This is a genomic window from bacterium, assembly GCA_036382775.1.
GTDB lineage: Bacteria > Hydrothermota > Tepidihabitantia > SM23-42 > JAOAFX01 > DASVHD01.
This window is the reverse complement of record DASVHD010000047.1, coordinates 1-57,671: the sequence shown is the minus strand read 5'-3', so window position 1 is coordinate 57,671 and position 57,671 is coordinate 1. Positions and strand designations below refer to the sequence as shown.

Annotated in this window: 62 protein-coding genes and 1 pseudogene (1 of these 63 running past the window's edge); 6 read left to right on the top strand and 57 right to left on the bottom strand. The window is 50.0% G+C overall.

Annotated elements, in window-relative coordinates:
* The 12 genes from VF399_12150 to VF399_12095 all read right to left on the bottom strand — a co-directional run.
* A protein-coding gene (locus VF399_12150; protein HEX7321091.1) for an NADH-ubiquinone oxidoreductase-F iron-sulfur binding region domain-containing protein crosses the window boundary here: on the bottom strand, nt 1–1,607 show its 5' portion. It extends 1,471 nt beyond the left edge of the window; 1,607 of the gene's 3,078 nt are visible here — the first part of the coding sequence; its start codon is at nt 1,605–1,607; the stop codon falls past the left edge of the window.
* 127 nt (nt 1,608–1,734) lie between these two features.
* Complete coding sequence (locus VF399_12145) at nt 1,735–2,118, bottom strand: (2Fe-2S) ferredoxin domain-containing protein (protein ID HEX7321090.1); 384 nt, start codon at nt 2,116–2,118, stop codon at nt 1,735–1,737.
* A gap of 67 nt (nt 2,119–2,185) precedes the next feature.
* A complete protein-coding gene (locus VF399_12140) occupies nt 2,186–2,740 on the bottom strand; it encodes an ATP-binding protein (GenBank protein HEX7321089.1) in 555 nt (184 codons plus the stop codon).
* 21 nt (nt 2,741–2,761) lie between these two features.
* Nucleotides 2,762–3,535 carry a PHP domain-containing protein gene (locus tag VF399_12135; protein HEX7321088.1) on the bottom strand — a complete coding sequence of 258 codons (774 nt, stop codon included), beginning with the start codon at nt 3,533–3,535 and terminating at the stop codon, nt 2,762–2,764.
* Nucleotides 3,532–3,891: a serine kinase gene (locus VF399_12130; protein ID HEX7321087.1), complete on the bottom strand. Its 360-nt coding sequence runs from the start codon at nt 3,889–3,891 to the stop codon at nt 3,532–3,534. Before VF399_12130 ends, VF399_12135 begins: the two co-directional genes overlap by 4 nt.
* 11 nt (nt 3,892–3,902) lie before the next feature.
* Nucleotides 3,903–5,165 carry a [Fe-Fe] hydrogenase large subunit C-terminal domain-containing protein gene (locus VF399_12125; GenBank protein HEX7321086.1) on the bottom strand — a complete coding sequence of 421 codons (1,263 nt, stop codon included), beginning with the start codon at nt 5,163–5,165 and terminating at the stop codon, nt 3,903–3,905.
* Nucleotides 5,158–5,604, bottom strand: a complete 447-nt coding sequence (locus VF399_12120) for an ATP-binding protein (GenBank protein ID HEX7321085.1) — start codon at nt 5,602–5,604, stop codon at nt 5,158–5,160. The genes VF399_12125 and VF399_12120 overlap by 8 nt, the downstream gene beginning before the upstream one ends.
* Nucleotides 5,601–5,954, bottom strand: coding sequence for a DRTGG domain-containing protein (locus VF399_12115; protein HEX7321084.1), 354 nt, complete (start codon nt 5,952–5,954; stop codon nt 5,601–5,603). Before VF399_12115 ends, VF399_12120 begins: the two co-directional genes overlap by 4 nt.
* Nucleotides 5,951–6,499: an NAD(P)H-dependent oxidoreductase subunit E gene (locus VF399_12110; protein HEX7321083.1), complete on the bottom strand. Its 549-nt coding sequence runs from the start codon at nt 6,497–6,499 to the stop codon at nt 5,951–5,953. The genes VF399_12115 and VF399_12110 overlap by 4 nt, the downstream gene beginning before the upstream one ends.
* Before the next feature lie 168 nt (nt 6,500–6,667).
* On the bottom strand, nt 6,668–7,954 hold the full coding sequence (locus tag VF399_12105; protein ID HEX7321082.1) for a Glu/Leu/Phe/Val dehydrogenase: 1,287 nt from the start codon (nt 7,952–7,954) through the stop codon (nt 6,668–6,670).
* 160 nt (nt 7,955–8,114) lie between these two features.
* Nucleotides 8,115–9,476 carry a sigma-54 dependent transcriptional regulator gene (locus VF399_12100; protein ID HEX7321081.1) on the bottom strand — a complete coding sequence of 454 codons (1,362 nt, stop codon included), beginning with the start codon at nt 9,474–9,476 and terminating at the stop codon, nt 8,115–8,117.
* Complete coding sequence (locus VF399_12095) at nt 9,476–11,686, bottom strand: ATP-binding protein (protein HEX7321080.1); 2,211 nt, start codon at nt 11,684–11,686, stop codon at nt 9,476–9,478. Before VF399_12095 ends, VF399_12100 begins: the two co-directional genes overlap by 1 nt.
* Nucleotides 11,687–11,820: 134 nt before the next feature.
* Here VF399_12095 and pbpC point away from each other — a divergent pair, with 134 nt between their 5' ends.
* From pbpC to VF399_12080, 3 genes are read left to right on the top strand one after another with little or no spacing between them, the layout of a single operon-like run.
* The gene (gene pbpC / locus VF399_12090; GenBank protein ID HEX7321079.1) at nt 11,821–14,046 is read left to right on the top strand and encodes a penicillin-binding protein 1C; all 2,226 of its coding nucleotides are present in this window, start codon (nt 11,821–11,823) and stop codon (nt 14,044–14,046) included.
* A gap of 8 nt (nt 14,047–14,054) precedes the next feature.
* Nucleotides 14,055–14,816, top strand: a complete 762-nt coding sequence (locus VF399_12085; GenBank protein HEX7321078.1) for a Maf family protein — start codon at nt 14,055–14,057, stop codon at nt 14,814–14,816.
* Nucleotides 14,813–16,150 (top strand): NAD(P)/FAD-dependent oxidoreductase, encoded by a 1,338-nt coding sequence (locus VF399_12080; GenBank protein HEX7321077.1) that lies wholly within the window; start codon nt 14,813–14,815, stop codon nt 16,148–16,150. The genes VF399_12085 and VF399_12080 overlap by 4 nt, the downstream gene beginning before the upstream one ends.
* A 37-nt stretch (nt 16,151–16,187) precedes the next feature.
* Here VF399_12080 and VF399_12075 read toward each other — a convergent pair whose 3' ends face one another.
* Entirely contained in the window at nt 16,188–17,174 is a 987-nt protein-coding gene (locus VF399_12075) for an SDR family oxidoreductase (protein ID HEX7321076.1), read from the bottom strand.
* 403 nt (nt 17,175–17,577) lie between these two features.
* Here VF399_12075 and VF399_12070 point away from each other — a divergent pair, with 403 nt between their 5' ends.
* Nucleotides 17,578–17,811 carry a hypothetical protein gene (locus tag VF399_12070; GenBank protein HEX7321075.1) on the top strand — a complete coding sequence of 78 codons (234 nt, stop codon included), beginning with the start codon at nt 17,578–17,580 and terminating at the stop codon, nt 17,809–17,811.
* Between the two features lie 233 nt (nt 17,812–18,044).
* On the opposite strand, the gene VF399_12065 is transcribed toward VF399_12070, so the two are convergent.
* From VF399_12065 to VF399_11945, 25 genes are all read right to left on the bottom strand, one after another.
* Nucleotides 18,045–18,410, bottom strand: coding sequence for a helix-turn-helix transcriptional regulator (locus tag VF399_12065; protein HEX7321074.1), 366 nt, complete (start codon nt 18,408–18,410; stop codon nt 18,045–18,047).
* A 113-nt stretch (nt 18,411–18,523) separates the two neighbouring features.
* On the bottom strand, nt 18,524–18,958 hold the full coding sequence (locus VF399_12060; protein ID HEX7321073.1) for a hypothetical protein: 435 nt from the start codon (nt 18,956–18,958) through the stop codon (nt 18,524–18,526).
* A 146-nt stretch (nt 18,959–19,104) separates the two neighbouring features.
* Nucleotides 19,105–19,362, bottom strand: a complete 258-nt coding sequence (locus VF399_12055) for a hypothetical protein (GenBank protein ID HEX7321072.1) — start codon at nt 19,360–19,362, stop codon at nt 19,105–19,107.
* 8 nt (nt 19,363–19,370) lie between these two features.
* Nucleotides 19,371–19,562: a hypothetical protein gene (locus VF399_12050; protein ID HEX7321071.1), complete on the bottom strand. Its 192-nt coding sequence runs from the start codon at nt 19,560–19,562 to the stop codon at nt 19,371–19,373.
* On the bottom strand, nt 19,562–20,251 hold the full coding sequence (locus tag VF399_12045; GenBank protein ID HEX7321070.1) for a hypothetical protein: 690 nt from the start codon (nt 20,249–20,251) through the stop codon (nt 19,562–19,564). Before VF399_12045 ends, VF399_12050 begins: the two co-directional genes overlap by 1 nt.
* The gene (locus VF399_12040; GenBank protein ID HEX7321069.1) at nt 20,248–20,784 is read right to left on the bottom strand and encodes a hypothetical protein; all 537 of its coding nucleotides are present in this window, start codon (nt 20,782–20,784) and stop codon (nt 20,248–20,250) included. The genes VF399_12045 and VF399_12040 overlap by 4 nt, the downstream gene beginning before the upstream one ends.
* Entirely contained in the window at nt 20,781–21,149 is a 369-nt protein-coding gene (locus VF399_12035; GenBank protein ID HEX7321068.1) for a hypothetical protein, read from the bottom strand. The genes VF399_12040 and VF399_12035 overlap by 4 nt, the downstream gene beginning before the upstream one ends.
* A gap of 10 nt (nt 21,150–21,159) precedes the next feature.
* Complete coding sequence (locus VF399_12030) at nt 21,160–21,615, bottom strand: transglycosylase SLT domain-containing protein (protein HEX7321067.1); 456 nt, start codon at nt 21,613–21,615, stop codon at nt 21,160–21,162.
* Nucleotides 21,590–21,928, bottom strand: coding sequence for a hypothetical protein (locus tag VF399_12025; GenBank protein HEX7321066.1), 339 nt, complete (start codon nt 21,926–21,928; stop codon nt 21,590–21,592). The genes VF399_12030 and VF399_12025 overlap by 26 nt, the downstream gene beginning before the upstream one ends.
* Nucleotides 21,906–22,145 carry a hypothetical protein gene (locus VF399_12020; GenBank protein HEX7321065.1) on the bottom strand — a complete coding sequence of 80 codons (240 nt, stop codon included), beginning with the start codon at nt 22,143–22,145 and terminating at the stop codon, nt 21,906–21,908. The genes VF399_12025 and VF399_12020 overlap by 23 nt, the downstream gene beginning before the upstream one ends.
* Nucleotides 22,146–22,150: 5 nt before the next feature.
* A complete protein-coding gene (locus tag VF399_12015; protein HEX7321064.1) occupies nt 22,151–22,591 on the bottom strand; it encodes a hypothetical protein in 441 nt (146 codons plus the stop codon).
* A gap of 13 nt (nt 22,592–22,604) precedes the next feature.
* On the bottom strand, nt 22,605–23,297 hold the full coding sequence (locus tag VF399_12010; GenBank protein ID HEX7321063.1) for a hypothetical protein: 693 nt from the start codon (nt 23,295–23,297) through the stop codon (nt 22,605–22,607).
* A 280-nt stretch (nt 23,298–23,577) separates the two neighbouring features.
* Complete coding sequence (locus VF399_12005) at nt 23,578–24,123, bottom strand: ATP-binding protein (GenBank protein HEX7321062.1); 546 nt, start codon at nt 24,121–24,123, stop codon at nt 23,578–23,580.
* Complete coding sequence (locus VF399_12000; protein HEX7321061.1) at nt 24,120–24,380, bottom strand: hypothetical protein; 261 nt, start codon at nt 24,378–24,380, stop codon at nt 24,120–24,122. The genes VF399_12005 and VF399_12000 overlap by 4 nt, the downstream gene beginning before the upstream one ends.
* Nucleotides 24,380–24,595: a hypothetical protein gene (locus VF399_11995; protein ID HEX7321060.1), complete on the bottom strand. Its 216-nt coding sequence runs from the start codon at nt 24,593–24,595 to the stop codon at nt 24,380–24,382. Before VF399_11995 ends, VF399_12000 begins: the two co-directional genes overlap by 1 nt.
* A 282-nt stretch (nt 24,596–24,877) precedes the next feature.
* Complete coding sequence (locus VF399_11990) at nt 24,878–25,408, bottom strand: hypothetical protein (protein ID HEX7321059.1); 531 nt, start codon at nt 25,406–25,408, stop codon at nt 24,878–24,880.
* A 205-nt stretch (nt 25,409–25,613) separates the two neighbouring features.
* Complete coding sequence (locus VF399_11985) at nt 25,614–25,853, bottom strand: hypothetical protein (protein ID HEX7321058.1); 240 nt, start codon at nt 25,851–25,853, stop codon at nt 25,614–25,616.
* A gap of 13 nt (nt 25,854–25,866) precedes the next feature.
* Nucleotides 25,867–26,076 carry a hypothetical protein gene (locus tag VF399_11980; GenBank protein HEX7321057.1) on the bottom strand — a complete coding sequence of 70 codons (210 nt, stop codon included), beginning with the start codon at nt 26,074–26,076 and terminating at the stop codon, nt 25,867–25,869.
* A gap of 188 nt (nt 26,077–26,264) precedes the next feature.
* Nucleotides 26,265–26,621, bottom strand: coding sequence for a hypothetical protein (locus tag VF399_11975; GenBank protein ID HEX7321056.1), 357 nt, complete (start codon nt 26,619–26,621; stop codon nt 26,265–26,267).
* On the bottom strand, nt 26,608–26,937 hold the full coding sequence (locus VF399_11970; GenBank protein HEX7321055.1) for a hypothetical protein: 330 nt from the start codon (nt 26,935–26,937) through the stop codon (nt 26,608–26,610). The genes VF399_11975 and VF399_11970 overlap by 14 nt, the downstream gene beginning before the upstream one ends.
* Nucleotides 26,938–26,951: 14 nt before the next feature.
* Nucleotides 26,952–27,917: a hypothetical protein gene (locus VF399_11965; protein HEX7321054.1), complete on the bottom strand. Its 966-nt coding sequence runs from the start codon at nt 27,915–27,917 to the stop codon at nt 26,952–26,954.
* 606 nt (nt 27,918–28,523) lie between these two features.
* Nucleotides 28,524–29,078 carry a hypothetical protein gene (locus VF399_11960; protein ID HEX7321053.1) on the bottom strand — a complete coding sequence of 185 codons (555 nt, stop codon included), beginning with the start codon at nt 29,076–29,078 and terminating at the stop codon, nt 28,524–28,526.
* Between the two features lie 460 nt (nt 29,079–29,538).
* Nucleotides 29,539–30,342: a hypothetical protein gene (locus tag VF399_11955; protein ID HEX7321052.1), complete on the bottom strand. Its 804-nt coding sequence runs from the start codon at nt 30,340–30,342 to the stop codon at nt 29,539–29,541.
* Between the two features lie 23 nt (nt 30,343–30,365).
* Nucleotides 30,366–31,163: a hypothetical protein gene (locus VF399_11950; protein ID HEX7321051.1), complete on the bottom strand. Its 798-nt coding sequence runs from the start codon at nt 31,161–31,163 to the stop codon at nt 30,366–30,368.
* Nucleotides 31,164–31,793: 630 nt separating this feature from the next.
* The gene (locus VF399_11945; protein ID HEX7321050.1) at nt 31,794–34,109 is read right to left on the bottom strand and encodes a S8 family serine peptidase; all 2,316 of its coding nucleotides are present in this window, start codon (nt 34,107–34,109) and stop codon (nt 31,794–31,796) included.
* Nucleotides 34,110–34,579: 470 nt separating this feature from the next.
* Here VF399_11945 and VF399_11940 point away from each other — a divergent pair, with 470 nt between their 5' ends.
* Both VF399_11940 and VF399_11935 read left to right on the top strand, forming a co-directional pair.
* Nucleotides 34,580–36,934 carry a S8 family serine peptidase gene (locus VF399_11940; protein HEX7321049.1) on the top strand — a complete coding sequence of 785 codons (2,355 nt, stop codon included), beginning with the start codon at nt 34,580–34,582 and terminating at the stop codon, nt 36,932–36,934.
* Between the two features lie 379 nt (nt 36,935–37,313).
* Nucleotides 37,314–39,671, top strand: a complete 2,358-nt coding sequence (locus VF399_11935) for a S8 family serine peptidase (GenBank protein ID HEX7321048.1) — start codon at nt 37,314–37,316, stop codon at nt 39,669–39,671.
* Nucleotides 39,672–39,851: 180 nt separating this feature from the next.
* Here VF399_11935 and hisS read toward each other — a convergent pair whose 3' ends face one another.
* From hisS to VF399_11840, 19 genes and pseudogenes are all read right to left on the bottom strand, one after another.
* Nucleotides 39,852–41,093: a histidine--tRNA ligase gene (gene hisS, locus VF399_11930; protein HEX7321047.1), complete on the bottom strand. Its 1,242-nt coding sequence runs from the start codon at nt 41,091–41,093 to the stop codon at nt 39,852–39,854.
* Nucleotides 41,074–41,430 (bottom strand): VanZ family protein, encoded by a 357-nt coding sequence (locus tag VF399_11925; protein ID HEX7321046.1) that lies wholly within the window; start codon nt 41,428–41,430, stop codon nt 41,074–41,076. Before VF399_11925 ends, hisS begins: the two co-directional genes overlap by 20 nt.
* Complete coding sequence (locus VF399_11920) at nt 41,427–41,873, bottom strand: PTS sugar transporter subunit IIA (protein ID HEX7321045.1); 447 nt, start codon at nt 41,871–41,873, stop codon at nt 41,427–41,429. The genes VF399_11925 and VF399_11920 overlap by 4 nt, the downstream gene beginning before the upstream one ends.
* Nucleotides 41,874–41,959: 86 nt before the next feature.
* Nucleotides 41,960–42,121, bottom strand: a pseudogene (locus VF399_11915) (rubredoxin).
* Nucleotides 42,122–42,243: 122 nt separating this feature from the next.
* Nucleotides 42,244–42,963, bottom strand: a complete 720-nt coding sequence (locus VF399_11910; protein HEX7321044.1) for a purine-nucleoside phosphorylase — start codon at nt 42,961–42,963, stop codon at nt 42,244–42,246.
* Between the two features lie 129 nt (nt 42,964–43,092).
* Nucleotides 43,093–44,319, bottom strand: a complete 1,227-nt coding sequence (locus VF399_11905; GenBank protein HEX7321043.1) for a peptidoglycan DD-metalloendopeptidase family protein — start codon at nt 44,317–44,319, stop codon at nt 43,093–43,095.
* A complete protein-coding gene (locus tag VF399_11900; GenBank protein HEX7321042.1) occupies nt 44,303–45,202 on the bottom strand; it encodes an Lrp/AsnC family transcriptional regulator in 900 nt (299 codons plus the stop codon). Before VF399_11900 ends, VF399_11905 begins: the two co-directional genes overlap by 17 nt.
* Nucleotides 45,203–45,340: 138 nt before the next feature.
* Nucleotides 45,341–46,117 carry a class I SAM-dependent methyltransferase gene (locus VF399_11895; protein HEX7321041.1) on the bottom strand — a complete coding sequence of 259 codons (777 nt, stop codon included), beginning with the start codon at nt 46,115–46,117 and terminating at the stop codon, nt 45,341–45,343.
* Nucleotides 46,118–46,200: 83 nt separating this feature from the next.
* Complete coding sequence (locus VF399_11890; GenBank protein HEX7321040.1) at nt 46,201–46,911, bottom strand: transporter associated domain-containing protein; 711 nt, start codon at nt 46,909–46,911, stop codon at nt 46,201–46,203.
* A 93-nt stretch (nt 46,912–47,004) separates the two neighbouring features.
* Nucleotides 47,005–47,481 carry a bifunctional nuclease family protein gene (locus VF399_11885; GenBank protein ID HEX7321039.1) on the bottom strand — a complete coding sequence of 159 codons (477 nt, stop codon included), beginning with the start codon at nt 47,479–47,481 and terminating at the stop codon, nt 47,005–47,007.
* A gap of 151 nt (nt 47,482–47,632) precedes the next feature.
* A complete protein-coding gene (rplI, locus tag VF399_11880) occupies nt 47,633–48,106 on the bottom strand; it encodes a 50S ribosomal protein L9 (GenBank protein ID HEX7321038.1) in 474 nt (157 codons plus the stop codon).
* Between the two features lie 104 nt (nt 48,107–48,210).
* A complete protein-coding gene (gene rpsR / locus VF399_11875) occupies nt 48,211–48,414 on the bottom strand; it encodes a 30S ribosomal protein S18 (GenBank protein HEX7321037.1) in 204 nt (67 codons plus the stop codon).
* A gap of 115 nt (nt 48,415–48,529) precedes the next feature.
* Entirely contained in the window at nt 48,530–49,006 is a 477-nt protein-coding gene (gene ssb, locus VF399_11870; protein HEX7321036.1) for a single-stranded DNA-binding protein, read from the bottom strand.
* A 2-nt stretch (nt 49,007–49,008) separates the two neighbouring features.
* Nucleotides 49,009–49,296: a 30S ribosomal protein S6 gene (gene rpsF / locus VF399_11865; protein ID HEX7321035.1), complete on the bottom strand. Its 288-nt coding sequence runs from the start codon at nt 49,294–49,296 to the stop codon at nt 49,009–49,011.
* Nucleotides 49,297–49,366: 70 nt separating this feature from the next.
* On the bottom strand, nt 49,367–52,678 hold the full coding sequence (locus VF399_11860; protein ID HEX7321034.1) for an FAD-dependent oxidoreductase: 3,312 nt from the start codon (nt 52,676–52,678) through the stop codon (nt 49,367–49,369).
* Nucleotides 52,675–53,538, bottom strand: coding sequence for a CoB--CoM heterodisulfide reductase iron-sulfur subunit B family protein (locus tag VF399_11855; GenBank protein HEX7321033.1), 864 nt, complete (start codon nt 53,536–53,538; stop codon nt 52,675–52,677). Before VF399_11855 ends, VF399_11860 begins: the two co-directional genes overlap by 4 nt.
* A gap of 44 nt (nt 53,539–53,582) precedes the next feature.
* Nucleotides 53,583–53,978, bottom strand: a complete 396-nt coding sequence (locus VF399_11850; protein ID HEX7321032.1) for a 4Fe-4S dicluster domain-containing protein — start codon at nt 53,976–53,978, stop codon at nt 53,583–53,585.
* Nucleotides 53,979–54,057: 79 nt separating this feature from the next.
* Complete coding sequence (locus VF399_11845; protein ID HEX7321031.1) at nt 54,058–57,261, bottom strand: hypothetical protein; 3,204 nt, start codon at nt 57,259–57,261, stop codon at nt 54,058–54,060.
* 180 nt (nt 57,262–57,441) lie between these two features.
* The coding region (locus VF399_11840; protein ID HEX7321030.1) for a hypothetical protein at nt 57,442–57,671 on the bottom strand (230 nt) is incomplete at its 5' end.

The window sequence follows — 57,671 nt, the reverse complement described above, 5'->3', positions numbered from 1 at the left end:
CATACCACTGCCGGGCACTGTTTGTTCAGGATATGCGCGAGATATTCATCACGGAAATAATGGATCGTAGACAGTACCGGATTGGCCGCGGTTTGTCCCAACCCGCACATTGAAGCGTCCTTGACCGCGGGCGCCAGTTCTTCCAGCAATGCCAGATCCGCCAGCGTACCTTTACCCCTGGTGATCTTGTCAAGTATCTCCCACATACGCCGAGTGCCTTCTCGGCATGACAGGCACTTGCCGCATGATTCATCGCGCAAGAAATTCATGAAGTATTTAGCCACGTCAACCATGCACGTGTCTTCATCCATCACGATCATTCCGCCCGACCCCATGATCGAACCGACTTCTTTGAGACTTTCATAGTCGATGGGCAGATTGAGCATTTTCTGCGGAATGCAGCCGCCTGAAGGACCGCCGGTCTGGACTGCTTTGAATTTCTTGTTCTTGGCAACGCCACCGCCGATCTCATAGATAATATCCTTCAGCGAGATGCCCATGGGCACCTCGACCAGACCGGTATTGTTGATTTTGCCCACCAGCGAGAAGATCTTAGTCCCTTTGCTTGTTTTGGTGCCGATTTCAGAGTACCATGCCGCGCCTTTGAGGATTATCTGCGGTATGTTAGCCCAGGTTTCGACGTTGTTGATGACCGTCGGTTTGCCGAATAACCCCTTTTGCACGGGGAAAGGCGGGCGCTGTCTGGGTACGCCGATCTTACCTTCGATCGCCGCCAGGAGAGATGTTTCTTCACCCGAGACAAAAGCGCCGGCCCCGCGCGTCAATTCAAGCGTAAAATTAAAACCGGTTCCCAGGATATCGTCCCCAAGCAAACCGTATTCCAGTGCCTGTTCGATCGCGATCTGGATCCTTTTCAGGGCAAGCGGGTATTCTGTCCGCACATAGATATATCCTTTCTGAGCGCCGATCGCGCGGGCTCCGATGATCATGCCTTCCAGAACGGCATGAGGATCGGCTTCCAGCACGCTTCGGTCCATGAATGCTCCAGGGTCACCTTCATCACCGTTGCACACAATATACTTGCCATTGCTTGATCCCTGGCGGCAGCGCTCCCACTTCAAACCCGTTGGGAAACCAGCACCGCCACGGCCGCGCAATCCAGAATCTTTGACATCCTTTATGATGGTTTCCGGCGTCAATTCTTGGAGGGCTTTTTCCAGCGCCCGGTATCCGTCGAACGCGATATATTCCTCAATGTTCTCGGGATCGATCCGACCACGGTTCTTGAGGACGATCAAACGCTGGTGTTTGAAGAAACCGATATCCGACATTTTAGGAATAGGTACTGTGTCTGCCGGCGGCACGTACATCAGGTCTTTCACCGGTCGGCCCTTGAGGAAATGTTCTTCAACCAGATGCGCGATATCCTCTTTTTTCATCCGCTGGTAGAATATCCCTTCTGGTTGGACGACGACGATCGGACCCCGTTCGCAAAATCCATTACAGCCGGTCGAGATTACAGCGATTTCGTTTTGAAGGCCGCGCCGCGTGATTTCCTTCGTAAGCTCCTGCCTGATCTCGTATGAACCGCATGCCACGCAACCAGTTCCCGCACAGACGAGTAAGTGTGACCGATAACCTTTCAAATCAACCTCCTTAAAAGATAGTTTTAAGGTTGAGGTTTGGAAGCTGGATAGATAACAGAAACGTCATAATGCTTTTCTGCATTCCATCATTTCCAGCATCTCAACCTTGGCCATTCAACCATCAGTATCAGTGCGTAGTTTCGCTACCTATAGCCAGGGCACATTCATCGACGATAATGCCCTTCATCACATGTTTCTGCAAAATTTTCTTTATCTTCTCGGCGTTAAGGTCAACGTATTTCACGGGTGCCCGGCCCGGAATTTCAACCGTAGCCATGGGCTCGCGACTGCACAGGCCCGCACAACCAGACGTTGTGACGATAACATCATCGATCTTTTTCGCTTCGATCTCCTTAAGCAGGGATGTCAGGACTTCCCGTGCTCCGGCCGCAATGCCGCAGGTACCCATATGCACGGTAACTTTCGCCCGGGCTTTGCCTTCCCGGAGGATCGTGGTCCGCCGGGCTTTATCCCGGATCTTCTCCAGATCGCCGATTTTCAGCTTTTTCATATTACGGTTCTCCTTTCATTTGTAACCCCGATGCAAACGGATAACGACACGGATTCAAACGGATATTTCATTTTCGGTTAACTCCCAGTTTTTTCAGTTCACTTTGGAGCTTGTGCCGTAAAAAATCCATGACTTCAGGATTCATTATCGGTACTCCATCAAGCATGGATTTCACGTTACTCGTGCCGAGCTTAAAACCCCGGTCGTTCACCTTGTGCGCATAGACGACGTCAATCTTATCCGCATGCGTGCCGATCAAAGCCATTACTGTTTCACCCATATCGCCAAGGGGCTTCCGGTCGATATGATCATAGACAAATGTGGCCAGTACGTCCGTGCCCCTTCCTGGTTTGGATATTATATCAAATTTACCCATAGCCTCATGGGCTGACTGAGCAAGCAGCGCCAATCCCAAGCCGATCCGCTTACCCTTTTTAGTCGTATAGAAAGGATCAAGCACCTTGCTCAGTTCGTTTTTATCAATGCCGCGGCCATTATCTTTTATCTTGATGCTCAACAGATTTTTCTTGATATTTTCATCGATCAATATCTCGATCACAGTGGCACCGGCTCTTATTGAATTTTCGGCGATATCCAGCACGTGCAGGGAAAGATCATCCATAAAACCATGATCACCCTCACCTTAATCCTCTCCCTCCGAGGGAGAGGGAAGGATGAGGGTAAATTTTCGTCCATCCTGGTTCCTTAAAGCCTTTTTTATTTCCGGCACGCTTGGTTCGGCAAGATAGAACAAAGTGACCGCACGGCCGATCTCCCCGAGGTCGTGAGCATCGGATGACGTAACGGCCGGGATTTTTCTTATTTCCGGAAATTTTTCCGTGGCTTCGTCAAGCGTTGATTGAGGAGATATTTCCACCGCGTCCAGGTCAATATCATCCGGGATAAATCCCAGCTGACTCAATAGGCTGTAGCTCGGCCGGTCGATATGTGACGCGATGGCAAGGCCTTTTGACTTGTGGATCTTTTCCACGATTTCCGCGGCCGTGAGCAAGGTGGCTCCGATCAACAGCCGGTTATTGTAGCCTTCAACTTCATCATGTTCGTTCGCGATTATCTGATCACCGAATACAGCGGGATTATTTTCGCCTTCCGCAAGCTGCGCGTAAACGGTTCCCTGCAATGAAAGGACATCTTCAAGGCACTCAAAAAGCCCCAAAATATGCACTTCTTCGCTGCTCGAAATCTCCATGCCGGCTATTATCTTCAGTTGATCTTTCTTCGCCGCTTTAAACACTGCCGCTACATTTTCAGCGGAGTTGTGGTCGCAAATGGCAATAAGGTCCAGTTTATCGGCCTTTGCTTTTTTGACTATCCTTTTGGGCGACATGGTGATCTCACTGCATGGAGATAGGCACGTATGGATATGGAGGTCGGCGCGAAACCATCGCAGTATCACCGCGGTCCTTCAACGCCCATTGCCCATAACTTGCCAGCCACTTCAAAAGAGGGGAGACTTGAGCACATGACTATCAGTTTTTCCGTTCGCGCTTTTTCCACCATGCCGGCATCTGGCTTCCGACCGCCGGTTATAATAATGCCCGCCATCTCTTTAAGCACGCCGACGGCGATAATATTGGGATGTATCTGGCAGGTGACCCAGATATCGCCCTTTTTCCCGTTTGCCATCACATCGCTCAGGAGGTCGCTGGAGTAGCCCCCTTTGATCTCAGTGAACATTAATTCCTGGCCGCTCTGCACCTCGAGCGCCAGAGTTTTTACGATCGATCCGACCGTTAGTACGTTATTATCCATTATACTTCCCTTCACGTGGCAGCTAAAAAAATACATTCCTCAAGCCGGGCTGCTTCCCTGGCGATATCCTCGGCAAGCGTTTCGCAATCAGGCGCACCACATACGCCACAGTTGATGCCCGGCAGTTTTTTCATGATCTGTTCTTTCATTTTGAACTTTTTTATCGCCATATCACGGTTGTTGTCCAGCGGCGTGAAAGGCCTGGGTGCCACCGCATGCTCAAATGAGAAAAACCCGTCTTTGTACAGTTTCCTGACGTAACCGGCATCAACGACCCGGCGGTTGCCGAGATGCCTGATTAACCTTATTATATTGCTTTTGGCAATGAACCTGTTCTCCACGGCCAATGGTCCGCCCACGCAACCGTCGGGACAGATCATGCATTCCAGGTAGTTGATCTTCTTTAACCGGCCGGATTCAACATCGCCCAGGATGCGGATCGTATCATATACACCGGAGACGGCGATCGTATTGGATGTCTTCAAACAGTTCGTTTCACCGCCCGTGATCGCCCAGTTGATCCCAATGCTGCTGCTCGACCACTGAGGATCCATGATACCATGCAGGCTCGGTTTTTTGATCTTCATCATGATTTGGTTAAAGATGTCACGGATGGAGACCGCGCCGTTCAAATAAGACTTCGACATCGATTCCGGTTGATTGATGGAAACCATTTTAGCCGGGCACGACGTTATATGGATTATCCCGATCTCATTGTCGGGAATATCGAGTTTTTTAGAAATTTCGGCGCGCAGATTTTTCGCCGCGATCTCCCTGGGTGGTTCAATGGGCACGATCAAACTGCAAAGATCAGGAAAGAGCCGTTGTATCAGCCGCACGACCACGGGACAGGTTGTGGAAATCGTCGGCCCTGCGCCTTTCCGGTTCACCAGATATTCCTCAATGGCAAGCGAAGTCATTTCGCAGATTACCGCTTCATCGTAGACACGGTCAAATCCTGTTTCTTCAAGGGCGGCAAGTACAGTGTTGGGCATGGTGTTCTGACCAAACTGCGAATACAGTACCGGCGACGGTAATGCCACTTTGTACTTGAACCGGGAAAGATCAGCGGCAGATGTCGTGAGCGAAACAACCGCGTTACAAGGGCACACGCGCAGGCATTCCCCGCAATCAATGCAGCGGTCATAATTTATGATGGCCCGTCGCTTTCGGACACGGATGGCTTTGGTCGGACACGCTTTCATGCAGGCAACGCAGCCGATACAGTGCTGCACGTCTATTTTAATGGAATGATAAATCCTGTTCTCAGGCATGTTTACCGTTCAAATGGATAATGATCTTAAGCCGGGTGCCGCTGCCCAGCTCGGACTTGATGTCAAATACATCCGAATTCTTTTTGATATTGGGCAAGCCCATGCCGGCGCCAAATCCCATTTCCCGCATCTCCGGCGTGGCTGTTGAAAACCCGGGTTGCATCGCCAATTCGATATTCTCTATTCCTTGACCCTGGTCCTCGACTTTGATCAGGATCTGCACCGATGTAACGTCCAGCATCATTATCCCGGATTTTGCGTACATTACCACGTTCATTTCTGCTTCATAAGAAGCGATCGCTACGCGCCGAATAATGTCGGCGTCGACACCGATATCTTTGAGGATCCGCCGGATCCTGCAGGAAGCGTCGCCCGCGTTGGCAAAATCGCCGCCCCGGACTGTAAACTCCTCGTGAAATATTGTTTCGCCTTCGTTCATACCTTTGTCAAACCCGAAGCCAAACCTTGGGCGAACAGCCGGCCGCATGCCTCAAATGTCGACAAATCTGACTGCATGACCGTAATGCCAAAATCCTCGCTCATCTTAACCGTTTCTACCGTTGGTTTTTTTCCGCGTACAAAGACGACCGCCTGGATCCCTGCTATTTCGCACGTACGGATGACCTGAGTGTTAATCAACCCGGTTATCAGAAGCGCTCCGGAATCGCCGAAAGCCAATACGTCGCTCATCAGATCACAGGCAATGACACGCTGTATGTCCAGGTTCAGAGATTCGCGATTTGAGAGCACTGCAGCGTTCAAAATATCTATGATTTCTTTAAGTATCACTTTTTTTTCTTGGTTGTGGTTCGGGTTTTGACTTTTTTTGTTGTTTTTGTCCTTGTTTTTTTCGCTGCTTTTTGTGCAGGCTTAACCTTCTTAATTTCGGAAAAGATTGTGTCAACTTTGTGAACAGTCGTCTGCCCGTGGTATTTGCCGTCGATCACGACGATAGGAGCAAGCGCACACGCACCAAGGCAATTAACCGTTTCCAAAGTAAATTCTTCATCTCTCGTCGTGCAACCAGCTTCGATCCCCAGTTTATCCTCGACTCTGCTGAGAACGGTCGGAGCGCCCCGAACATGGCAGGCGGTACCCAGACATACAGTGCACAAATGCCTGCCTCGGGGAACCAGGCTGAACGCGCGGTAAAACGTTGCAACAGAATAAATATCGATTAAGGGTACACATAGTTCCTCTGAAACCATTCTTAAGACCGGCTCAGGCAACCAGTTGTATTTTTCCTGGATATCCTGCAGTACAGCAAGCAATGCTGACTTCCTGTTTCTGTATTTTTGGAGAATTCCATGCACTTCGTCAGTCTTTATTTCCATTGGGATAACTCCTTTTTGTTTATTATTATATTAAAATACTAACAAATGTCAAGGTCAGTCATAGTATAATATGCTATAGCTTTCTGCATTCATAATGGCAAAAGCCCCATGAAAGTTTCATGGGGCTTTTAAAGAAATTTCTTATGTATATTTTACATAATCAAATTGTCAGTTTCTGCCGATTTTTCCTAACATTCTGACTGAATCGGCCACTCGCTGTACGGCCAGCGTATAAGCGGCCAATCGCATATCGATTTTGTACTTATCCTTTATACGAACGACATCACCAAATGCCTGGCACATTTTCTGCCAGCATCTTTCCCTGACTTCTTCCTCAGTAAAGAAAAGGCTCTGAACGTTCTGCACCCATTCCAGGTATGATACCGTAACCCCGCCGGCATTGGCCAGAATATCAGGGATAATGAAAACACCCATGTCGCTGAGAATAGTAGTGGCTTCCGTTGTCGTGGGGCCATTTGCGCCTTCGCAGATGATCTTTGCTTTGATGGATGGAGCATTCTGAGTAGTGATCATTCCTTCCATAGCGCAGGGGAGGAGCAGTTCACAATCTAACTTCAGTAGGTCTTCATTTGTTATCGCATCATGGTTCGGAAAATCTTTGATGGTCTTGGTTTTCTTTACAAAAGCGTCCAGATCCTTGATATTGATACCATTTTTCTTATAGATACCGCCATATATATCGGTTATGGCAACGATGCGGCAGCCATAGTCATTAAGCAAACGCGCGATCGATGAACCCACGTTCCCGTATCCAATGAGACCAACGCGCATGCCTTCAAGCGGCAAATCAAGGTACTTGGAAGCCTCAAGCAGCGTGTAGTACATGCCCAAACCTGTAGCCTGGCTTCGGCCGCGGGACCCGCCGATTTCAAGCGGTTTCCCGGTAACCACGGCTGGTTCAAAATGCCCGACATACCGGCTGTACGCATCGCAGATCCATGCCATGGTTTGGGAATTTGTATAGACATCCGGCGCCGGCACGTCTTTGTGCGGACCAATGATATCTTTTATCGCATACGTGAATTCTTTGGTTAGTTTCTCAAGCTCATTCTCCGACATATCGGGCGGGTTGCAGATAACCGCGCCTTTTGCCCCGCCTAACGGAAGGTCGAGTACAGCGCATTTCCATGTCATCCAGGCAGCGAGCGCTTTGCATTCGCTCAATGACGCATCAGGGCTGTAGCGTATTCCGCCTTTACCCGGTCCGCGGATCGTGGAATGCTGGACACGATACCCGGTAAAAGTTTCTACTAGACCACTGTCCCGGGTAATTGTCATATGAACAGTGAGTTCTTTCTCTGGATATTTCAAGCGGTTATATATCCAGGGTTCAAGATCCAGTGAATTGGCAGCCTTTTCATATTGCAAAGTGGCTTCCATAAACGGATCATATTTCTTTTCTTTGCTTTTTGTATCTTCGGCTATTTTAACCATTGTTAACCTCCATCAACCATTCATATTGCAAGATTCATGCCATGTTTTAATGTCGAAATTTCGGCAAATTATATACCCTCATTACTGCAAAATGCATGTTTCAATGCATAATGCAATGGTGCGAAATGCATTTTACTTCTAATTTTAAACTATGACCGGGTTATTTGCGTTTCTTCAGTTTTCTGAATAATGATGTACTGTGGATGCCGAGTATCTGCGCTGCTTTTGTCTTATTCCCCTGGGTATGCGTTAATATTTCCTTGATATACTTTCTCTCCAGTTCGTCCAGGGTCATGAAGCTTGACTGCTGTTTTTGCATCAATGGTTCCAACCCGCTGGCAGCTTTCAAGGCTCGGATTTCCTGGGGCAGCTGTTCGGGTTTTATTTCTTCGCTATCATTGAGACTCATGATACGTTCGATAACATTCTTAAGCTCCCGGACATTTCCAGGCCAAGAATACTGGGTAAGGGCGATCGCAGCTGGACCGGTTATCCCCTTATACGTCCGGTGCAACTCATGATTGAAATCCTGCATGAAAGTAAGCGCTAGCGGTATTATATCTTCAGTCCGGGCGCGCAAAGGCGGTATCTCAAGCGGCACGACATTGAGCCGATAAAACAGATCTTCGCGGAACCGGCCAGCTGAAATCTCCTGTTGAAGATTTTTATTCGTGGCGGCGATTACTCTGACATTGCATTTAGTTTCTTGCGTCCCGCCCAGCCTGGTAAATACCTGTTCTTCCAGGACCTTAAGGACTTTAGCCTGGACCGGCAGACTCATGTCAGCGATTTCATCAAGGAACAGAGTGCCCATATTCGCTTTTTCCAATAGACCAATTTTACGTTTTTTAGCGTCCGTGAACGCGCCCGGTTCATAACCGAACAACTCGCTTTCCAGCAGAGTTTCCGGGATCGCCGCGCAGTTGATCTCGACAAATGGCTTATCCAGGCGCTTGCTGTTATAATGGATCGCGCGCGCTAGCAATTCCTTTCCAGTGCCGCTTTCTCCTTTGAGCAGCACCGTTGTTTTGTCGAGGCTGGCGATTTTATGCGCGGTTTCCAGGGTATCTTTCATAGCCTGGTTCTTGGCAATAATTCGGCCGAAATAGTATTTACCTTTTTCGGTTTCGATCGTTTCGGATATGCGCAGCCGGAGCTGCTGAAGTTCAAGCGCTCGGCTGATCACGATCTTCAGATCGACGAGTTTGAAAGGTTTTAACAGATAATCGTAAGCGCCCAGTTTCATCGCCTGCACTGCCTTTTCAAGGATCTCGTACGCGGTGATCATGATAACGACCGTTTCCGGGTCAATGGCTTTGATGCGCTTCAGCACTTCAAGGCCGTCAATACCGGGGAGCATAAGATCAACCAGGACGAGATTGGGACGGCGCTCACGGTAGATGGCAAGGCCATTCTCGCCATTATCGCTGATCAATACTTCATAACCTTCCCGGGTCAATGCCCGCTTCAGGTTATTCAACGTGAGGACTTCATCATCAATGATCATGATCGATTCAGCCATTATTCAATAACCTCCCCCTGAACCCGGCCCTTCTGACGCACGGGTACAACGATCCTTACGCTCGTCCCTTTGCTTACCGTGCTTGATATATGAATGTCACCATTATGGTTCTTGATATAGCTTAAACTTATGCTCAATCCCAGGCCGGTTCCCGTTCCTTTCTTAGTCGTAAAAAAGGGATCGAATACTTTTTTAAGATCTTCTTCCTTAATACCCATGCCCGTGTCGGTAACGGTGATTTCGACGAATTCCTCGAATTTTACTTTAGCGGTATTCACCGTTATCGTCCCTCCTTCCGGCGTCGCCTGTGCTGCGTTAAGGAGAATATTGATGAGAACCTGGCGCATCTGGTTGGCATCGGCTGTTACCGTGGGCAGGGCTTCGTTCAAATTATTTTCGATCTTCAGTTTTTTAAACAGCGGCTGATGTTTCAAGAATGATATCGTCTCGATGATCAGTTTGTTAAGATTTTTCTTTGTGAAAGAAGGGGGAGTCGGGCGAGCGAAATTCAGAAGACCGCGGATCGTCTCCGATATCCGGTACGCGTTATCAAGGACGGCCTGGGTTCGGGTTTTATTCTCGACGTCAGTCTCTTCGTCGCGCAGCATTTCCAGATATGATGTTATACCCTGGAGCGGGTTGTTAATCTCATGCGCGGCACCCAACGCGAGCTGGCTCAAAGCCGACAGCTTCTCGTAATCCGCCATCTGCGCATTCATGAGTTCTAGATCCGATATGTCAGTTAGCAAAAGCGTCGCCGTGTTCAGTCCGTCAAAGGTCTGAACCGGAAACCCGGCTATTGTCAAGGTCATGTGCACGCCATCGATTTCAACATTTTTGCGGTCCAGGCGGAAACCGCTGCCTTTCGTAAAAAGGTCTTCGATCGCTTTTTTGATGACCGGATCGGAAAAAACCGTCCCGGCTTCGAAAAGATTTTTATCCAAAAGGTCATAGGCAGTATGCAATAATACCCGGGCGGCGTTATTACAGTAGGTTATCCGGTATTCACGGTTAACGGCGATCAGTCCGCTGGTGATGCTGTTGGCAATATTTTTGAGATTTACTTCGGATATGTTGAGCCTGGTGCTCAGGCTTTGGCACTCTTTTAAGCGCTTGCGTAGCTCTATGTTGATCGTGTTGATCATTTCTTTCTTCGCACTGCTATCGTCAAGCGCCGCTTTCAAGCTCGCGGTCAGGTTCTTGAGCATGGACGTTACCTGTCGCGAAAAAATTATGGACGAGCCGATCAGAAACAGGCCGACTATGACGAATGTCAGAAGCATGATATTTTTAAGCGCGTTTACCGGCGCGAGCGCTTCATCGACGTCCATTTCAGAGATCAGGTACCAATGCAGGTCATTGTTCTTTTTGTAGGCGCAGATCACTTTCTCACCCCGGTAATCACGGTGCATAAGCAGACCATCGCTTCCAGTGTGGGGGTTTGGATCCCCTTTTAAGTACGCGACTTGTGTAAGAACATCGCCGCCGAGCTTGGAGGGCGAGAGAAAATACCCGTTTTCATCGACCAGAAAGATCTCGCTCGTTTTTCCGATCCGCAGATCAAGGATCAGGTTATAGAAGTTTTTGAGCGAAATATTGGCAAGAATAACGCCGATTATCCGGCCCGCACGGTTGCGAAACGGACTTGATACGACCATGGCGGTCGTGTCGAGGATATCGGAATAGAAGATACCGCTGTTATAAAATTCACCCCGTAATGAATGCTTAAAATACGTACGGGTTTTGATCGAACCATGGATGTCGTCTGTTGCCATGACGATCGTGCCGGTCGTATCGGCGACCACTAGAAGGTCAAACTCCGGTTTATTTCTGATAAAACGCTTGAAGTAATTGACCCGTGAACCTGCTTCGGTCAGAGTCATGCCGTCAAAGTCCGCTATGGACAACAGGTCTTTCTGTCTTTCTTCCAAAAACAGCCGGATAATGCGCGCATTAACATTTACCGAGTAATCAAGACTGGTTTGGATCTGATGCTCGAAAGATGATGTTACTTCAAAATTCAGGATATAAAATACGATTACCAGAGGCACAATAAATAGCGCGAATGTGACGACCATATTTCTGAACCAGAGCCCTCTGTAATAGTTCTTATACAGCGGCGTACCGCAGCTGCGGCACAGTTTATTGTTTTTGTCGTTCTGCTGGCCGCACTTTTCGCAGATCAGAGTGTTGGATGGTTCTGTTGTCATCAGAAAATATAATTGTAGCCCAAAACACCAGGATGTCAAGTGATTGACATGAGGAGGATGAATGCGTTTTCAGAACCCGCCATATATTGACTTGATATGGTGGTCTTTTTATGTACAATATTTTGGATCGTACTATGCAAAAAACAATTATCATTATCTTCTTGACTGCCGTCTGCGTTGCTGTCGGATTTTTTGTCCTGCCCGTGTCTTCTAATAACACTTATCCACGGTTCAGCTCGTTCCGGGTTCTGGACCGTAACGGCGTTCTTCTGCGCGAGGTCCTGTCGCGCGATTACAAGACCAGCGTCTGGGTCCCGCTCGACTCGATATCGCCGCACGTCATCAGGGCGACCGTAATCAGGGAAGACAAAAGATTCATGATCCATCACGGGATCGATCTTATTGCGCTCACTCGGGCGCTGGCGACCGACGTCGTAAAAGGGAAGACCGTTTCCGGCGGATCGACGATAACCATGCAGGTCGCCAAGATGACGCTGGGGATGAAAAACCGCGGGGTATGGAGTAAACTACTTGAGATGGCGTACGCGCTGAAACTCGAGCTTTACTTGAGCAAAGCGCAGATCCTTGAAATTTACCTTAACCGGTCGCCGTACGGCAACCAGGCGTACGGCATCGAAGCAGCAGCGGTGTGCTATTTTGAAAAAAAAGCGCTCCAGCTGTCGCTTGGCGAATCGGCGCTGCTCGCCGTGATCCCCCAGTCGCCGACCGTGCATAATCCCTTCGTTAATCCAGACCATGTCATGAATGAACGAAACCATCTCCTTGAGACAATGCTGGGATATGGGGTTATTGACACGCTGATGTTCTCGGTCGCCTGCAGTGAATCGCCGGACATTGATGACAGAAGAGCGCGTTTCTACGCGCCTCATTTTGTCGACTATATTCTGGCTCAGCTGGATCCGGCGGTGACAAATGGCCGCACCGAGATCATGACCACGCTTGACCTTAACCTGCAAAAGGATCTGGAAAAACTCCTGGCAACGTCCATAAATACGCTGAGAAACTACAACGTGACCCAGGGAGCCGCCATCGTGATCAAGCGCGGCAGCGGCGATATCCTGGCAATGGTTGGTTCGAAGGATTATTTTGACTGCCGCGATGGCCAGGTCAACGGCTGCACGGCGCGGCGTCAGCCTGGTTCCAGCATCAAGCCGTTCCTCTACGCGCTCGGGTTGAAATGCGGCATACCGGTGAGCACGGTACTTCCTGACTCTGCGATCGAGTTTAGGCTTCCGGATGGCACGCGTTTCGCGCCGCAGAATTACGGAGAACGTTACCACGGCCCGACGCGCGCGCGCGAAGCTCTAGGCTCGTCGTTCAACGTACCGACCGTGGTCCTGCTTGAAAGAATTGGGATCGAACGATTCCACCAGTATTTACGGCAGACGATGCATTTTACAAGTCTGGACCGTGAAGCAAGCCATTATGGACTGGCGTTGGCATTAGGCGCAGCCGAAGCCACGCTGCTGGAACTCACGAATGGTTACCGCGCTTTTGCCAACGGCGGTGTCTGGAAAGGGGAGAGGTGTTTTATCGCGCCGGCAGGCGGCGGTCAGGACACGCTGCCGGCAATGACCGCAACCACCGTCGACATAGCGTATATCATCACAGACATCCTGGCCGATAACGCTAGCCGTCTTAAAGCCTTTGGCGATGATTCACCGCTCGACCTGCCTTTCGAATGCGCGGTGAAAACCGGAACATCGAAGAACTATCGCGACAACTGGTGTATTGGATACACCAGTGGCTACGTGGTCGGCGTATGGGTCGGCAATTTTGACGGATCACCGATGCACGGTGTCTCGGGTATTTCCGGGACGGCTCCCTTGTTCCGCGATATCATGATCGAACTCCACCGCGACCAGCTGCCTGCGGCTTTCGATGAACCCCCGTCCCTTGAGCATTTGTCAGTATGCGCCAGAAGTGGACTGCTCCCATCGTCACGATGCGACCGGGTCATCGATGAGATATTCATCCCCGGAACCCAACCGAAAGATACCTGTGCTGAAAGCGATAACGACCGGTCGCGGGACATTGAAATGACGACCGGACCCGGTAATGGGAAAAAGGGTTTTCATATAGTAACACCTTCTGCCGGCGACATTTTTACCATAGATCCCCGCGTTACCTATAACTCCCAGGCCGTTATCTTCAAAGTCCAGCCAGATACGGTTGCGATCAGTGAGGTAACCTTCGTGCTCAACGGTGCTGAGCTCGCGACCTCGAAACCGCCTTTTGAATTTGTCTGGAAGCCGAAACCCGGTGAATATATGCTGGAAGCCAGGGGTCACACCCCGGATAAGACCCTGATCGATCGCGTGTCGTTCCGCGTGTTCTAAAAGTTTCGATGCTGCGAAATAACAAAATGCATTTTTCAGTTCCAAAGAGATTTAGGATCGTACTGGCTTCACGGTCTCCACGGCGCTGTGCCTTGCTTTCGCGCATAATTGGGAGGACGGAGTTTGAAATCAGGCACAGCACTATACCAGAAACGCCGATCCCGGACGAAAACGCGATCTTGTACTGCATGCGTGTCGCGCTGGCAAAAGCTTCGCGGGTCATGGCGATCGAATCGCGGTCGCGCACCGGCAGCCGGCGCGATCTGATAGTGATCGCTGCGGATACTGTTATTTCATTTAAAAATAAGATCATCGGGCAGCCAAAAAGCAAACGCGACGCGGTACGTATCCTCAAACTGCTGAGCGGTAAACGGCACGACGTTGTCACTGGTCTGGCTGTCATTATGCGACACCGGTCAAAGTTTGGGCGCGCTGAAAAGAGCGATCTTATCGTCACCAAAGCGGTGATCAGCCGCGTCTGGTTGAGACGACTGAGCGATAAAACGATACATGATTACGTGCAAACTGGCGAACCCATGGACAAAGCCGGTGCTTACGCGATCCAGGAAAAGGGGAAGCGCCTAATTGAAAAATACTCAGGCAGTTATACCAATATCGTAGGTCTGCCGGTGGAGGTGCTGCGCATGATCTTAAAGCGTTTATCGAATAATAAAATATGTAGTGGCAGAACTTGCTCTGCAGAGAATACGGATTGCATGTCGAGTAAAATCGACCACTACAATGACTATAACAAGATAATCGTGCAATGAAACATAATTACCCTACTCCCCAATTACCTGGTAACCAGTATGACGTAATCGTCATCGGCGGCGGTCCAGCCGGCATGATGGCGGCGGGCAGGGCTGGAGAATTAAAAGCAAGGGTTTTACTGATTGAAAAAACTCGAAGTCTTGGGAATAAACTCAGCATAACGGGTAAAGGCCGCTGTAATATCACCAATATTGGCGATGTCGAAACGTTCATCAAGAGCTACGGTAGCGGTGACAGCGCCAAGTTCATGTATAATATCCTGCACGTGTTTTTTAACACTCATCTTATGGAATTTCTTAAATTGCGCGGGGTCGAGGTCGTTATTGAAAGAGGGGGAAGGGTATTTCCGAAATCTAACAAAGCGGATGAAGTGACGTTATGCTTGGAGCGTTATTTAAAACAAAAACGCGTGCGCGTGAGATATAACTGCAGGATTGCCAAAATACTAATAGACGCTGACGGTATTATGGGGGTTAGAACAGAAACAAATGAAATATTGCAGGCAAAAGCCGTGATCCTGGCAACAGGCGGCATGTCCTATCCTGGGACCGGCTCGACCGGTGATGGTTACAAGCTGGCAGGCGAGCTTAGACATACAATAATAGATCCTAAGCCAAGCTTGGTTCCGATCGAGATAAAAGAAAGCTTTGCCGGATCGCTTAAAGGATTATCTTTGAAAAATGTCGAACTAAGCGCTTATGAAACGGGATCGCATCAGCCGTTCGCGAAAATGTTCGGCGAAATGCTCTTTACGCATTACGGCGTATCCGGTCCGATCGTGCTGACCATGAGCAAGATAATAATAGAAAAAATGGAAGAGTTAGATGCCGCCAGTAATGATCATGATGCGAAAAAGAGTGTAGCGCTGGCAATAAATTTCAAGCCGGCGTTATCGTACGAGATCCTTGATGGACGCATGCTAAGAGAGATCAAAGACAACAGCAGAACAATGGTAAAAAACATGATAGCCAACTTACTGCCGTTGAGGATGATACCGGTATTCATTGACCGCATCAGATTGTCACCAATGAAAAAATGCGGTGACATAACGCGGGAGGAACGTCAGACGATAGTGCAGACCCTACAGGATTTCCGCATGACCGTGAAATGTGCTCGACCGATCGAAGAAGCCGTCGTGACCGCAGGCGGCATCGCTTTGAACGAAATTGATCCGAAGACCATGGAATCCAAATTAGTCAAGAACTTGTTTTTCTGCGGCGAGGTCATTGATATTGACGGCAACACCGGCGGTTATAACCTGCAGGCGGCGTTTTCCACCGGCTACGTGGCCGGGGAGAAGGCGGCGGAAAAGACAGTAGAGCGTAAACCGTAGCCGGTAATCTATCAATTACATAATTACACAATTACTATTAACTCACTAATTTCCGCCATTTTTCCAGTAATTCTACTTCGACTTCCGGCTTTAATCCAGCCTTCAAGACGTAGTCCGCTGGTCTGGTGGCGTGCCAGTCCAGCGTGTCTTTGATAATATCATGCAAGGACCTGAAACGCAGACCTTGTTTTATCGCCTTGCTGCAATCGACCTGGCTGATGCCATACCAGTTTTTCGGGACCCAGCCCGGCATATCGATATTGTTATCCTCGATGAACTTCTCGGATACCCAGGCAAATGTTGCTTTGCTGCCGGTTGCCGCGATGCAAGCGCGCAGAGCCTCTTCCATGGTCATCGGATATTCAGGACCGGTCGCGTTGTAGGTCCCTTTCGTTTTATTTTCAATACCGGATAACATAAATTCAGCCAGATCGCGTCCGTCAATGAACTGCACAGGTGAATCCGGGGGAGAGGGCGCGATGACTTCACCCCCACGGCTGATCCTAACCGGCCAGTAAGTAAAACGGTCAGTCGGGTCATAAGGTCCGACGATCAAACCGGGTCTGATTATAAGAGTGTTGTCGCCATATAAATCGTTCACAGCTTTTTCGCATAGCACTTTCAGCGGACCATAGTTTTCATTCGTAACGGTTTCGGCAGCCGGATCATTGGTCGTGCTCAGCGGCGAATCCTCGGTGATCCCGGGTTTTGTAAAATCTGCGTACACGCTTATGGTAGATACGAAGACGTACCGGTCTACGGAAATTTTAAGGTATTCAGCGCTGCTTTTGACGATCCGTGGTACGTATCCGCAGGTATCAAGCACACAGTCCCAGTGCCGGTTCGATATTAACAAATTTGAAAGTTCGGTATTACGACTGCCATGGTACTGCTCGATTCCGCTAAATATGCCTGGATTTGATTTGCCGCGGTTAAAAAGCGTTATCTGGTGGCCTTTTTTGACCGCTATTTCAACAAAATGCCTGCCTACGAACCGCGTACCGCCGATGACAAGAATTTTCATGATAATGCGTAAGTATAATTATTTTGCAGTACCAGTCAAGTTATTACGGATATCAGGAAATCAGATGATCGGAAAATGGAGATCAGGATACCAGAGTATTAGGTAAACCGGAAATACTAAAAAGACCACATACCGTGATCCGTAATCTAACCCTCACCCCAACCCTCTCCCTTTCTAAGGGAGAGGAAAAAGGTGAGGGATGGGATGGAAAAGGAGTTAACTCGTAAGAGTTCTAAGTAAAAGCCTTACGGCTTAAATCCAAAAATGTAGGGTAAAGTCATGATCCCGCATAGCGGGGCTTTAACTTTGCGAAAATATATTGTAGGTAATAACCGAGCCAAAACAACCTTCTTTCAAGGTTGACAAAAAATTTCTACGGGCTATAATTGACGGCGGAGGTAAAATGTCAGACAACAAAAAGGACAGTTCTGAAGTGATCTTAATTGCTGACGTCGAACTGATAAAAGGATTAAAGAAAACGAGTACCTGCCCAAAATGCGGAAAGGCACATGCACTTGACCAATACAGCGGTTCAAAAAGAGTAAAAAATATTGAAGACCCGGAATGGCTGGATTTTTACTGTAAAATGTGTGGAAAGCGATTTAAAATTAATAAAAGCTTGTATAACAGTGTATAAAATCAAAAACAGCTCTATAAAATAGAAAATCCCATCAGACCAAGATAAATGATCAGGTGGGATTTTATGTATTAAATGCTACGAATTAGCTTTTAGACTACATAGATTATCCGTCTTGGGGAGATCACGCCCCAAAAGCCCGTTTCCGCTATAATATGGCCTATTTCGCCGACAACTGCCAACGTCTGATAATAGACAGTTAGGTCATTGAAATAGTTTATTAAAGGAGTTCACTAAAAATCCTCGTTTGAATTTTGCAGCTGTAATTTTCCGGCCAGCTTTTTCTCCAGCCGCACCTGTTCTTTGTGAAGTTTCGAAAGCTCAATAATTTCGTTAAAACATTCTTTTTTAAATTGCCAGATCTCATCTCGGCACACACCGAGCCAGATAGCGATCAGACACTGGATATCGTCCGGCGGCATTTCAATGCCATTGATCCAAAGCGATACCGAAGCCGGCGCAACATTTGTAATCATCGCCAGCTGCCCAGCCTTGAATCCTTTTTCGACCATTAGATCTCTAAGGCGGATATTAAAATATCTTGTGACCCGGCTCATTTGTGGCCGCCTCCACTTTTCGCCTTGTTTAAAATATTCCATATCAGCTCACCTTTCCCCAGGGGAGGTGAGCAACTCATAACGGCAGGAGCGACCTGCCCTGCCAAGATTGGTATCCTGGCTTCCCCTGGGTAATTATGAGTTGCTTTCGACATTTAATAGATCCTTATCAAATACAAATGAACCGATTTATTCATTTCCGAAAACCTGTTGCTAATTATAAAATAGTATTTTTTATTCTCATCCCAATTCAATTCAGTAATCGGTATCGTCATGTCTGATTTTTCAATTTTTTTGAATATGCTTGTCGACGGATCCTTTCCGCTTTTCCATTCTTCATAATTATCAGCGTCCAACAAATAACAATTGATTACGCGTTCCTCGGAACCCCTCACAAAACTGCATCCAGGGCTCACAACTATTTTACCAAAAAAATAATCTTTGCTCTGCTGTTCCGATTCCGGCGTTAGAATTTTCAAATAGTAACCCTTCGCATCAATATTTATAAATTCATCGACATACGTGTCCATTGTAAAATTGGCTTTACATGACAAAGAAAAGAGCAAGACAAATGGTATTATATATTTCATACATCCTCCCTTGTTATTTTATTCTTTGTTGCTCACGTGTACAGTTTAAGAACAAAAACGGAATTGTCAAGGGGTAAAATTGGATATCTTCGAAATATATATACTTTTGCATGGTGAAGTATATATACTTTTTCCTGCAGGAAGATCTATTTGAGCTTAAGCTCCAGCGGATTCTCTTGAATACCGGCGGGACCTTTTAGACCCAGGAACGAAGCAAAGATCTTCCGCAGCGGGATTCTGATCGGAAAGACGTTAATCGGTTTTAGGATACCGTACCAGCTGCTTTTTTTGTTAAGTTCCACGCTCAGATTTTTATTAAAAACAGTAATTACCAGTACCGCCAGAATTACTTCCGCCAGCATGCCGATCAAAATGCCGATAAGTATCAAAAGCCATTTTTTCATGGTTGCTCCTATTTCTGATCGTGATGATGCTTGATCTTGTATCTCAGCACCGTCCCAATGATCCCCGCGATAGCACAAAATAAACCGATCATGGCGGATAGTGCCGCACCATCCACGCCTTTAATCAATGCCAGGCCTTCGAGCATTGATACTAAACAGATTATAATTATTAGTATGTTTAGCAATTTATTTACATTCATTACGCGCCGCCCTCGCAAAAGACTGCATAGACGACCGCATTCGCTGGATCCGCTACATGAGTGTTTTGTATTGTTATCCTTACGCGATCCGACGTTTTGACGCTTGTAATATCGCCGGCATTCACTGTTGAACCGAACACATTTAACGTTTTAGCGAAAGGTGCCCATTGAAGACTCGCTATCGTTCCGCCGCCGTATTGCAACAATACCATCGCATAGTTATAACGCGGCGGAACATAAGGCAGCAGTAAAATGTCAGCAGCGTCTACCCGGTCCCTGCCGAGCCAATAGGTTTTCGTAGTGGCTGCCGGAATTGTCAGTGCTTCTTCAATATGCGCATTGCTCTTTGTGATAAAATTACCCCCAAGCGGCTCATCCGAGCAGACCACGATGATATTCCCGTATCCATTTTCAAGCGTCAGTGGACTCATGCCCATTTGTAGGTTCGTTATGCGAAGCATATCGCACAGAACGCCCGCGGTGAGATTAAGTACTTCCTGATTAATCGGATATACTGGTCCCGCTGCGTTACCGACCGCAATCAATTCGAGCGTCAAATTTTCATTGGCGAAATTACACTCAGGATTGATACCGCCGTCAGTCAAAAAACTGAAATAACGAAACCCCCTCGGCAGCATATCCGTCGTCAATGCATTGTCCATGAAACTGCGTTTGATAATATAGATCATCGTTTACTCCTTTTCTTACGTTCCACTCTTGATATCAACCTGCGTTTTGTGTTGACCGAGTATCCTTCCCAAATTTCACCGGCGACCTTACTGATCCGCTTGCCCGAATAACCAGGATGTTCACGGCGCAGACAGCGCACCTTGCTATTCCACCATTCCTTCGGCGGCCTTCCAGGAGAGTCTTTAAGTTTGTAGTACTCAGTCGGCTCGGGATCGGTTGGCAAAATTTTATATTTATAGTAGTCTCGGATTATGTCCCAGTGTTTTTCAACCGGCGTAATCACGGACGGACGGCCGGCGAATGTGATTTTGACCTGGTTGTCGGATATTTTTTCAACGATCAGCAAATAATCAAGTTTAGATTCTTTCTTTGCCGGTGATTTTTCAGGTTCAGGTTCAGGCTTTGGATCAGGCGGACCCGGGATGTTTTCGATGGGTTTTTCCGCCGACTGAAGACTCTCCGAAGGCACTATCGGCGGATCTGTTTTTTCGTCTCGATCTTGCGTCTGCGTCCTTCGGAATGCTCTTATCATTTTTTGACTACCTTTCGAAGCTTGATCCCGTAGTAAGCACCGCCGGCGATCAAGGCTGCCACCACTACAAATAATACGACTTCTTTTATGTGTCTCAAAAGCCACAGCCCAAATGATATTGGTTTTAAAATAATGTCGATTAGATCAAAAATTAATTGGGTAATAATAACTTGCGGATCATGCGTTTTGATCCATTCCAAACGATCTTTGACCAACTGAACGACTTCTCGACGCCCCTGATCCGAATACTGATCCCATGTATCATATAGTTTTTTAAGGCCGCCAAATAATTCCATCTTATAATTTACAGGGAGTTTAGAATCCCATATTGAATACGCGAGCTTTTTTACATCGTCCTTGTTCATTTCATATCTCCTACACTTCGACTTGCGCTTGATATTGTTTAATCACGCGGATATATTCACGGGTTGATACAGGCATAAAATTCTTCTCGTAATTTCCGCCGCCGGCATTCCACACCCATAAGTAAACTGTAACATGCGCGGAGTTGTGTAAATTGAGTCCATAGCGATTGATAACATTGCGCGTATGTATGATATAGGCCGCGCATTGGTTATCGATGCTTTTCCAGTTCGCGCTGCCCATCAGCCCTTTCCAGGTCGATGGTAGAAACTGCCACAGCCCGTATTCCCCTGCTTTACCCCTGGCAAGATAATACTGCTGGCTTTCTAATTGTGCATGAGCGATCACCAGCTCGATCGGCATGCCAAGCTGCTCGGCAATGTATTCATAATAGGGCAGCAGGGAATCTTTGGGCTTGATCAGCGGCATATACCAATTCCGATCAATTAAGAAGCTCAGGATATTCATCGATAATCCTTCGGAATAGGCGAGAGACACGCTCATAATTTTTAGGCAGGGGCAATATGCGGGTAAGGGCAAAAATGCAGTCGCGCAAAGGATAGCCGGCATCGCGGTACATACGAAACGCTTGATAGTCGGCCTCATATTCGTTAGACCTATCTAAATGAGCCAACTCGTGCAGCAGGATAAATACGCGGATGTTAAAATTGTAAATCGTATAAAACGATGGATCGATGACCACGAGCTCACGCTTAGGGAATATCTTGACGATCCGGTCCGATGGCTCAATGACATATCTAAGCATGACGGCGACGGGCATTGAAAGGTTTGACTTCCACCGTGAATCTTTTTGTAGCGATGATCTTAAGGATTTTGGGCGGTCGCGGGAGCTTAAGAAGCGTCCTGCCCTGATGACAGCGATGCGGTATTGAGTACTGCAATCCGTTATTGCCTTTACACCATACCACGCCATTATCAGGGCAGGAAACGATTACGTCCGCCGGACCTTTGAGCGTAAGCGTATGCTGGTACACCATTTACATCACTTCGCTTTGCCGGTGAACGAAACAAACAGGACGATCACTACCGCAACGACAACCGCGATAATAGCCGGAAGGATCCAGGAAGGTTTAGCCTTAGACTTATCCTTTTCTTTTGCGACCGCTGCCGCGACCTGCGCAGCGGTAGGCTGCGGTTCTTTAGGCGTGATTTTTAGCCCCACGTCATGCGTTTTTGAAAACGCCTTGATCACACCCTTCCCAGCTCCAACCACGCCTTTAATAGCGTTTTTTGCCACATTGAAAATATCGCCGATCCCGAACAAGCCGAATCCTTCGGATTCGACCTCGGCTTCAGCGACGGCAATTGCGGTCGTAGTAGGATAGACGGCAGCCGCGTGAGCAATGATCGCCTCGTCGGATACCTGACCGCGCATCTCAGCATAGCCTGGTAGTTTTTCGATGATCCTATCAACTGCTCTCATGGATCACCGCCTTTTAAACTGCGCCACCAGATTTACTTAGCACTGGCCTTCGGCCGGACTTCGACATTATCTGCGGCGCCGATCTCATGGCTTCGATCTTTTTCGCCGGATCGAGACGCGCACCCATGAAGAATAGCAAGTCAACGGTCGTCGAGACCAGGATCGTCGTCTCAATATACGCATCGAACGCCAGCAGAAACCGGAACGGAATCGTGATGACTCCAGTCTGATAGTCCGACTCAGTCCGATACGAAGACATCGAAAGAACATTGGAATCGAGCTTACCGAAGACACTGTCCCGCACCCATTTCAGCGACATCTGGTCGATCTGAGCTGATGTGGTGGTGATCCTTACCGATACAATCTCGGCCGGATTGAACCAGTTCGAGTAACAGAACTTTTCATACGTTCCATAACCGCCCTGGGCCGTGATTGTAACGTTGGCATCAGTGTATTTAAAGCCTTCGAAACCAAAGAGTTTGACGGTCCTTGCCCCCGCCACCCCATTGACGATCCGTAGGCCATAGGTCGTACCGGACGGCGATTTACTCGATTGAGTATCGAACCCGAATTGCTGATCGATCTCGATATCGGCCAGTGGGCCAGCAAGGGAAAGCACCGTATCAGCAGGATCATCGTACGCGAAGGATTCACCCCGAGCCAGCTCTTCGATTCTTTCGAGTTCAGATAATAGATTGCTTGGCATAGGTAACCCCCTTTACTTTTTTGGCTTGAACAAGCCACTGACTATCGGCGCGGATATGTGATAGAGTATCAATGCCACAAGCACCGCGAAAGCAGTCAGCAAAAAATCCCCAAACCATCCCTTCATAAAGCACCTCTCTTTAGGGCCTGACCCCATGCCAGGCCCGCAGGATATCTCAAAGTATAAATATCCATTATGGTACATTATAACAAAAAGGGGGGAGGGGGGTGGAGTAGACCAGGTAAAAATAAGGGATAATTATCCCTTTTGCACCGCTTGACTATCGGCAGCGGATCCGTACTTTGTAATGCGGATCCTTATTGCTTTCAACCTGGTAAAACGCCCTTAGTACATCGTCCGATTTAGGCAGCTTATTTATGCTCTTGTCAGGCTGTTCCTGAGTTTTGAAGAGAATGATATCGGTACAGTTCTCGTAAAATATCGGCAAGGTACGGTTTAATGAGTGAAATACCGCGATCAGGTCCAGACCCATGTGTCGATGACCGATAATCAGGTCATTCCATGCGACCGAAGTAACCGATAAATAGCGGTCCACATCGTCCAGGATAAGCAGTCCGTTACGATAGTCGTTAATTATGTATTCGATTACCTGGTCCGGCTGCCGCTGAATTACGCGATATTTGCCCTTATGAAACGATGCCAGTTTTTGCACGTTGACTACCGGCAGGCGAGCGTACTTTTCTTCGCGGTTCACGTCATAGACCAGGACCTTCTGCTTCGATAGTTTTATCAGGTCCCGGATAAAGTACGTCTTTCCGGTGTGCGTCGTGCCGATGATCAAAAAGAACATACGAGGTCTTGTCATGGTTGCACCTTGCCTTCCTTGAAATCGAAGCCGCTCAATGACATGGTATATTTCATCAGCTGCCTGGCGATTCGCCGGCGGTCCTGGCGCGAGTAATGACATTTGATCATGTACCAGTGGAGCCTGGTGATGTCCTCCCGGCAGCGCGCAAAGTAACGCTCAGTACGATAGTTAAAATAGTAACGCCGGATCGATGCACCGATCGCGCAGAGCCCGCGATAGAAAAAATAGGGCATGCTAAAAATAGAGTACTTCATCAGGAATTGTCCTTCTTATTGTATTTTTTATAGAGCGCGACCGCGCCGCAGCGATTACAAAACACGCCGACCTTTAACCATTTATGAGCGTGAAATATGTACAGCGACACCCAGCGACCGCACCAGCAAGCATAATGGTCCTTATGCTGCGGATTCTCCAGGACCATCCCATCATCTACCTGGTCATTCTTGTTCGTTTTTGTTTTTTTCTTCATGGTCTCTCCTCGCACTCGAAAAAGCTTAATCATATATAATTTACGTCTCAGTCGACGCAGATCCTGAAGTATATATACTCGGGATCCTGCCGGCTTGTATATATACTTCGGCGATCGCCGCCGGAAAGTATATATGCTCTACTCGAGGAATCCGAATCGATTTAGTATATAGACTTTTGAGCAGCTCTGCCATTTTATGCCTGGATTGAAAAAATCGGCTCACCAGTTCGATCAGGATCGATCTTGACGATGCCGGCAATATCATAGCCTGGCGGTTCTCGGTCATTTTTTCTGATCCTTCTCATCGCGCAGCTGACGCGCCGCGATGAAATTTCCGCCCAGGACCGTAACGGTCGTAAATCCGGCGACCACCAGGACCGGAATCTTGTCATAGAACATCCGCACGACCGGTGTCCAGACCATCACCAGCTTGTCATGCTGGGACTGTTTGAATGAAAAATCGTGGTCCATTTGGCGCGCGATCACCGAGCATACCTGGCCGTTAACGACGTCCAGTGTTGCCACCAGCGCTTCGGTATAATCCTTTATCAGATCCTCAGACACAGCTGGCGGTTTCTTTGCCGGCGGTTGTTCAGGTACCGGCACCAGCGGCTTTTCCGCGGCTGACCCCCCTGGCTCAGCTAACAATGCCGGCTCAGACGACACCTGGTCCGCCGCTTCATTTAACGTCTTGGAAATCACCGCCGATGTTGCCGGTTCGACCGGTTCGGCTTTCCCCGCCGGATCCCCAGGCTGCGACGTTTGTATTACAGCTCCGGATTTTTCGTCAGCCACTTCTTGATTGTTAACCATATCATGCCTCCTATGAATCGGCACATTATCTTAAAACAATGCCAGCACCTAAAATAATGGCCGAATAGCGAAAAGAATTTTTTGCGGAATCCAGGGCATGTAAGTGAATCCTCGACGGCGGCAATGATCTTACGTTGACTTTCAGTAAGTCCCTGGTAAGGTCCACTGCCGCCGCCGCTTTTCTTCACGCCCGTTCCCGCGTCGGTTACAGGTCGATGTGAACGCACTTCAGGATGCCGTGCGAGCTCGAAACCTTGATGATCAGGTACGCCTTGACAAAGGGAATGTCGAACGTAAACAGATGATCGCCTTCCGGTTTGCTGGAGAAGTAGACGTCGAATTTCAGCTCGATCCCCGGGTTCATCCTCACCATGGCCTTGACAAAATCGCCGTAGACCTGTATGAGCTTGAGGACGTTTTCCTTGACCTTTGCGATTGATAGCATTTTTGGCATATTATTACCTCGCTTTTTTGCTGTGCCGATTCAGGCTCGGCTTTGCCTTTACAAAATCTATTCTGCAGGGCTTCGATTCGAAGACGCGCAGCCGCTGCTCATCCAGATCGGACCGCGAATAACCTTTGTGCCGCAGCAGGATCTCATAGCGCGTAATCAAGCGCCACAGATTTTCGTAATGATCCCTTAACACATGCACCATCACGCGGGACATATGCGGAGCTTCCCTGCCGGCGGCTTAAGGTTTTCGATGTTGCTGCGCGCGACCCTGCATACTACATGCTTAGAGTAATCACACGCGCGGTTCAGTTGGCAGTCGTCTCTTTCCGTGTGATAACGCTGATGAATGCAGTACGGATCTGTACAGCGATCAGCATGAACGCACTTATAAAGTGTGGTCATTTATCCTCCAGGTTTAATGATGGTCGATGACAGCTTCGGCTGAGCGTCCCAGGGCGCGGGGATCCGCTTGTCATAGATCCCAAGGGCCATAGTTAAGAATGATCCGGTCAGCTTACAAAAGATATCGAGCAGTGACTTATCAAGAGGGTAGATCACAATTACAAAAAGGTCTTTAGCATCGACTGAATTACTTTTGACCTTCGTATCGATCAGCATGGTCGATCGTGATTCCCTGACTAACCATCGCAAGGTTTTCAAAATTCCAGCCTTGAGCTGCTTGCTTTGGTATTCCTCGTCGACTCTATCGACTTCAATAGCAGGGGAGACCTGCGGTTTGATTCTTTCAATTACCGCCACGATCAGCCTCCGGCTCTTTGATATCCAACACTCCGCCATTCAGCGCGACATCAGGGAAGGCCTTCTCCAGGATTTCGTACAAGGCGCGGCAGTCCTGCTTGATATGATCGCACGTTGCAAAGATCTTGGACAGGGCTTTGATCAACAGCCGATATTTTTCGTCGCGCTGCTGGTCCGTGAGATTGATCAGATTTTTGTCCCTGAGTTCGTCCTCGATAATATCCGCGTGAGTCCTGATCTGACCAAGTTCACGGATGACTGCCGACCGGCTGTTGACAGTTACGATATTGATTGCCTGTTCTACTGTTATATTCATGTTTTGCCTCCAATTTAAAATATCAACTCGGTATACTCGTTATTAAGGTCATTACTCCACATAGATCCTTCCAGGGCCTCGTGTTCTCCCTTGCAGTAGTGCCATTTTAATGGCTTATGACAGTGTGGACAGCGATTAAGGGTAAGGCTGAAAAGCTTGAAATTCTGATCACCCATGCTTGTTAAGCCTTTTTGGATCCAGTAGTCGACATCCTTATCAATTTTCTGCGGCTTGCCGATCTCCACATCGTTCATAAACCCTTTTACAACGTCATTCCATATTTGCTTTTTATGGTGATCACTGAACAAATCGTCATTGATCAAGTTCAATGTCGGCCGCGTAACGTATTCAACCTTATGCATGACCCATCCGATGTCTTTTTTATATTTGTAATGCACTACGGGAGTCCCGGGATATTTTAACCATTCGGCAAATTCACTTTTGAACCCTTTTTTAATGACCTTATCGGTGACCGGGTCTTTTTTGTCCTCGATCCAATCCAGGTAGCCATCGGTAGCGATCAGGATATTGAGATGGGGGAAGTACTTACCGCCCTTGTCGCCGGCCCAGTGGAAGCGCACCTTACCGTACTTGATACCATAGCGCTTGAGTTTACGCACTACATAGCGTCTAAACGCTCTCAGGAAAACTTTATCGAGGACCCAGTACTCAGGGGGGAGCGTAACGACCAGATAACCGATATAATAACCCTGGTCAAGCATCCAGAGGATCTTAGGCAGCCAGCGCGCCATCCTTTGATTATGTAACGCGCTGTACTTTTGACCACATACCGGACAGATCTCTTTCTTGCAGCTGACGGAATTGATCCTAACAAAGGCATGCCCACAGCTGCAATCGGTCCTGGTATAGATGGTCCGGCTGGTATTCGGACATGCTTCCCGCTCCCGAGCACTCTTCACCTGGTAACTTTTGACTAGATCCGAGACTTTGGAGTAATCAATTTTAGTCTGTAATTCCATTAGTTTTTTCTTCCATTGTAAGTCTTGTTCCGTAGTTCAAGTTAATACAGTATTAGGCCGTAGATAGGACCTCAGGAAGCGGTAAATATCGATATGCTTATGGCATACCAGCCTAATCGATCTTGCTTTACCGCCGCCCGAGGACCATTGGATCCGGTAGACCGCTCGATTCAGGCAACGCTCCGCCCTTCGTCCCTTTACCAGGAAGATCTCTTGACATTGCTGCCGGCTATTTGGAATCGGAATAATGGAGATCTCGCTATTTTTTTTCACTTTTGAGACACAGAATATTGTATAGAGTTACCGCTATGCTTTTCAGTGCGCACGCCTCAAATGATTTAACCCACCAGGCGCATTTATTCCCCTCGCAGCGCAGACTGATACCCTCAGGCCCGGGATTAGCAAAACAAAGAGGACAGCAAGGGCAATCTTCTTTCCCGGGGTCCACGATTATCTCCGTCTGTGGCGTCTGTGATGACGCCTGATTTTTTTGAGCCAGCGTCTGCGCTTGGCAGATCTCGGAGCTCCGATCTTTCCGTACTTCCGCTTTATGCGGCTGCCGATATGACCATCGGTACGCATTGTTCTAACCATGATTACCTCCTTTTATGGGTTCGCCTTAAAAAATGCTTTTGCGAAATTCGCCGGCGTAATCGAACGCCTGGTTGAATCTTTAAACTGATTGACTTTTTGCGGATATCCACTGCCGATCCTTCGGATTTTTTTGACCGGGTGAATTTTCCGCGGTCGATGAAAATATCCCCAGAGTGCCGTCATCTTCGTCCATGGATCCCCGAACTCAACCGGCTGAAAAACAAAACACGGGTGACCTAAGAATTGCCGTGAATAACCGGTCGCCGGATTCTCCAGGGCCCAAAATTGCAAACTTCCAGAAATGCGAGCTGCCCAGATTATCTTCAGGCAGGCCTCAACTATTGTCATTGCGCCGGCAAAATTTCTGTCTCGTGAGATCATTGGCCGGGCTTTAGAAAATATCGTGCAGGGGGGACCTGCGAGTATTCCGTAGACATTCTCTGGGACTTTATAAGTTCTGACATCATAATCCGGCAATGTAATATTTTGCACATCATAGCCGGCCTCTAAATAAGGTTTTGACCAGGCTCCGGTACCGCCGCATAGGTCCAATATTATCTTTCCCATGTTTTTTTAAAAACTCCCATCACCATTTTCACCAGGACGCATTTCAATCAAGCTGGCAATATCATAGCATGGCGGTTTTTGGAGTTTACCAAATAAAAAAGCCGACCATTCCTCAGTTAATGATCGGCTTTTTTGCTTTCGAGCAGCAACTAACTTTGAGGGCTGCTCTCGTGATTCACTACCCTGTAGTGGTTTATTCTCTAATGGCCTACATAAACCCTCACCTTTTGGGGAATCTCGCCTTAAACACCCGTTTTGGCTGCAAGGGGGCCTATTCCATTGGCAACTGCCAACGTCTGATAATAGACATTATGATTACCTGGAAAAAACTGCGAATTATAAAGAATCAATAAATCATGACTTTATGAGCTTCTCGTACTTCTCTACCCCTTTTGAAGCGCTTGAGTAAAAAAATCAAGGGGAGCATAACGCTCCCCTTGATTGTGATGTTTGCGTGTAATTATTCCAGGTACTCTAGCATTTCAGCGGCTTCCAAGCTGTATTTGGACATTTCCTTTATGTAAGCCCGGTAAAAATCCTTTGAAGACATTCGATGGGATTCATTTCTAGAGTCCGTGAAGACCGGATTCCCGACAATTATATGGTTTGCCCGGGCATTCGTGGCGATGCAGAAACCCTTTCCGCCCTTTATATTCCCGGCGGCACCAACTTCGATCTGCGGCCCGTCACCGGCATAGACATAAAACGACATCTCCCCGTCTTCACTGATCCAATTCGCGGGGATAGTCCACGTGGTTGAATCGACGTTGACGTAGACCAATGTGTCTTTGTAATCTCCGCTCCAGGAATAATATATCAGAACCATGTACCAGTCCGCTCCTTCCGAAGCTTCCCAGGCAATATCATAAGCCGCGTCGACCGGAATGCTATCGTCCTCGAGGGGTGCCGTAATATCGAATTCACCGGGCACGGTGACGGTCGCGGACGCGTTGCCGACATCGGTCTGGATATTGAATTCGTGTTCTGACCCAGCATCTGGCGGTATGGTATCTTCATCCCAAAAACGCGCATCATGATTATAGCTGTTTAGTCCTGGCAGGTCGACCTCCATCGTGTCATCGTTGATGGTCACGGTCATTTCCTCAAGTATCGGATCCGACAAGACATCTCCAGATCGACCTCCCCAAAACGTATCGCTCCAGGTCTGATAACGTTCGATATAGCCTTCGACGAACAGATTCACCTTACTGCTGCAACTCGCGACGAGCAGCAAGGCTACGGCCAGTAAAAGCGCTTTCCTCATGCCTCCTCCTTTATTTTAACTGGTTAAAATTCCAGATACTCGAGCATTTCCGCGGCTTCCGAGCTGTATTTTGACATTTCCTTGATATAAGCCCGGTAAAAATCCTTGGAAGATATTCTCTGAGTTTCAAATTTCGACTGTTTTGGTGCCAAGTATCCGGCTCCTACGATCACCCGGTTCGCCCGATAGTTCGTGGCGACGCAGAAACCCTTAGCGCCTTCGATATTCCCAGCTTCTCCCGCTTCAAACCGTGGTCCGTCGCCGGCGTATACATAGACATAGATGGTGCCATCGACGTCGATCCAGTCCGCAGGAGCTGTCCATGCAGTATTATCGACATATACAGTGGTATCCTTACTATCACCGGTCCAGAAATATCTTAACCAGACCGCATACCAGTCCGCTCCGTCCGATGCTTCCCAAGTTATGTCCAAAGCCGCGTCGATCGGAATACTGTCGTCCTCAAGGGGTGCCGTTATATCGAATTCACCAGGCACGGTGACGGTCGCGGACGCGTTGCCCACATCGGTCTGGATATTGAATTCGTGTTCTGACCCGGCATCCGGTGGTATCGTATCCTCATCCCAGAAATACGCGTAGTGATGATAGCTGCCCGGATCGGGCAGATCGACCTCCATCGTGTCATCGTTAATGGTCGCGGTCATTTCCTCGAGTACTGGATCCGAAAATATGTCTCCCCCCCGGCTTCCCGAAAATGTATCGTCCCAGGTCTGTCCTCGTTCGACATCGCATTCGACGTACAGATTTACCCTACTGCTGCAGCTTATGCTGACCAGCAGGGCGATAATCAGTAAAAGCATTTTCCTCATGTATCCTCCTTTTGAAAAGTTATAACAATATACTTACCGATGAATGGATGTCAATACCCATGCGGAGCAGCCTCTCACCTGCGCGCGTCTTGATGCGACTTTCCCCCCGTGCGGACTCGCTATATTAACAGCTTTACGCACTCCTCCATCCATTTAGGAGCGCTTGCGTTCTTGAAGAATTCAATTGCTGATAATACCACGGATTTTGCTTTTCCAGGACTGTGCGAGCATTGCCAAACGTTCTGCATGTTACCGAGCCTTCATGGGGTCCAGTCTGCGGATCTCCATCATGGCATATAACCTGACTATTTGTCTTTCGTATTCCTGATCTGGGACCTCCTTAAGAACATCCATAACATCTATCAGTACTATGTTCGCGTTATCTAACCTGTTTTGTTGTATGTTGATCTGTGCGATATTTTTTCTACTTAAGATTTTACCTCTTCGATAGCCGGATTTGCTCCATAATTTTTTACATTTAAACATATATTAAAGTGCCTTTTCATATTGCAGAGGTGGATAAATGCCGTTCACTTAAGAAGAACTGAGGCACGCTGATGCGTGCCTCAGTTCTTCATTCAAGCGATTGCACATCCGTCCAGGCATGTGGAGTAGCGGTTGTTATTTGACCAGTACCACCTTTTGTTCATAGGTCTGACCTGGAAGGTCGATCACCAGGAAGTATACGCCATGCGGCAAAGAAGCCACCGGGATCAGCGCCTGGTACTCTCCCTTTGCGTAATTCCTCGTTTCCTGGTAAACCCGGGCTCCCAGCACATTGAACATCCTGGTCACGACGTTTCCCGCGCGCGCAACCTGCAGCGTGTATGATATCTCATGATTGGCCACGGTCGGGAAATTGCGAATCCCAGTCAGCGTTGCGGTCAAACCGGTTTCCTCTGCTACACCGATCCCGAGGTTGGTTACATCACCGCTGATCGTTATCGCGAACGTCTGGTTGGCTCCGGTCGGAACATTCCGACCCCGTACCCAGGCGCTCCATCTGCCGACAGTCGGAGAGTTCAGCCTGAAATTCTCTTCGACGTTGTTGGAATCGCGGCTGCCGCCGGTCGCTGACTGACCGCCAGAATAGTAATTGCCCCAGTACGACGTTCCGCCAGGATTGACGACCCTCAGGTCAAGGTCGTTGGTCTGAGGCCTGGTTGCCGAAGGATTGCCGGCAGAATCGGTCCAGCACAGCGTGACCCTTACAGGAATGGCGCTGGTCACGTCCCATGAATAAACGACGCTGTCATTGGTGTTCAAACCGCCGGAAGCCGAATCGTGCAGTAACAGCTTGCGTGCCTGGCCTGAAAAATAGAGCACGCTTTCCGCGTCGATCCTCCCCCATCCTATGTTATAGTTGGGTACCGTATAACCGGTGATATTGGGATCGGCCGAAACAACAGCGAGCGCTTTGAGAAGCGCGCTGGACGGGTTCGGTATCGCATTACCAGGCACTTCGGCGCCGGTCGGGTAAAAACCGCGGTTTAAATATTCTCTGATCAAACCCACGGTGCCGCAGGCTGAAGGCGATGCCATGCTCGTGCCCGACATCTGCCAGTAGCCGCTGCTGCCGCCCGAGGTGCCTCCGTTAGACGAATACAAGCCAGGATCACCACCGGTATTCAGACCGCCCGGTGCCATGATCGTCGGCTTGTACCGACCGTCGAGTGTCGGACCGCGCGATGAGTAACCAGCGATGGCCGTGGCATCAAGCCTACCCACTGAACCGATCGTGAGCGTGCCTTTGGCGTTCCCTGGACTGCCGGTTGAACTGGCGCCCGAACCTGAATTACCGGCGGATACGACGAGCAGGAGGTTTTTCCTGCGCCACATAAACTGGTCGGTCTGGGCGTCGTAAGAAGCATAATCACCAAACGTGCCCCAGCCCCACGAATTGGACACGACGGTGGCACCGTACGCATAGCTGGTATCCCACAACTGGTTCAGGTCTGCCCAGACGCTTAACCCGCCGCCCGTGACGCCGATGTCAACAAAAGAATGCTTGTCTGATTTGGATATGCCGTCATAGGTTGACGTGCCACCATTGTAGGAATCGTCGCCACTTACTGTGCCGCAAGTGTGCGTGCCGTGCCAAGAATTGCCGGATTCATCGCCAAATCCCGCTGATGAACCGCCCCGGCTGTAATTCCTGATCTTCCGGTGGCTTGGGTAACTGCCCCATGTTGTTATGGGATAGGCGGCATCGTAGAACGCCCAGTGCGCGGTCGTGATACCTGAATCCGTAGTACCAAGGATCTGGTTCGATCCCCTGATGCCTCGATTCCAGATCGTCGTATCGCCGGTCGCGCCGGACTGGCACCACTTGCTGCTGTTATTATTGTACAGGACCGGATCCGTGTAAAATTCGATCCACCAGATGCCTTCGATCTGTGCCAGCGCAGTGAGCTGGGATGAATTTACTTCAGCGACAACTAATTTGCTCACCATCTCAGACGCGTCGGTGACGTTGGCGCCGGTCGAACGGACCTTCGCGATCGTCGCTGCCAGATCTTCAGTATCGTGAATGAGCATGATCGCCCGGAATGTGCCGCCCATGTTCCACAGTGCAGGCTGGATCTTGTATGCCGGCTGCCACAGACCTACGTAAGTTATATACGGCTTTAAGCTTACCAGTTCCCCGGTCAGTTTATCCATCCTGACCAGGTATGCGTAATCAGGGATGTATCCCAGGACATAAACACCGCTTGCCTTCAGGTCGTCCTTCCATGCTTTTTCGACCGGGCCGGCGCACTGGATAACGTAGTAGTTTACTTCCTTCTCGGTCGTCATCAGCTGCGGGGGCAGGATCGGTTCTCCCTGCTTAGTATCAAACGGATAGGTCTTGAGCCGTATCATATCACCGAATAAAGGTGATAATGTCGCGACCAAGACGACGATCATCAACACTTTAAGCAACCTTAATTGAGTCATCATTACCTCCTTGTCGACTCTCTTGCGCGTTAGGCAAATGAAATATTACGCTGCTGCCTGCAGCTCCAACCTCCCTTTCTTTCTCAAATAAAATTGTTTTATTGCTCAATATAGATTTAAGTCTTTGTTATTATTATATATTATAAGAACAAATGCTCTTTTGTCAAGGGTACTAAAACCAGTCTTTTTAGTCTTTCTGATCTGTTGTGTCTGTCGTTCTGAGGGTTTCGCAGTAAGTTTACCCTGAGCGTGAGTCGAAGGGAAGAATCTCAGATCCTTCACAACCCTGCGGCTTTCTCAGGATGACATCAGCTCCTTCCTCTTCGTTTCACTCAGGGTCAGGATGACAGGCATTAGAAGCTAGAAAGACCAGAGAAACCAAATAAACTAAATAGACCAGTATTTTTAACCCTTGACTTTTCGCCTTATAACACTAAAATATATCAGGACAACAAACAAAGGGAGGTATTATGAGGTTCTTAACCATTGTTTTTATGGTCGGATTATTGGGTGCAGTCGATATCCATGCACCGGGAGTTGTGCAGACCTTCACTCCTGAGATCGATGTTAGCCCCAATTACATCGGCTTCGCTAACGGATTTGCGATCGACACCCGTGTTGGTGAGCCAGTTATACCAGCCGAGTTGAGGATTCAGTCATATAACGGCGACGGGTATTACCTTATCCAATTCAAAGGTCCTATCTATTCGCAGTGGATCAACGAGCTGAAATCCGTTGGACTCGACGTCATGACCTATTTCCCCAATTACACGCTTTTGGTTTACGGCAACGTAGAGCAGATTGAACAGGCGCGCACGAGATCATACGTAAACTGGATCGGCATATTCCAGCCGGCGTACAAAGTCCAAGGTGAACTGCTTAAAGCTGCCGGCAATGGCCGTGTCACGATGCAGTTATTCCCCAACGCTGACGTGGATGCAGTTATCGAACAGGTTACCCTGCTGGGCTTGGAAATAGTTGAAGTAATAAGAAACGAACTATGCAATACGGTCGATATCAAACTCGATCTGAAACGCATCCCAGAACTTGCCGCTATTCCGGGCGTGAGCTGGATCCAACGCTGGTACCAACCGCAATTATTCAACGACAATTCCCAGTGGGTCTGCCAGACCGGATATCGATCGTCAGTGCCGGTAGATTCGCTTGGCCGCCGGATCTGGAAAAAAGGCGTTGTTGGCAGTGGTGTCGTGTTGAGCCTGACCGATACCGGGATCACCACAGGACACCAGCAGTTTTACGACGCCGCATATCCGATCACGACGACCGGCGTTTACCCCAACCACCGCAAGATCGTGGCTTACAAAGACTATGTCGGTGCGGTATTCGGCGATTATTCCGGCTTCAGCTATCATGGAACTCATACTTCTTGCACGGCGGCGGGAAATGATACGCTCTTAGGTTCGAGCGCGCGCGACGGGATAGCGAAAGAAGCCAGGATCTATTTTGTCGACATTGGATCTAATGGCAGTCTGGTGGTTTCTACGAACCTTACGCCAATGTACGATTCGATCTATCCGGGGGCTGGTCTCGGGTATCACATCCTCCAGCATTCTGGCAGCTGGGGTTGGGGCAGCTCGGTCGGTGATTATCAGACACAGGATGCGACGACCGATGCTTATCACTACCGCTATCCGGATTTCCTCAGCATATATTCAGCCGGTAATTCCGGTCCCGGCGGCAGGACCCTGGGGCACCCCGCAATATCCAAGAATATTCTAACGGTCGGCGGTACCCAAAACGGCACCTCTTCCAACGCGATATATTATTATTCAAGCCGCGGCAATACAGCCGACCGCCGCTTGAAACCAAATATCCTTACACCCGCCGATATTGTCTACTCGGCAAACGGCGGCGGGACCAATGGTTACTGGTCGCTCAGCGGAACCAGCATGGCGGCGCCCTCCGTCAATGGCAGCGTGGCGCTGATCCGTAATTACCTTACCGCCGGATATTACCCATCGGGTGCGGCAGATCCAGCGGATTCAATACGCTATCAGAGCCAGGCTTTGCTGCGAGCGCTGGTGATGGTTTCCGGTGATCCCAATGTGGGATCCTACACATACCCCGATTCAAACATCGGCTGGGGCCGTCTCAACCTTGACAGCGTTTTGTTTTTCACCGGTGATGCCCGGAAGCTGATCATCAGGGATGATACCATCGGTTTGAGCACTGGCTTGTCGTTCACCGATTCATTTTTGGTCAACACTACTATGACCCTGCGCGTCAGTACCGCATGGACCGATACTGCGGCGGCTACGGGCGCATCCCGGACGTTGGTCAATAACCTGAATGTTGAGTTGACCAATCCGAGCGGTACCACTTATCGAGGCAATAGATTCTCCGGCGGTTATTCGATCGCTAATCCTACTACCTTCGATACGATCAACGTCGAGGAAAACTTCCGAGTCCAGAACCCGACTGTCGGCAAATGGAAAATAACCCTTACGGGACAGAATGTTCCTTACGGTCCCCAGGGATACGGCTACGCGATAACCGGTGATGTCGAACCGATTCTGATCGGGATCGAGGAAAATCAGCAAGGTGTTGAAATGAGAAACACGGTTGCCATTACGACGATCACCAACGGGAATATAAGGTTGCAGGTAACGCTTGCCGCTGATGCGCGGGTTAGCGCGCGCGTGATCGATCTTTCAGGCAGGATAGTTGAAACGATAGCCGACAAAGCTTATGCGGCTGGAACTTACCAGATAGATCATGGTACGCGTCTCGCGAATGGCGTATATTTCGTGGACGTGACCGCCGGTGACATGCATAAATTGGAAAAGGTGGTAATCGTTAAATAACCGCGAACTGTAAGCGGCAAACCGTAGTCAGTAATAAACCAGGGTAAGGTTAAACCTTACCCTGGTTTTTCTGGTTTTTCCGTTCCTTTTACTCTTTTTAGTCTTTCTGGTCTGTTGTGTCTGTCATTCTGATGGTTTCGCAGTAAGTTCACCCTGAGCGTAAGTCGAAGGGAAGAATCTCAGATCCTTCGCAACCCTGCGGCTTTATCAGGATGACGTCAGCTCCTTCCTCTTCGTTTCACTCAGGGTCAGGATGACAGGCATTAGAAGCTAGAAAGACCAGAGAAACCAAATAAACTAAATAGACCAGTATGTAAACTCTTGACTTTTCGCCATATAACACTAAAATATATCAGGACAACAAACAAAGGGAGGTTTTATGAAACTTGCAATACTGGGTTTGTGCGCATGTGCCGCCATGCTGTCGGCAGTCGACATTCACTCGCATGGCGTGCCCGTGCCCTTCACACCGGTTCCGGACGAGAACGCCACCATAATATCGTTCTCTAACGGCATCGTCTTTGACACCAGGTCTGGCGAACCGTCTCTCCCATCCAGGCTGTGTATCCGGGATGCGGAAGAATACGGCTATTACCTGGTGCAGTTCAAGGGTCCGATCTATACAGCGTGGCTGCAGGACCTGAAAAACGTAGGAATCGAGGTTATCGGCTACATTCCCATGTACGCCGAGATCGTCTACGCGAGCCGTGCGCAAATGAACAGCATAAGTTCCAAACAATATGTGCAGTGGACCGGCATATTCCAGCCTGCATATAAGCTCCAATCGGAACTCATTGACGGTTCGGGAACCGACAGGGTTTCCGTGCAGGTCTACACGCGGGAAGACATTAACAAAATTGTATCGCTGGTAGAGTCTTATGGTTTTGCGGTCATCGAAACCGTGAACCACGAACTCTGTAAATCCCTGGATATCACCGGCGATTTGAGCAAGCTCTATCTGGTGGCGCGCGTACCAGGCGTGCATTGGATCCAGCGCTGGTCCGCCCCGGAAGTGTGCAACGATAACGCCCAGTGGGTCACGCAGACTGGCTGGCAGGCGTCCGTACCTACTAATCCGGGCGCAAGGAGGCTCTGGTATGCGGGGATCGTGGGTCAGGGAACGGTGCTGAGCAGCTCGGACACGGGCGTGCGCACCACCCATCAGCAGTTCTATGACGCGGCGTATCCGATCTCCGGACCGGGCGTTTTCCCCAATCATCGCAAAATAGTCGGTTATAAACTCTATTCGACCGCGGCCTTTGGAGATGTTGGTTCGACCTATCACGGCACCCATGTCAACGGCACGATCGGCGGCAATGACACGCTGCTGGGTTCAAGCTTATATGACGGTACGGCAAAATGGGCAAGGCTCTATTTTGTCGACCTGTGTGACGCGGGCGGCGGTTTCACGATCACTACGAACCTGACCGCGATGTATGACACGATCCATCTCGGTCGTGGTCTCCCCTACCATATCCTGCAGCATTCCGGCTCGTGGCGGTGGTACAATTCAAGCGGCACTTACCTGCTTCAGGAAGCGACGACCGACGCCTATGCGTACGCGAACCCCGATTTTCTGAATATTTACGCGGCCGGGAACGAGTATAACGCCATGACCATCGGCGATCCGGCCATCGCCAAAAATTGCCTTACCATTGGTGCGACCCAGAACGGCACAAGTTCGAACCAGATAGCAAGTTTTTCAAGCCGCGGACCTACGCAGGACCAAAGGATGAAGCCTAACGTGTGCGCGCCGGGTGACCCGCTAATGTCGGCTTATGGAGCAGGAGATAACGGTTACCAGTCTTTGTCGGGAACGAGCATGGCGACGCCGGCAACGAACGGGTCAGTCGGCCTGATAAGACAATACCTGTTGGCCGGATTCTATCCGGATGGCGCTGCCGACCCGGCCGATTCGATCCGCTATCAGAGCGCTGCCCTACTCCGCTCAATGGCGATCGTTTCCTGTGATCCCAATATCGGTTCGTATACAATACCGGATTTTAACATCGGCTGGGGCCGGATCGACCTTGACAGCGTACTGTTTTTGACGGGCGATACCCGAAAACTGATTATCAAGGACGACACGATCGGTGTCACGACCGGTGTCTCGATCACTGATTCGTTCATGGTCAACTCAGCAATACCGTTGCGCGTATGCGTTGTCTGGACCGATACTGCGGCTGCTACCAGCGCCAACCCGACACTCGTTAATGACCTGAACGTCTTGTTGACCAATCCGGGCGGGACCTATTATCGCGGCAATCAATATACCGGTGGTCAGTCGACTGCAAACCCCGGATCCTGGGACAACCGCAATGTTGAGGAATGCTGCCGGGTTAACAGCCCGACCACGGGTAAATGGAAGCTTACGATTACCGGTCAAACTGTACCCAACGGACCCATGGGCTATGCTTATGCGGTCACCGGAGATATCGTACCGATCTATGTTGGGATTGAGGAAAATCAGCAAGGCGTCACGATGATCAACACGATAAGCATCAGGACCATTACCAATGGTAACATCCAGTTGCAGGTGGTACTTACCGGCGATGCGCGGGTTAACGCGCGCGTGATCGATCTTTCAGGAAGGGTCGTGGAGACGATAACGGACAAAACGTATACGACCGGAACGCATCAGATAAACCATGATACGCATCTTGCGAACGGTGTTTATTTCGTGGACGTGACCGCCGGCGACATGCATAAGCTGGAAAAGGTGGTCATTGTGAAGTAACGCTTTCATTAAAAGTCAACCCCTCGCTTATCCCTTCTGGGACGGGCGGGGGGTTTTCTTTTTCAAATTCTAAATCCGGAATAATAACAAAGCACTAATTTTCTAAATCCCAAACTGTTTTAAACATTGGGATTTTGGATTTTGAATTTGTTTAGGATTTAGATATTAGAATTTCGCACTTCAAACGACGTTTTTAACAAATTTCTCCAGGTCCGCTTTCATCACCTGGACCTGCTCGCCCGACTCCATGTTCTTCACAGTGTAGTATCCGTTCTTATCCTCATCCTCGCCGTAAATCACAACATACTGGGCTCCAAAACGGTTCGCGTCTTTCATCTGGTTTTTTATCGAGGCGCCTGGATTACCCATGTGACATACAAAATTTTTGCTGTCAATCATCCTTCTTATCTCGATCAATTTTTTGGTGAACCTCTCCCCCATAACTGCGATAAAGAGCGCTGTTTGTTTGTCCATTGCCGGCATGTCTTCGGGAAGCGCTAGCAGCGTGCGGTCCACACCCATGGCCCATCCGATGCACGGGACATCGTCGCCGCCAAGTTCTTTCATCAGCAGGTCATAGCGACCACCTGCCAGGAAAGTATCCTGCGCTCCCAGCCCCGGCAACTTGAATTCAAACACCGTCCTGGTGTAATAGTCAAGCCCACGAACTAGTTTTTTATCCTCAGCGTAGTCAATGCCGAATTCTTTCATATAACTCTTCACCGCAGCGTAATGCTCGCGGCATTCCGTGCAAAGATGATCCGTGATCATCGGCGCCGGCGAGAAGATCTTCTGACAGGCATCCTGTTTGCAGTCAAAGATGCGCAGGAAGTTCTTTTCAAAACGCCGCTGGCAGTCCTCGCAAAGGCTGGCGAACCGTGGCATGAGGTAAATTTTCAATATTTCCTTGTAACCTTTACGGCACTCGGGACAACCGATCGAATTTACATGGATCGTAAAATCACTTGTACCCACGCGGTTAAGGAACTCCTTCCCCATAAGCACCGTTTCCGCGTCATAAAAAGGATCGGCTTTGCCGATGTTTTCGATCCCGATCTGCAGAAATTCACGGTACCGGCCTTTCTGCGGTTTATCTTTTCTAAACATCGCGCCGATATACAGAAATTTTGCTGGTATCGCAAGTTTATTCTCGATCACGGCCCGAAGCACCGAAGCCGTGCCTTCGGGTCTGAGTACGTACACGCGCTTGTCGATCGCGAAACTATATATTTCCTTTTCCACGATATCGGTCGCTTCTCCGATCGACCTTGTGAACAGTTCGGCGAATTCAAAAGTAGGGGTTCTGATCTCCTGATAACCATTTTGTCTGAAGAAAGAGCGTGCCCGGGCATTAGTCTCTTCGATCCGCCTGAGCTCATGTCCGGTAATATCTCTGGTGCCTTTAGGCTTTTGATAGTTCATGGCGCGCCCGCCTCCTTTGGGTAATCAAAAAAATGATATCGGCAACGACAAATCCTATTATACCGGCGACAATGTCCAGTAGTTCAAAATCCCGACCCGGTATCCATATTTGCTGGATCTCGGCCAGGATGACGGCGATCCCGCAGAAGATCAGATATCCCCTGAGTTTGAAAATACGGACCGCAAGCAGACCGAGAACAAAAAATATGGTGAAATGATAAACCTTGTCGATCGGCAATTCCTTGATCTTCGGAGCTTCCAGTGTCGGATAGCCGGTGAGCACAAAAACGACGGCGGTCCAGATGAGCAAGATTGTCCAGCTGATCCTCCTGTTCAATCTTGCTCCCAGCGCTGGATGATCCGATAGACCTCGGGCGCATCCTTTGCTTTCATAAGCTCTTCCTTGATCGCGTCGTCATTGAGCAGCCGGAGACATTGGGCCAGGACATCGGCATATGCCGTAGTGGCCGAGAGCAACAATAAAAAAAGTATCTTGACCGGCTTCTGGTCGCTGCTGACGGCGGGTAAGCCGGCCGGGTTGATCGCTACGATTATCTCGTTATGATCGATCTGGTCGCTGATGTACCTCGGTACCGCGATCCTTTTGCCCAGCGCCGTTGGCATGCGTTGGTCGCGTTCCAAAATCTGGTCGCAAACCCGTCTGCTATCCGCGGCATCGATCAGCGCACTGTGCTTCAGCATCCGCTCGATCAGGTGCCGGTAATCCGGTTCTTCCAGCGCCATTAATATCTTCGCTTCGTTAAGGCATTCGCGTATCATGGGGATTCTTGCGGTATTTTAACCGGTGCGCATGACGGCTTACTTTAGGTCGGTTCGTTGTATGTATCCCCAGGCAAACTGCCGTCATCCTCGCACTGCTCAAAAAATTCCTTTTCAGACCCGCAGTCGGGACAACCCCATGAATCCGACAGTTCTTCGAACAAGATGCCCGGCCCGATGCCCGCTTCGGGGTCTCCCACGCTCGAATCATAAACATAACCGCAGACTCCACAACGCCATCTATCCATGATACCTCCTTGAAAAACGAATAGCACGAATGATAGCGAATAACGCGAATCCTGCATTCGTCATATTTGCATCCGTTAATTCGATAAATTTGATTCTTTAACTCGTCTCATTCGCGAAACTCTTAGCCGTTTAAATTATCGCATACGTCCAGGACGAATTTTCCCAAACGGTCTTCACCCTGCCTTAAAGCTTCGTCGGTTACGTATTTCGTGAAGCTCTCGCCGCCGCCGACCACATCCGATACCAGGAGAAATGATGCGGCTTCGATCTTGCTGCGGTTGGCGAGGTAATAGATCAGGCTTGTTTCCATTTCGACTGCAAGTATTCCCTTGCCGCGCAGGCGCGCAACATAATCCGGGAAGGGATTATAGAAAACATCGACGCTGGCAACGCCGCCGAAATGAAATGGCATTTTCATTTTCTGCGCAATATCGTACGCGGTTCTCAGAATCGTGAATGTTGCGTAAGGTGCCACCGGTTCGCCGTTCAGGTAGGTACGAGTAGCGCCGTCCTCGGGCGCAGCCGACAGGGCGGCTACGTAATCAAGGGCCTTGACCTGTTCGCCGATGCCGCCACAGGTCCCGACCCGGATTATTCTGGTGACACCGCACTGGATCAGTTCTTCGATCACGATCGAGGTGGATGGGCAGCCGATACCGGTGGTCTGTACAGAGATTGGTTTGCCGTTGTAGGTCCCGGTATAGCCCAGCAGCCCCCGGTTCTTGTTCACGAGCCGCGAATTTTTAAAAAGACCCTGGATAAGCTCGGCCCTGGCCGGGTCTCCGACCACGAGTACGGTCCTGGCATAATCATCTTTATTGACCTTCAGATGAATGGGCATCGCACCCCCTTATTTTAGTATCCCCTTGTTCGCAATTACGTTTATTAACCTATTGGATTTAAACCGTAAGACTTTCATAAAACTCTTACGAGTTAACTCCCTTCGTCGCATCCCCTTACCTTCTTCCATTCAATCTTTTTTGTCCTGCACCGCCACGGTCTTGTTTAACCCCGACTGCAGCGACGCCACCAAGGAATCTCCTTGCGCCTTGAATTCTTTCAGGCAGGCGGTTTTAATCGATGGCGCGCGCGGCAACTTCACTTTCATGGGATTGATCGGCGAGCCGTCCTTGTGCAGCTCAAAATGAAGGTGCGGACCGGTCGAAAGCCCGGTGCTCCCGACGTAGCCGACGATCTCCCCCATCTTGACCCTGCTGCCGCTGCTCACACCCTTGGCAAAACGGGACAGATGACCATACCTGGTCTTAAATCCGTTTTTGTGCCTTATTTCGACGAGATTGCCATACCCGCCTTTCCACCCCTTGTAAGTGACCGTGCCGTCGCCAATCGAAGACACCGGTGTTCCGGTCGGCGCGCTGTAGTCAAGACCATGATGCGGTCGCCACCTCTTCAGGATCGGATGGTAACGGTTCTTGGTAAAATATGAACTGATATGTGAATATTTAAGCGGTGATTTAAGCAGCGATTTGCGCAGCGATTCGCCCTTGCGGTTGTAGTAGTCGTCATAGCCGTCGCGGTCCAGGAAGTATACGCCGTAATAATCGCCGATCTCGCCTTTATAGCGGACGATCGGTATGCTCGAATATCCGATCAAGATGGAATCGCAGTAAGATTTTTCAAGCATCAGGAAGAACGAATCTCCTTTCTGGGTTTCGGTCGTAAAATCGATCTCCCAACCGAAGATATCGGCGAACCGGTAGATCAACTCCGGTTTTTCACCCTGGTCGATCATTGCTTCATAAAGGGTTGATTTGATCGACCCCTGCATACAACATATGATCTTGTCGATAAAAGGACATTTCATAGCCACGGTCATGTATGGGCTCGCCTGTTCTACATAATAAATAATGGTCGGACTCTGTTTGTATATAAGTTTCGCGAACGCGTTGTCACATTTAACGAGGGTAAGCGTGTCTTCGGGCAGGCAGCGCCGGAATGGAAAATCCACGTTTTGCAGCGCGATCACCACGGCCACCGCCTGTTCCTGGTTCATCAGCCGCTTCAATGCATTGTCGATTGTTTCTCCCCGTTTGATCGTTGTGAAGATACTGCTGATCACGGGTTTTGGCGCTTCTTTTTTCCGGCTCGGACACCCGGTAGTGTTAAGGATTGTAACGGCAGCGATAAAGGCGACGAACGTGGTAACGGCGGACCGATGCTTAGATGCGATGCTCAATGAATCCTTTCAGCCATCCGTCGCAGATGATGTTCCGGTGCGCGAAAGAACAGCCGACGATCTCGAGCCGCTTGATGGTGTCGAGCGCGGCGATGATCTGCTGCATATCGGAAAATCCCCAGATGTCGAATTCGACCTGGAGAAACCGTTTTTTGAACTTGGCGGTGAGATTAGCGGAAAAACCAAGACTGCCGATCATCTTTCTCAACTCGCGGCTGCGGATGGCGGTGGACACGGCGACATGGAGATGGGCGTAATTGTTCACAACGTTCCAGTTCAGCTGGGGAAAAATAGTAATGACCCCGTGCCGGTTTCGTTTATGCCAGATCAGGCGGCTGTATTTCACTTCGGTATCGGTCTGCGGTTCGAAAATGATAGTATTGATGCGCTGGTAGTCAAGCTTCATGTCGCATAATTTCAACATCAATTCCTGGTCCTCGGATGAGAGCAGTACCGGGATCGTCACACTGTATTCGTTAACCTTGTAAATTTCAGCGTAATCTAGTCCGGGCATTTTATTGATGATCTTGTAAGAATCTTTAAGATCTTGGGTGTAAAAGAGAAACGAAAGGTTGGGCGATATCCCTGCCGGGAATGTCATGTTCTCGATTTTCTCCTCGAGAAGCGGTACTAACGTTTCGGGTTTTGCCTGAACCCTTGCCTCGGTGAAAGCGCAGCACAAGTACCATTTCCCACCCAGGAGGTTTGGCACCGAAACCTTGAGGCCATATCCGGAGATGAACCCTGCTTCCTCAAAATTCTTGATACGCAGCAAGATCTCATCCTTGGGTATGTGAAATTTGGCGATAATATCAGGTATGGAGATGCTGCCCTGAAGCTCAAGCTGGCGGATCAATTTAATATCAATAGGATCAATGATCACACGTGATTATAAACAAAATGTTTATGGTGTCAACTATGAAGGTAAAAACGTTAGGTTCGTTAATATCGTTAATTTTGTTAGGATCGTTTATTAGGTTTTACTGCATAATACTTGCTATATACTATTTACCAATAACTATTAACTTTTTCTTCTTACGCAGTACCTTACCCCCATATACCGTGGCAGCGACGAAGGATCGTCGACTACGTCGATTATTTCGCCGTTATTATCAGCGATGAAAGTATCGAGTTCTTTACGGTCTATGCAGTACATATCCTTTATCGCCCAGGTCCCGTATTTATATTTCTTGTACAGATGGCGCAGCGCCTTGGGTACCGCCCGTTTCAGCAGGCTTCTCAGTTTCGTGCCAACCTTGGGCACTTCGGCCACGGTTATTTGGAACATGATCACCCCTTCGTTACGGATAACACGCAGGAATTCGCGGATATATCCCTTTGTATATACGGGTGGGATATGCTGGAACACGATGTTGGAATAGATCATGTCAAAGCTGTCACGCTCAAAAATCGATAGGTCGGTCGAGTTATTGACCGCGAACACGCATTTTTCGTTATGCGCATTGAATTCCCGAGCGAGTTCGATCATGCCTTCGGAGATATCGATGCCAACGCATTTATCGAAATAACGGCTGCATGCCTGGGTTAGGCGCCCGACCCCGCATCCGAAGTCAAGCATTGCGCCGTAGCGCATGGGAATTTTTTTATTGCGCAGGTAATCCGTGATGTGGTCGATCTCATGATCACCATTTTGGAAAAGCTCCTGGATCGTCCAGCGGTTATTCTTTTTCTCGGGAAACGGAAGAATCGACCAGAGTGGATCACGGCGGGCAAATTCCTCCCAGTTGGCCTTGATATCGCCGAGCGTTTCCTTGGGTTTGTCTATATCCTTTGTCACGTGCCCTTTGACGCATGGCTAAAGCCATGCCCTACATTTTGACCCACGGCTTACCGTTTACCGCCTGCGGTATGCGGTCTTGATCATATTCTTTCCACTTTCACTTTGGTCACGGTCCGCTTTGTGCATGCCAGGACCGTGAACTTAAGGTTCTTATATATCACTTCTTCCCCTGTCTTGGGAATGCGGTCGAGCTGTTTTATTATGAACCCGGCGAGCGTTGCCGCGTCCGGCTCGCGGATCGTCATGCCATATTCACGAGCGAATTCATCCAGACGAATTCGTCCGTGTACGATGCTCTCACGATCCGATTTCTTTTCGAACCATACCCGCTTGTCGCGGTCGGTCTTAAACTCATCGCTGAAATCCCCAATGATCGCGCTCAGGATGGCATCCATCGAGACCAGTCCGGTCACGGCGCCGAACTCGTCGATAACTATGCCGAGCGAAGTGTTGGATGCCTGAAGATCCATCAGCGCTTCCAATACCGATCGGTGTTCGTAGACAAAATGCGGCAGGCGGCAGAATTCCACTACCGGGCTATGCGCATAATTTTTCCAGAAAGATACTACGTCATTGACATGGAGTACGCCGACGACCACGTCCGGGTTTAAATGGAAAACCGGATACCGCGTGTAGCGACTCTGCCGGTAGATCTCGATCGCTTTCTCGAGCGTCATGTCGTGCGGTAGCGCGATGATCTCGTTTTTGGGTACAAGGATCTGACTGACCGGCTTGTCCCGTAGTAATATCAGATTAGCGCTGATCTTTTTCTCGATGGGTGATATTTTCATGCCTGGTATTCGGCCTAAGGGTTATGGTATGCCGTTTGCAGTCCTTTGATCTTCATCTTTCGGCCTGCGGATCACGGCCTACGGCCTGCGGTTTTATTTAAGGTTGTACTTGCCAAATTCTTCCGGTTTGGTCCCTCTCAACCGCCGTTTGAACTCGTCCGACGCCGTATCGCCCTGGAAAACAACGCCGTTTTTGTTCATGATCTCGTCATGAACGTTAATGATCGAATTCGCCCGCAGGGCCAGCGCAATCGAATCCGACGGTCGGGCATCGATACCGATGAGCTTGCCGTCAGTTTCAATGTAGATCTTTGCGTAATAAGTCTCGTTGCTGAGGTCGACAATGTCGGTCTTTACAAGCCGGGCTTCCACCGCGTCGATGATTATTTTAATAAGATCATGCGTCATGGGACGGGGCGACTTGATCCCCTCAAGGGCAACCGCGATCGCCATCGCCTCATTCTCGCCGATCCATATGGGCAGGGTCCTTTCACCATGTTTTTCCTTGAGCAGAACAACGTACGTATTAAGTTGCTGGTCTTCGATCACGCCGCTGACGATTACTTCCATGCTGCTCCTTAATCGTTCGGATCGTTTAAAGCGTTAAGATCGTTATTGTCGTTACCGAAAACACTGATACCCTGATATCCAGTTCTCTTCATTTTTGCATATCCTGGACTTAAACCGTAAGGCTTTTATAAAACTCTTACGAGTTAATTCCTCATCCCTGCTTCTCCGTTTCTCCTTCTTCGCCTTCTGCCACCACGACCAGCTTGAAGATCGCCTTGACTTTTTCCGGCAGGTTCACTTCGACATCATAGATGCCCGGATGTTTTATGGGCTCGTCCAGAGATACCCATTTTTTATTGATCTCGATCTCTTCTTTATTTACCATATCGACCAGATTTTGGGAAGTTATACTACCAAAAGATTTGCCATCGATCCCCATCTTGATCGTGGTTTTTAATGTTAGCGTGTTAATTTTTTCCGCTAAGCTCATGCTTTTTCTTCTTATCCGCTCGGCTTGTTGAGAAAAACGTTCAAGTGATTTCTTAAGACCTTTTATATTCCCAGGAGTTGCTTCTATCGCGATCTTTCTGGGGAAAAGATAGTTTCGGGCAAAGCCTTTTTTTACTTCGATCGTGTCATACGGTTTACCATGCTTTTCCAGTTCCTTCAATAGGATTACTTTCATAATAGCTCCTTTGGAGCCACGAATAATGCGAATGACAGCGGATTGCATAAATCCGCCGTTTCCTTATTCGGCTCATTAGTTAACATTCGTTCCATTCGCTCTTTTTATTTAACCTCATACGGCAAAAGTGCCACTTCCCGCGCTCGCTTTACTGCTAGTGTTAGTCTCCTTTGATGGTAGGAACACAGTTTGGTTATCCGGGCAGGCAGTATTTTACCTCGTTCGTTAACACAGCCTTTGAGAACCGATATATTCTTATAGTCAATAATGGTGACTTTATCTTTGCAAAAACGACATTTTCTAGCCATTCCTTATCTTCTCCCTTTCGCAAGGCTAAAGCCCTGCCCTACAGTAATTTGGCTTTTTGGCTTCTCTGATTTCTCATATCCACATATCCCCTTAGCCCCGTATCCGCTATTTTTATCAGAATGGCGTATCCCCTTCGGCTTCGTCTTTGATATCTGCCTCGGGTTCGGTCTCAACATGGCCTTCACTGGCCTGACCGCCGCTTTCAGCTCCACTGCCAGCACCGCCTCCAGCACCGCCTCCGGCTGGCGCGTCCAAAAATTGGATACGGTGCGCGACAACCTCGATCGCTGAACGCTTTTCGCCCTGATTGGTTTCCCACTGGCGGGAACGCAGTCTTCCTTCGACCAGGATCGCGCTTCCTTTCTTTAGATAATCATTGACCAGTTCAGCCTGCCGGCGCCACGCGACCACATTGATGAACAAGGTTTCTTCTTGAACCTCGTTGGTCTCCTTGTTCTTGTATCGCCGCGAGCAGGCAAGCCGGAAATCGCATACCGGCGCGCCTTTCTGCGTATACCGCAGTTCAGGATCGGCAACCAGACGGCCAATCATCAAAACCGAGTTCAAATAACCCAAACGGAGCTGTGCCATGATCAGTTCTCCTTGAGAAAAAAGACCGAACGCAGGATCGTGCTCGAGTGCTTTAACTCCTGCTTGATGGTGAGGATCGCCGAAGGCTTCGCATCGAAGGTGTAGCAAACATAGTGCGCTTCATTCTGCTTGGCAACTGGGTATGCAAGGTTTTTTTTGCCAAGGTAGTCCGCGCGCACCGTGCCTTCACCGACGTCCCCGATCACTTTCTCCACGGTTTTTATCTCTTTATCGATCTTGTCATCTTCCACTTTTGGACTGAACAAGAACATCGCTTCGTATTTTCTCATAAACCCCCTTAATGCTGTTTTCGGCACGAATTCATTTCGCCGGCCTTATGGTCAAGCATTCGGATCCCGGTCACTGCACGGCTGAGGAGATCATGCTCTCAACCTGTTTATCCGTTAGGTTTCGGTGCTGGGCTGCGCCCGACGGGCAGGCAGCGCTACAGGCGCCGCATCCCTGGCACAACGCTTCATGGACTTTCGCCACCATTTTTTCCTTGTCCATTTCTCGCGCGTTGAACGGACACACGGTTATGCAGACGCCACAGCCGCTGCACTCATCAGTATTGACGCCGGCGATCGTCGGTTCGAAGGCGATCTTGGGCTGCGACAGGATGCCGATGGCTTTGCTCGCTGCGCCAGACGCCTGCGCCACGACTTCGGGAATGTCCTTGGGTCCTTGGGCTGCGCCTGCGATGTAGATGCCGAGGTTCAGACTCTCGACTGGCCTCAGCTTGGCATGGGCTTCGGACAGGAATTTGTTAGTATCAACCTGGATCTTCAGTTTCCGCGCCAGCTCTTCGATGCCCTGACTGGGAACGACGCCGACTGCGAGTACGACCAGGTCGGCTTCGATCTCGACCTTTTTACCCAGCAGCGTATCCGCGCCCAAAACGATGATCTTGCCATTATCCTGGTAGACCTTTGACACCTTGCCGCGGATGTAGACGGCGCCTTCGTCGGTCGCGCGGTTATAGAACTCCTCGAAACCCTTGCCCGGCGTGCGGACATCGATGTAGAATATCACCGGCTCGCCATCGTGTACGCGGTGCCGATATAGTATCGCGTGTTTCGCCGTGTACATGCAGCATATCTTCGAACAGTATTCAAGATGATTTTCTTTGTCCCGTGAACCAGCACACTGAATGAACACGACGCGTTTGGGGACCGCGCCATCCGAGGGCCGCTTGACCTCGCCCGACGTCGGACCGGACGCACTCAGGAGACGCTCGAACTGCAGAGATGTGATCACGTCCGGCAGTGTGCCATAGCCGTATTCCTTGAGTTTATCGGCATCGTAGGTGTCGTATCCGGGCGCCGCGACGATCGCGCCGACCTCGAATTCCACGATCCTATCTTCGAGGTTGTGATCGATGGCAGCGGGCTGACAGACCTTGACGCACTCCATGCATTCGCTGCACAGCGCGCAGTTCAGGCAGCGATCCGCCTCGGCTTGAGCGGTCTTTTCATCGAATCCCAGTTCCACTTCCTCAAAACCGCCGCGCTTTGCTTTGTCAAGCCTCGGCATTTCAGCGCGGGCGTGTCGGGGCGTCAGCTTCACATCATCGAGATCCGGACGTGCCACCGGCCATTTTTTGCGCACGATCTTGGTGCCTTTGACGTAGGCGTCGATACCGAGCGCCGCGTTCTTACCGGCGGCCACAGCTTCGATCACGGTTGCCGGTCCGGAGACATTGTCGCCTCCCGCAAAGACGCCAGGCACGCTGGTCATCAGCGTTTCGGCGTCCACCGACAGCGTCTGCCACCTGGTCAGGTTATAGTCGTCGCTCAACCATTCCAGAGTGGGTTTCTGGGATATTGCCACGATCACGGTATCGATCGGAACCTTGAATTCGGAGCCCGGCAACGGTATCGGCCTTCTCCGGCCGCTGGCATCGGGCGCGCCCAGTTCCATGCGGATGCATTCGATCTCCTGCACACTCGCCGTGCCCAGGATACGTATCGGTGCCACCAGGAACTCAATCTTAACGTCTTCTTTAAGGGCTTCTTCGACTTCCCAGGCATTGGCGGGCATTTCGTTGCGCGACCGGCGGTACAGGATCGTCACATGATCGCTGCCCATCCGTTTGGCGACGCGGGCACAGTCGATCGCCGCGTTGCCGCCGCCGATCACCGCCACACGCTTACCTACCTTGACCTGATTGCCCAGGTTAACGTCCTTCAGGAAGCTCACGCAATGCTCCACGCCTTTGAGCTTCTCGCCGTCAATATTCAGTTTCAATTCCTCATGCGCTCCGGTGCCGATGAAAACCGCCTTGAATTCTTTTTTCAACTGGTTCATGGCAACATCAGTGCCGACCTTCACGCCGGTCATGATCTCTACGCCCCATGACTTGATGTAATCGATGTCTTTCTGAAGTTCCTTCGGTGGCAGGCGAAAATTGGGGATTGCCCAGCTTAAAAGACCACCAACCACCTTTTCGGATTCGTATACCGTCACCCGGTAGTTCTTACGGGCGAGAAAATAGGCGCAGGAAAGGCCGGCTGGACCAGAACCAATGACCGCAATCCGGTCGCCGGTCGGATTTTTTTGTTCCAGCGGATAATCGCCTTTATCCGCGGCGAAACGTTTGAGGGACGCGATCGCGATCGGTTCTTCCACATCGCGCCGTACGCATTCGAATTCGCAGGGGTGATTGCACACCCGGCCGCAAACGCTTGCGAACGGATTGTCCTCGCGTTCCAGTGCCAGTGCTTCCTTGTACTTACCGGCGCGGATCAAGGCCACGTATCCCTGGGCATTAACTTCAGCGGGACAGGCGGAACGGCACGGTGGGTGGCCGGTCTTGGAGATCGTGAACCGGTTGGGGACCGCCTGCGGGAACGGGCGGTAGATCGCCTTGCGATCGGAAAGGTCGCAGTCGAATTCATTGGGCAATCGCACCGGGCAGACAATGTCGCAATCGCCGCAGCCGTTGCATTTATCCCAGTCGACATACGGCGATTTTCTCCGGACTTTGACCTTAAAATTACCCACGGTGCCCGAAACCTCTTCGATCTCGGAATAGGTCAGGAGCTTAATCTTGGGATTCTGCACGACCTCGACCATCCTGGGTGTCAAGATACACTGCGAGCAGTCGAGCGTCGGGAACGTTTCGGACAGCTGCGCCATGCGGCCGCCGATCGCCGGAGAACGGTCGATCAAGATAGTCTCCACGCCCGCGTTGGCGATATCAAGCGCGGTCTGCATACCGGCGATGCCGGCGCCGACGACCAGCGCTCGGCGGGTTACGTCGACGAAGATCGGTTCCAGTGATTCGTTCAGCCGGACCTTCTCGATAATCGTTTTAATGATGATGCCGGCCTTGCGGGTTGCGACCACGGGATCCTCGTGGACCCACGAGCACTGTTCCCGGATGTTCGCCATTTCGCACACGTAGCGGTTCAAACCGCCGCGTTCCGCAACACCCCGGAAGGTGTTCTCATGCAAAGTCGGTGAGCACGCGGCTACGACCACCGCGTCCAGACCTTTATCTTTGATCGCGTTGACAACGAGATTCTGACCAGGATCGGAACACATGTACTTATAATTTTCGACATGCACGACGCCTGGATATTTTTTCAATTCCTCGGCCAAGGCTTCCACGTTGACCGTCTTGGCAATATTGATGCCGCAATGGCAGATAAAAACACCGATTTTTTTCATGCTAGTCCATGCTCCTTCAAATAACCGTCTGGCGAAACTTTATTCTGTTCCAGACCCCAGTGCTCCTTTGGAATATCCAGGGCGATCGCCATGATCTGGCTGAAGTAAAAGATAGGAATCGTTTTGAACCCGGAGTATTTAAGACCGATCTTTTTCTGAAGGGTGTCAAGATTGTAGTGGCACAGCGGACAGGAGGTGATGATCGCGTCAGCGCCCTCTCCCCTCGCGTTCTTGAGGATGCGGTAGGTGGCTTCGAGCGCGGCGTCGGGTGAATTGACGATCAGGTAAGACCCGCAGCATTCCACTTTAAGCGGGAAACTGACCGGTGTCGCGCCCAGTTGGCTGACGAACTCCTCGATCATGGTCGGCGACTCGGGGTCGTCGAACTGGATCTCTTTGTGGGGCCGGAGCAGATAGCAGCCGTAATAACATCCAAGCTTCAGGTTCTTCAGGTCTTTTTTCACGCGACCCTTTAAAAGATCTTTGTGGTCGCGGAGGAATTCGAACGGGTGCACGATATTTTCCGAGCTGTCGTAGTTCTCTTCCAGGTGCTCGTTGATAATCTTCAGCGCCTCGGGGTCTTCCTTGAAGATGTAGTTTGCGCGTTTAAGCGTGTTGTAGCAGATCGAGCACGGCACAAGTAGCGAACCATTTTCCTTCTGAGCTTTGGCAAGCACACGCAAAGGCGCGATCAGAGACATGCGGTTATCACGCGCCAGCGTGAATGTCGTCCCGCAGCAATACCAATGCGCAAGCTCCTGTAATTCAACGTCGAGCGCTTTGAACGACGCCTTGATCGACGTGTTCAAAGGCTTTGCTTTCGTATAAAGGTCACAACCCGGATAATAAGGTATTTTCATGGTTTCTCTTGTTTATTTTATTGAACGGTCAAAATGCGTAAAGCTCAATACGAAAATTTGTACATGGCGCTCATCAGGACGATCGGGTGAGCGTCTTTTAGCAGTTCTTTGTCGATCTTGTCGATGTCGAGTATCTGTTCTTTGGCGCGCAAGTGCACGGTGCGTACCGCCTCCATAAGCCGCGGGATATCGACACCTCGCGGGCACCGTGCCTGGCACACCAGGCACGCGGCACAAAACCATGGGCCCTGCGTGTTCATTACATCCTGCTTCATACCGAGCTGAATCATGCGGATCACGCGGTTCGGGGGTTCGTCCATGAATTCGGCAAATGGACAACCGGCTGTGCAACGTCCACACTGATAACAATCATTGATCTTTTGGTTGCTGATCGTTTCGATCTTTGCAATGAAATGCTTGTCTTTTTTGATGTTATCCATGATTTATATTATATACAGAAATAGTGGTCTGTCAAGAATCGGAAACAGCCGGTTTATCCCATAGAGATGTCGGAGATCATTACTTGGTCATTTTTTTCATTTCTTCATACCGGTTTTTTTCCGACAGGTGCCGGAACGTAAAACCCGATGATCTACCCATGTGCTCGAGCTGAGCCATGGTCGTGACCAGGAATTCGTCGTCGAGCGACCGGTTCGCCAGTCCTCCGGTCTTGGGTTGTTCCACGGGCATTATGATCCTTATGATCTCTGCTGACGGGTCCTTACGGTCCGCGGTCACGCTCCAATAAACCTTCATACCCGGTTTACCGCCGATCACGAATCGATTGTTCTTGAAATCATCGGCCACGTACACGACGTCCGCAGAACCCACGCCGGTCAGCTGCGCGCGAGGATTTTTATTCAAAGCATCAAAGTATTCAGGCAAATTGACGATCGCGCGTCCGGTCGCGTCCAATGTCACCGATCCGGAATAGATATTCGACATATCCGGCGACTCCACAAAATAGTGGTTGAGGATCTTGTTCTCCGGATCCAGCGGATGGTCGATCGTGAACAATCCGCCGGTTTTGGATAATGCCCCGACGCGGGTCTGTCCTGAAGAAGTGGCGGTCTGCCCGTTGAAGGCGACTGAATTGTCATAGCCGCCCGGCACGGTGGAGTTATTGCCGGCCGTGAAGCTGTTGTTGGCGATCGAGGAATCGCAGTATCCGCCGGCGACCGAAGCATAAGCCGATTCGGCGAGACACGCGTATCCACCCCCGACCGAAGCGTATTTTGCGTTCACCTTGTTGTTCCATCCGCCGGATACGACCGCGGCCGTATCTTCCGTTCCATTGCCGGCATCGTTCAGGCTGCCGGACAGGATGCCGCTGTAATGGCCTTTTGCCGTATCGGCATAGCCGCCGGCGGCCGCCGCAAAGAAACCGCTGGCGGCATTGTATGACCCCCCGCCAACATATGAATACCTGGCACTTGCGGTATTGTTGGAGCCGCCGGACACGCTCGCCGCCGTATCAGCGGCTGCGAGACCGGTCCTATTGCCGATGCCGCCGCCGATGGTCGAATACACGCCGCCGGCAGTGCCAGATGCTCCTCCCGCAATCGCTGACGCGTAAGCATCGGCCGTGTTATGCGACCCGCCGCCAATGAATGAATACGTGCCGAAAGCGTAGTTGACTTCACCGCCGCCGACGGTCGCGCGCCAGTATGCCTGGTTCCAATAACCGCCGGCAATGGTCGCATAGTTAAATCCGGCATTATTGCTATAACCCCCGCCCACGGTCGCGCCAATGCCTCCGGCGTTGTTCCATGCACCCCCGCCCGTAGTGGCGTACATGGAGTCCGCGTCGTTGTAATAACCGCCGCCGACGGTCGCGTAAGTTCCGGTCACTTCGTTCCAATAGCCACCGCCGATCGTCGCATCGGAAGAGCTGACCGTGTTACTACGACCGCCGGCGATGGTAGCATAATTAGCGCCGGCCAAATTCACGAGTCCTCCACCCACGGTCGCGCCGCTATTGCTTGCCGCATTGTGATAACCACCGGATACGGTTGCATAGGCTCCGGTGGTGCGATTGGAATCGCCGCCGGCGATCGCGGCATAAATTTCACCAGCAAAATTATTCCGTCCGCCACTTACGCATGCACCGGACGCCGTTACCGAATTATTCCAGCCGCCGGATACGACCGCAGCCGTATCGCTCGGCGCATCGCCAGCAAGGTTGGAGTAACCCGACCCGACGCCACTCCACAATCCTTTCGCCGTATCGACCCATCCGCCCGCCACGGTCGCATATTCACAAGTCGCGACATTTTCCCGTCCGCCCGCCACGGTCGCATAATTGGAGATTGCCGAATTGTTCCAGCCGCCGGCTACGACCGCAGCCGTATCGCTTGCCGCGTCGCCGGCCAGATTGCTGTAGCCGGTTAAGATCCCGGCGTACAGGGCTTTGACCGTATCGGCATACCCCCCGCCCACGGTCGCATACTGAACACTGGCGGTGTTATCAGCGCCGCCGTTGACCGTTGCATATGATGCGCTGGCAATGTTGCGATAACCGCCGCTAACCGTCGCGTTGTCGCCGCCAGCCGTGTTGTTGTATCCACCGCTTACCGTTGCATAATTGTAGCTGGCAATGTTATTCACGCCGCCGCTTATCGTGCTATACCAATTAGTAGCAGCGTTGTTGTTACCGCCGCCAATAGACGTATAAGCAGCGCCGGCATTGTTGTTATATCCGCCGCCCACGGTCGAGATATAACCGCCGGCCGTGTTCCTGTATCCGCCGCCTACGGTTCCGTAGGTATTGGTTGCCCGATTGCCTTCGCCGCCGCCTATGGTCGCAACGGGGTAGTCGGCGGCATTGTTAAATCCGCCGCCCACGGCACAGTATTTATAATTCTGGCCTGAAAATCCGGTCGTGCAGGCGACGCCGAAATTAACGTGCGTGCTGTCCGCGTTGCCGTAAAGGGTGTTGCCGCTGCGGGCAATGCCCCACCGACCGCCGGTCTGGAGCGTCGTGTCCGCGCCGTCTGAAACCACATATACCCAATCATTATCCGCTGTGCCGATATCCGCGCCTGGCGCCCAAGCCGTGCCGTTCCATTTTATGATCTGATTGGTCGAAGCGCCGGCGCGCGCGATCTTCACCATGGTCACGGCCGTATCCAGGATCTTTGCAGTCGTTACCGCATTATCGGCAATGCCGGGATTGGGATAAGTACCGGTAAGGCTGCCGGCCGCGGCCTGCCCTTCGTTAACATAACGCGCGTCCAGACCCAGCGTATCCTTGCCCTGTATCTTTCTTGAGTCGGCGGCCGTGTCCGCGTAGGTCGCCGCATAAGCGTAACCGGCCGCGGTGATCCTGGTGCGCGGCGTTAAAACCTGGCCCAGGATCGATAATTCAAGCCACGGGTACGTGAACTTGGTGAAGATCGAATCTGGGACCGGAGTAAAAATACCCAGCGTGACATTGAAAATGCCTTTGTCAACGGCCGTACTCTGATTCTCGGTCCACAACTGATTTCCCCCGGATGAAGCACTGTAGATCGCAAAGGTCATGTCCAATCCGGGATTGGTAATCGGATTGCCGAGGTTGTCCGTGATATAACCTTGATAGTTCAGCACCTTCGGGATCAGGCGTGTTTGATCGTTTGACTTCGCGTATATTATGCGGTCGTTCGAATCCATAGCAAGCGCAATTACCGCCGTTATTAGCAGCATTATCAATACATTGATACATCTTGCGTTAATTGTTTTCACGTGCTCTCCTTTTTTACCGCGGGATACTGCGGTCATGTAAGTAGGTTAATCCCGTATTGTATATATTAATCAATCCATGTCAAGTGCAAAATACGGCCTCCCCTGACCCCGCCAGTTACGGCGCGATCAGAGGAGGGATTAGCGGATGGTCCGGGTTTTTAAAAACCGTTAGTTAACGGATCAGACCAGGAACTTCGAGATCAGAAACCTCCATTCGTCGGCGTTGATCTGCTCGTTGATATTTTCAATCAGCTCGCCGCCATCCGTGATCGTGATACCGGAAGATAGCTCAAGGTCTTGATGGAGCTTCTCATATTCCTTTTCAAGCCACATTGAAGCAGTGGAACCCTTGGTCAACTGGTCGAAACCGCTCGGCATTTTAATCTTCAGCAGCCAGCCTTTATTATATG

Coding starts and splice junctions, on each gene's coding strand:
- VF399_12145 (HEX7321090.1), bottom strand. CDS start 2,118: ATGAAAAAGCTGAAAATCGGCGATCTGGAGAAGATCCGGGATAAAGCC.
- VF399_12140 (HEX7321089.1), bottom strand. CDS start 2,740: ATGGATGATCTTTCCCTGCACGTGCTGGATATCGCCGAAAATTCAATA.
- VF399_12130 (HEX7321087.1), bottom strand. CDS start 3,891: ATGGATAATAACGTACTAACGGTCGGATCGATCGTAAAAACTCTGGCG.
- VF399_12125 (HEX7321086.1), bottom strand. CDS start 5,165: ATGCCTGAGAACAGGATTTATCATTCCATTAAAATAGACGTGCAGCAC.
- VF399_12120 (HEX7321085.1), bottom strand. CDS start 5,604: ATGAACGAAGGCGAAACAATATTTCACGAGGAGTTTACAGTCCGGGGC.
- VF399_12110 (HEX7321083.1), bottom strand. CDS start 6,499: ATGGAAATAAAGACTGACGAAGTGCATGGAATTCTCCAAAAATACAGA.
- VF399_12105 (HEX7321082.1), bottom strand. CDS start 7,954: ATGGTTAAAATAGCCGAAGATACAAAAAGCAAAGAAAAGAAATATGAT.
- VF399_12100 (HEX7321081.1), bottom strand. CDS start 9,476: ATGGCTGAATCGATCATGATCATTGATGATGAAGTCCTCACGTTGAAT.
- VF399_12095 (HEX7321080.1), bottom strand. CDS start 11,686: ATGACAACAGAACCATCCAACACTCTGATCTGCGAAAAGTGCGGCCAG.
- pbpC (HEX7321079.1), top strand. CDS start 11,821: ATGCAAAAAACAATTATCATTATCTTCTTGACTGCCGTCTGCGTTGCT.
- VF399_12085 (HEX7321078.1), top strand. CDS start 14,055: ATGCTGCGAAATAACAAAATGCATTTTTCAGTTCCAAAGAGATTTAGG.
- VF399_12080 (HEX7321077.1), top strand. CDS start 14,813: ATGAAACATAATTACCCTACTCCCCAATTACCTGGTAACCAGTATGAC.
- VF399_12075 (HEX7321076.1), bottom strand. CDS start 17,174: ATGAAAATTCTTGTCATCGGCGGTACGCGGTTCGTAGGCAGGCATTTT.
- VF399_12070 (HEX7321075.1), top strand. CDS start 17,578: ATGTCAGACAACAAAAAGGACAGTTCTGAAGTGATCTTAATTGCTGAC.
- VF399_12065 (HEX7321074.1), bottom strand. CDS start 18,410: ATGGAATATTTTAAACAAGGCGAAAAGTGGAGGCGGCCACAAATGAGC.
- VF399_12060 (HEX7321073.1), bottom strand. CDS start 18,958: ATGAAATATATAATACCATTTGTCTTGCTCTTTTCTTTGTCATGTAAA.
- VF399_12055 (HEX7321072.1), bottom strand. CDS start 19,362: ATGAAAAAATGGCTTTTGATACTTATCGGCATTTTGATCGGCATGCTG.
- VF399_12050 (HEX7321071.1), bottom strand. CDS start 19,562: ATGAATGTAAATAAATTGCTAAACATACTAATAATTATAATCTGTTTA.
- VF399_12045 (HEX7321070.1), bottom strand. CDS start 20,251: ATGATCTATATTATCAAACGCAGTTTCATGGACAATGCATTGACGACG.
- VF399_12040 (HEX7321069.1), bottom strand. CDS start 20,784: ATGATAAGAGCATTCCGAAGGACGCAGACGCAAGATCGAGACGAAAAA.
- VF399_12035 (HEX7321068.1), bottom strand. CDS start 21,149: ATGAACAAGGACGATGTAAAAAAGCTCGCGTATTCAATATGGGATTCT.
- VF399_12030 (HEX7321067.1), bottom strand. CDS start 21,615: ATGAATATCCTGAGCTTCTTAATTGATCGGAATTGGTATATGCCGCTG.
- VF399_12025 (HEX7321066.1), bottom strand. CDS start 21,928: ATGCCCGTCGCCGTCATGCTTAGATATGTCATTGAGCCATCGGACCGG.
- VF399_12020 (HEX7321065.1), bottom strand. CDS start 22,145: ATGGTGTACCAGCATACGCTTACGCTCAAAGGTCCGGCGGACGTAATC.
- VF399_12015 (HEX7321064.1), bottom strand. CDS start 22,591: ATGAGAGCAGTTGATAGGATCATCGAAAAACTACCAGGCTATGCTGAG.
- VF399_12010 (HEX7321063.1), bottom strand. CDS start 23,297: ATGCCAAGCAATCTATTATCTGAACTCGAAAGAATCGAAGAGCTGGCT.
- VF399_12005 (HEX7321062.1), bottom strand. CDS start 24,123: ATGACAAGACCTCGTATGTTCTTTTTGATCATCGGCACGACGCACACC.
- VF399_12000 (HEX7321061.1), bottom strand. CDS start 24,380: ATGAAGTACTCTATTTTTAGCATGCCCTATTTTTTCTATCGCGGGCTC.
- VF399_11995 (HEX7321060.1), bottom strand. CDS start 24,595: ATGAAGAAAAAAACAAAAACGAACAAGAATGACCAGGTAGATGATGGG.
- VF399_11990 (HEX7321059.1), bottom strand. CDS start 25,408: ATGGTTAACAATCAAGAAGTGGCTGACGAAAAATCCGGAGCTGTAATA.
- VF399_11985 (HEX7321058.1), bottom strand. CDS start 25,853: ATGCTATCAATCGCAAAGGTCAAGGAAAACGTCCTCAAGCTCATACAG.
- VF399_11980 (HEX7321057.1), bottom strand. CDS start 26,076: ATGTCCCGCGTGATGGTGCATGTGTTAAGGGATCATTACGAAAATCTG.
- VF399_11970 (HEX7321055.1), bottom strand. CDS start 26,937: ATGAATATAACAGTAGAACAGGCAATCAATATCGTAACTGTCAACAGC.
- VF399_11965 (HEX7321054.1), bottom strand. CDS start 27,917: ATGGAATTACAGACTAAAATTGATTACTCCAAAGTCTCGGATCTAGTC.
- VF399_11960 (HEX7321053.1), bottom strand. CDS start 29,078: ATGGGAAAGATAATATTGGACCTATGCGGCGGTACCGGAGCCTGGTCA.
- VF399_11955 (HEX7321052.1), bottom strand. CDS start 30,342: ATGAGGAAAGCGCTTTTACTGGCCGTAGCCTTGCTGCTCGTCGCGAGT.
- VF399_11950 (HEX7321051.1), bottom strand. CDS start 31,163: ATGCTTTTACTGATTATCGCCCTGCTGGTCAGCATAAGCTGCAGCAGT.
- VF399_11945 (HEX7321050.1), bottom strand. CDS start 34,109: ATGACTCAATTAAGGTTGCTTAAAGTGTTGATGATCGTCGTCTTGGTC.
- VF399_11940 (HEX7321049.1), top strand. CDS start 34,580: ATGAGGTTCTTAACCATTGTTTTTATGGTCGGATTATTGGGTGCAGTC.
- VF399_11935 (HEX7321048.1), top strand. CDS start 37,314: ATGAAACTTGCAATACTGGGTTTGTGCGCATGTGCCGCCATGCTGTCG.
- hisS (HEX7321047.1), bottom strand. CDS start 41,093: ATGAACTATCAAAAGCCTAAAGGCACCAGAGATATTACCGGACATGAG.
- VF399_11920 (HEX7321045.1), bottom strand. CDS start 41,873: ATGATACGCGAATGCCTTAACGAAGCGAAGATATTAATGGCGCTGGAA.
- VF399_11910 (HEX7321044.1), bottom strand. CDS start 42,963: ATGCCCATTCATCTGAAGGTCAATAAAGATGATTATGCCAGGACCGTA.
- VF399_11890 (HEX7321040.1), bottom strand. CDS start 46,911: ATGAAAATATCACCCATCGAGAAAAAGATCAGCGCTAATCTGATATTA.
- VF399_11885 (HEX7321039.1), bottom strand. CDS start 47,481: ATGGAAGTAATCGTCAGCGGCGTGATCGAAGACCAGCAACTTAATACG.
- rplI (HEX7321038.1), bottom strand. CDS start 48,106: ATGAAAGTAATCCTATTGAAGGAACTGGAAAAGCATGGTAAACCGTAT.
- rpsR (HEX7321037.1), bottom strand. CDS start 48,414: ATGGCTAGAAAATGTCGTTTTTGCAAAGATAAAGTCACCATTATTGAC.
- ssb (HEX7321036.1), bottom strand. CDS start 49,006: ATGGCACAGCTCCGTTTGGGTTATTTGAACTCGGTTTTGATGATTGGC.
- rpsF (HEX7321035.1), bottom strand. CDS start 49,296: ATGAGAAAATACGAAGCGATGTTCTTGTTCAGTCCAAAAGTGGAAGAT.
- VF399_11860 (HEX7321034.1), bottom strand. CDS start 52,678: ATGAAAAAAATCGGTGTTTTTATCTGCCATTGCGGCATCAATATTGCC.
- VF399_11855 (HEX7321033.1), bottom strand. CDS start 53,538: ATGAAAATACCTTATTATCCGGGTTGTGACCTTTATACGAAAGCAAAG.
- VF399_11850 (HEX7321032.1), bottom strand. CDS start 53,978: ATGGATAACATCAAAAAAGACAAGCATTTCATTGCAAAGATCGAAACG.